The organism is Klebsiella sp. 18074, assembly GCF_902705905.1.
Lineage (GTDB): Bacteria > Pseudomonadota > Gammaproteobacteria > Enterobacterales > Enterobacteriaceae > Klebsiella > Klebsiella terrigena.
Map to the genome: position 1 here is coordinate 1 of NZ_CACSIS010000011.1, position 56,940 is coordinate 56,940.

The 56,940-nt window shown below is 56.3% G+C and carries 54 protein-coding genes, 2 pseudogenes and 1 riboswitch (1 of these 57 only partly in view); of the genes and pseudogenes, 29 read left to right on the forward strand and 27 right to left on the reverse strand.

What is annotated here, in order from left to right:
- Positions 1-134: 134 nt before the first annotated feature.
- The gene (locus GVK32_RS12445) at positions 135-1,094 is read right to left on the reverse strand and encodes a VirK/YbjX family protein (RefSeq protein WP_159868045.1); all 960 of its coding nucleotides are present in this window, start codon (positions 1,092-1,094) and stop codon (positions 135-137) included.
- Between the two features lie 163 nt (positions 1,095-1,257).
- On the opposite strand from GVK32_RS12445, the gene pphA reads away from it, so the two are divergent.
- Positions 1,258-1,911 carry a protein-serine/threonine phosphatase gene (pphA, locus tag GVK32_RS12450; protein WP_159868048.1) on the forward strand — a complete coding sequence of 218 codons (654 nt, stop codon included), beginning with the start codon at positions 1,258-1,260 and terminating at the stop codon, positions 1,909-1,911.
- Here pphA and GVK32_RS12455 read toward each other — a convergent pair.
- The 5 genes from GVK32_RS12455 to yebS form a co-directional block, all read right to left on the reverse strand.
- Positions 1,908-2,099 carry a YebW family protein gene (locus tag GVK32_RS12455; protein WP_041146213.1) on the reverse strand — a complete coding sequence of 64 codons (192 nt, stop codon included), beginning with the start codon at positions 2,097-2,099 and terminating at the stop codon, positions 1,908-1,910. The two genes, pphA and GVK32_RS12455, sit on opposite strands and share 4 nt — an antisense overlap.
- Before the next feature lie 97 nt (positions 2,100-2,196).
- Positions 2,197-2,436, reverse strand: coding sequence for a YebV family protein (locus GVK32_RS12460; RefSeq protein WP_045859185.1), 240 nt, complete (start codon positions 2,434-2,436; stop codon positions 2,197-2,199).
- Between the two features lie 115 nt (positions 2,437-2,551).
- Entirely contained in the window at positions 2,552-3,985 is a 1,434-nt protein-coding gene (gene rsmF / locus GVK32_RS12465) for a 16S rRNA (cytosine(1407)-C(5))-methyltransferase RsmF (protein ID WP_159868051.1), read from the reverse strand.
- 126 nt (positions 3,986-4,111) lie between these two features.
- On the reverse strand, positions 4,112-6,745 hold the full coding sequence (locus GVK32_RS12470) for a PqiB family protein (protein ID WP_159868054.1): 2,634 nt from the start codon (positions 6,743-6,745) through the stop codon (positions 4,112-4,114).
- Positions 6,714-7,997 carry a membrane integrity lipid transport subunit YebS gene (yebS, locus tag GVK32_RS12475; RefSeq protein WP_159868057.1) on the reverse strand — a complete coding sequence of 428 codons (1,284 nt, stop codon included), beginning with the start codon at positions 7,995-7,997 and terminating at the stop codon, positions 6,714-6,716. Before yebS ends, GVK32_RS12470 begins: the two co-directional genes overlap by 32 nt.
- 132 nt (positions 7,998-8,129) lie before the next feature.
- Between yebS and GVK32_RS12480 the strand changes: the two are divergent.
- The 4 genes and pseudogenes from GVK32_RS12480 to htpX all read left to right on the forward strand — a co-directional run bounded on the left by GVK32_RS12480 (position 8,130) and on the right by htpX (position 12,590).
- A pseudogene (locus tag GVK32_RS12480) lies at positions 8,130-8,643 on the forward strand (GAF domain-containing protein).
- 81 nt (positions 8,644-8,724) lie between these two features.
- A complete protein-coding gene (gene proQ / locus GVK32_RS12485) occupies positions 8,725-9,402 on the forward strand; it encodes an RNA chaperone ProQ (RefSeq protein WP_041146207.1) in 678 nt (225 codons plus the stop codon).
- Positions 9,403-9,421: 19 nt separating this feature from the next.
- A complete protein-coding gene (prc, locus tag GVK32_RS12490) occupies positions 9,422-11,470 on the forward strand; it encodes a carboxy terminal-processing peptidase (RefSeq protein WP_159868062.1) in 2,049 nt (682 codons plus the stop codon).
- Between the two features lie 238 nt (positions 11,471-11,708).
- On the forward strand, positions 11,709-12,590 hold the full coding sequence (htpX, locus tag GVK32_RS12495) for a protease HtpX (protein ID WP_123709096.1): 882 nt from the start codon (positions 11,709-11,711) through the stop codon (positions 12,588-12,590).
- A gap of 78 nt (positions 12,591-12,668) precedes the next feature.
- Here the strand turns inward: htpX and GVK32_RS12500 are convergent, their stop codons facing one another.
- A complete protein-coding gene (locus GVK32_RS12500; RefSeq protein WP_159868065.1) occupies positions 12,669-14,042 on the reverse strand; it encodes an MFS transporter in 1,374 nt (457 codons plus the stop codon).
- Between the two features lie 177 nt (positions 14,043-14,219).
- On the opposite strand from GVK32_RS12500, the gene kdgR reads away from it, so the two are divergent.
- Positions 14,220-15,011, forward strand: a complete 792-nt coding sequence (kdgR, locus tag GVK32_RS12505) for a DNA-binding transcriptional regulator KdgR (protein ID WP_041146203.1) — start codon at positions 14,220-14,222, stop codon at positions 15,009-15,011.
- Positions 15,012-15,077: 66 nt separating this feature from the next.
- On the opposite strand, the gene GVK32_RS12510 is transcribed toward kdgR, so the two are convergent.
- Complete coding sequence (locus GVK32_RS12510) at positions 15,078-15,317, reverse strand: YobH family protein (RefSeq protein WP_159868068.1); 240 nt, start codon at positions 15,315-15,317, stop codon at positions 15,078-15,080.
- Between the two features lie 160 nt (positions 15,318-15,477).
- On the opposite strand from GVK32_RS12510, the gene mgrB reads away from it, so the two are divergent.
- The 6 genes and pseudogenes from mgrB to rlmA all read left to right on the forward strand — a co-directional run bounded on the left by mgrB (position 15,478) and on the right by rlmA (position 19,779).
- Complete coding sequence (gene mgrB / locus GVK32_RS12515; protein WP_041146201.1) at positions 15,478-15,621, forward strand: PhoP/PhoQ regulator MgrB; 144 nt, start codon at positions 15,478-15,480, stop codon at positions 15,619-15,621.
- Positions 15,622-15,695: 74 nt separating this feature from the next.
- Positions 15,696-15,986 carry a YebO family protein gene (locus GVK32_RS12520; protein WP_159868071.1) on the forward strand — a complete coding sequence of 97 codons (291 nt, stop codon included), beginning with the start codon at positions 15,696-15,698 and terminating at the stop codon, positions 15,984-15,986.
- 633 nt (positions 15,987-16,619) lie between these two features.
- Positions 16,620-16,764, forward strand: a pseudogene (locus GVK32_RS12525) (DUF2627 domain-containing protein).
- Positions 16,765-16,776: 12 nt separating this feature from the next.
- Positions 16,777-16,986, forward strand: coding sequence for a transcription antiterminator/RNA stability regulator CspE (gene cspE, locus GVK32_RS12530; RefSeq protein WP_001062678.1), 210 nt, complete (start codon positions 16,777-16,779; stop codon positions 16,984-16,986).
- 191 nt (positions 16,987-17,177) lie between these two features.
- Entirely contained in the window at positions 17,178-18,923 is a 1,746-nt protein-coding gene (gene ftsI / locus GVK32_RS12535; RefSeq protein ID WP_159868074.1) for a peptidoglycan glycosyltransferase FtsI, read from the forward strand.
- Positions 18,924-18,984: 61 nt separating this feature from the next.
- On the forward strand, positions 18,985-19,779 hold the full coding sequence (rlmA, locus tag GVK32_RS12540; RefSeq protein WP_159868077.1) for a 23S rRNA (guanine(745)-N(1))-methyltransferase: 795 nt from the start codon (positions 18,985-18,987) through the stop codon (positions 19,777-19,779).
- A gap of 3 nt (positions 19,780-19,782) precedes the next feature.
- On the opposite strand, the gene mntP is transcribed toward rlmA, so the two are convergent.
- The 5 genes from mntP to manX all read right to left on the reverse strand — a co-directional run bounded on the left by mntP (position 19,783) and on the right by manX (position 23,988).
- On the reverse strand, positions 19,783-20,349 hold the full coding sequence (mntP, locus tag GVK32_RS12545) for a manganese efflux pump MntP (protein ID WP_159868080.1): 567 nt from the start codon (positions 20,347-20,349) through the stop codon (positions 19,783-19,785).
- Between the two features lie 116 nt (positions 20,350-20,465).
- Positions 20,466-20,576: riboswitch (yybP-ykoY riboswitch) on the reverse strand.
- A gap of 199 nt (positions 20,577-20,775) precedes the next feature.
- A complete protein-coding gene (locus tag GVK32_RS12550; RefSeq protein ID WP_159868083.1) occupies positions 20,776-21,234 on the reverse strand; it encodes a DUF986 family protein in 459 nt (152 codons plus the stop codon).
- Between the two features lie 62 nt (positions 21,235-21,296).
- Positions 21,297-22,148: a PTS mannose transporter subunit IID gene (locus GVK32_RS12555; protein WP_041146195.1), complete on the reverse strand. Its 852-nt coding sequence runs from the start codon at positions 22,146-22,148 to the stop codon at positions 21,297-21,299.
- Between the two features lie 12 nt (positions 22,149-22,160).
- Positions 22,161-22,961 carry a PTS mannose/fructose/sorbose transporter subunit IIC gene (locus GVK32_RS12560; protein WP_041146194.1) on the reverse strand — a complete coding sequence of 267 codons (801 nt, stop codon included), beginning with the start codon at positions 22,959-22,961 and terminating at the stop codon, positions 22,161-22,163.
- A 55-nt stretch (positions 22,962-23,016) separates the two neighbouring features.
- Entirely contained in the window at positions 23,017-23,988 is a 972-nt protein-coding gene (manX, locus tag GVK32_RS12565; protein WP_041146193.1) for a PTS mannose transporter subunit IIAB, read from the reverse strand.
- Positions 23,989-24,436: 448 nt separating this feature from the next.
- Here manX and yoaE point away from each other — a divergent pair, with 448 nt between their 5' ends.
- The gene (gene yoaE, locus GVK32_RS12570; protein WP_123709089.1) at positions 24,437-25,996 is read left to right on the forward strand and encodes a CNNM family cation transport protein YoaE; all 1,560 of its coding nucleotides are present in this window, start codon (positions 24,437-24,439) and stop codon (positions 25,994-25,996) included.
- A 38-nt stretch (positions 25,997-26,034) separates the two neighbouring features.
- Here yoaE and GVK32_RS12575 read toward each other — a convergent pair whose 3' ends face one another.
- From GVK32_RS12575 to pabB, 4 genes are all read right to left on the reverse strand, one after another.
- The gene (locus GVK32_RS12575) at positions 26,035-27,612 is read right to left on the reverse strand and encodes a cyclic diguanylate phosphodiesterase (RefSeq protein ID WP_159868086.1); all 1,578 of its coding nucleotides are present in this window, start codon (positions 27,610-27,612) and stop codon (positions 26,035-26,037) included.
- Between the two features lie 124 nt (positions 27,613-27,736).
- Complete coding sequence (gene sdaA, locus GVK32_RS12580; RefSeq protein ID WP_159868355.1) at positions 27,737-29,101, reverse strand: L-serine ammonia-lyase; 1,365 nt, start codon at positions 29,099-29,101, stop codon at positions 27,737-27,739.
- A 278-nt stretch (positions 29,102-29,379) separates the two neighbouring features.
- Complete coding sequence (locus GVK32_RS12585) at positions 29,380-29,958, reverse strand: CoA pyrophosphatase (RefSeq protein ID WP_159868089.1); 579 nt, start codon at positions 29,956-29,958, stop codon at positions 29,380-29,382.
- 3 nt (positions 29,959-29,961) lie between these two features.
- Positions 29,962-31,317, reverse strand: a complete 1,356-nt coding sequence (gene pabB, locus GVK32_RS12590; RefSeq protein WP_159868092.1) for an aminodeoxychorismate synthase component 1 — start codon at positions 31,315-31,317, stop codon at positions 29,962-29,964.
- 87 nt (positions 31,318-31,404) lie between these two features.
- Between pabB and GVK32_RS12595 the strand changes: the two genes are divergently transcribed.
- Positions 31,405-31,590, forward strand: a complete 186-nt coding sequence (locus GVK32_RS12595; RefSeq protein WP_159868095.1) for a YoaH family protein — start codon at positions 31,405-31,407, stop codon at positions 31,588-31,590.
- 118 nt (positions 31,591-31,708) lie between these two features.
- Here GVK32_RS12595 and GVK32_RS12600 read toward each other — a convergent pair whose 3' ends face one another.
- Both GVK32_RS12600 and GVK32_RS12605 read right to left on the reverse strand, forming a co-directional pair.
- The gene (locus tag GVK32_RS12600) at positions 31,709-33,706 is read right to left on the reverse strand and encodes a heparinase II/III family protein (RefSeq protein ID WP_159868098.1); all 1,998 of its coding nucleotides are present in this window, start codon (positions 33,704-33,706) and stop codon (positions 31,709-31,711) included.
- Positions 33,706-34,944 (reverse strand): alginate lyase family protein, encoded by a 1,239-nt coding sequence (locus GVK32_RS12605; protein ID WP_159868101.1) that lies wholly within the window; start codon positions 34,942-34,944, stop codon positions 33,706-33,708. Before GVK32_RS12605 ends, GVK32_RS12600 begins: the two co-directional genes overlap by 1 nt.
- A 527-nt stretch (positions 34,945-35,471) precedes the next feature.
- Between GVK32_RS12605 and GVK32_RS12610 the strand changes: the two genes are divergently transcribed.
- From GVK32_RS12610 to GVK32_RS12630, 5 genes are read left to right on the forward strand one after another with little or no spacing between them, the layout of a single operon-like run.
- Positions 35,472-36,761 carry a sugar ABC transporter substrate-binding protein gene (locus tag GVK32_RS12610; RefSeq protein ID WP_159868104.1) on the forward strand — a complete coding sequence of 430 codons (1,290 nt, stop codon included), beginning with the start codon at positions 35,472-35,474 and terminating at the stop codon, positions 36,759-36,761.
- An 11-nt stretch (positions 36,762-36,772) separates the two neighbouring features.
- Positions 36,773-37,714, forward strand: a complete 942-nt coding sequence (locus GVK32_RS12615) for a carbohydrate ABC transporter permease (protein ID WP_227697845.1) — start codon at positions 36,773-36,775, stop codon at positions 37,712-37,714.
- A 9-nt stretch (positions 37,715-37,723) separates the two neighbouring features.
- Positions 37,724-38,563: a carbohydrate ABC transporter permease gene (locus GVK32_RS12620; RefSeq protein WP_159868107.1), complete on the forward strand. Its 840-nt coding sequence runs from the start codon at positions 37,724-37,726 to the stop codon at positions 38,561-38,563.
- A 10-nt stretch (positions 38,564-38,573) separates the two neighbouring features.
- Positions 38,574-39,668, forward strand: a complete 1,095-nt coding sequence (locus tag GVK32_RS12625; protein WP_159868110.1) for an ABC transporter ATP-binding protein — start codon at positions 38,574-38,576, stop codon at positions 39,666-39,668.
- 7 nt (positions 39,669-39,675) lie between these two features.
- Positions 39,676-40,815, forward strand: a complete 1,140-nt coding sequence (locus GVK32_RS12630; protein WP_159868361.1) for an alginate lyase family protein — start codon at positions 39,676-39,678, stop codon at positions 40,813-40,815.
- Positions 40,816-40,880: 65 nt separating this feature from the next.
- On the opposite strand, the gene GVK32_RS12635 is transcribed toward GVK32_RS12630, so the two are convergent.
- Positions 40,881-41,225, reverse strand: coding sequence for a RidA family protein (locus GVK32_RS12635; protein ID WP_159868113.1), 345 nt, complete (start codon positions 41,223-41,225; stop codon positions 40,881-40,883).
- A gap of 131 nt (positions 41,226-41,356) precedes the next feature.
- Between GVK32_RS12635 and GVK32_RS12640 the strand changes: the two genes are divergently transcribed.
- The 5 genes from GVK32_RS12640 to rnd all read left to right on the forward strand — a co-directional run bounded on the left by GVK32_RS12640 (position 41,357) and on the right by rnd (position 47,773).
- Complete coding sequence (locus GVK32_RS12640) at positions 41,357-43,267, forward strand: ATP-dependent DNA helicase (RefSeq protein WP_132511942.1); 1,911 nt, start codon at positions 41,357-41,359, stop codon at positions 43,265-43,267.
- 67 nt (positions 43,268-43,334) lie between these two features.
- The gene (gene tsaB, locus GVK32_RS12645) at positions 43,335-44,030 is read left to right on the forward strand and encodes a tRNA (adenosine(37)-N6)-threonylcarbamoyltransferase complex dimerization subunit type 1 TsaB (RefSeq protein ID WP_123709077.1); all 696 of its coding nucleotides are present in this window, start codon (positions 43,335-43,337) and stop codon (positions 44,028-44,030) included.
- Between the two features lie 38 nt (positions 44,031-44,068).
- On the forward strand, positions 44,069-44,671 hold the full coding sequence (locus GVK32_RS12650) for a Slp family lipoprotein (protein ID WP_159235723.1): 603 nt from the start codon (positions 44,069-44,071) through the stop codon (positions 44,669-44,671).
- Between the two features lie 219 nt (positions 44,672-44,890).
- The gene (gene fadD, locus GVK32_RS12655; RefSeq protein ID WP_159868364.1) at positions 44,891-46,576 is read left to right on the forward strand and encodes a long-chain-fatty-acid--CoA ligase FadD; all 1,686 of its coding nucleotides are present in this window, start codon (positions 44,891-44,893) and stop codon (positions 46,574-46,576) included.
- Between the two features lie 81 nt (positions 46,577-46,657).
- Positions 46,658-47,773, forward strand: a complete 1,116-nt coding sequence (rnd, locus tag GVK32_RS12660) for a ribonuclease D (protein ID WP_200842873.1) — start codon at positions 46,658-46,660, stop codon at positions 47,771-47,773.
- 97 nt (positions 47,774-47,870) lie between these two features.
- Here the strand turns inward: rnd and minE are convergent, their stop codons facing one another.
- Genes minE through minC form a run of 3 tightly spaced genes read right to left on the reverse strand, consistent with a single transcriptional unit; the run spans position 47,871 to position 49,678 of the window.
- Positions 47,871-48,140, reverse strand: a complete 270-nt coding sequence (minE, locus tag GVK32_RS12665; RefSeq protein ID WP_041146181.1) for a cell division topological specificity factor MinE — start codon at positions 48,138-48,140, stop codon at positions 47,871-47,873.
- Between the two features lie 3 nt (positions 48,141-48,143).
- A complete protein-coding gene (gene minD, locus GVK32_RS12670) occupies positions 48,144-48,956 on the reverse strand; it encodes a septum site-determining protein MinD (RefSeq protein WP_041146180.1) in 813 nt (270 codons plus the stop codon).
- 23 nt (positions 48,957-48,979) lie between these two features.
- Positions 48,980-49,678, reverse strand: coding sequence for a septum site-determining protein MinC (gene minC / locus GVK32_RS12675; protein WP_159868367.1), 699 nt, complete (start codon positions 49,676-49,678; stop codon positions 48,980-48,982).
- 126 nt (positions 49,679-49,804) lie between these two features.
- Between minC and GVK32_RS12680 the strand changes: the two genes are divergently transcribed.
- The 4 genes from GVK32_RS12680 to GVK32_RS12695 all read left to right on the forward strand — a co-directional run bounded on the left by GVK32_RS12680 (position 49,805) and on the right by GVK32_RS12695 (position 52,011).
- The gene (locus GVK32_RS12680; RefSeq protein ID WP_123709073.1) at positions 49,805-50,083 is read left to right on the forward strand and encodes a YcgL domain-containing protein; all 279 of its coding nucleotides are present in this window, start codon (positions 49,805-49,807) and stop codon (positions 50,081-50,083) included.
- Between the two features lie 92 nt (positions 50,084-50,175).
- The gene (locus tag GVK32_RS12685) at positions 50,176-50,835 is read left to right on the forward strand and encodes a fumarylacetoacetate hydrolase family protein (protein ID WP_159868119.1); all 660 of its coding nucleotides are present in this window, start codon (positions 50,176-50,178) and stop codon (positions 50,833-50,835) included.
- Positions 50,836-50,928: 93 nt separating this feature from the next.
- Positions 50,929-51,375 carry a YcgN family cysteine cluster protein gene (locus GVK32_RS12690; protein ID WP_041146176.1) on the forward strand — a complete coding sequence of 149 codons (447 nt, stop codon included), beginning with the start codon at positions 50,929-50,931 and terminating at the stop codon, positions 51,373-51,375.
- 120 nt (positions 51,376-51,495) lie between these two features.
- Positions 51,496-52,011, forward strand: a complete 516-nt coding sequence (locus GVK32_RS12695; RefSeq protein ID WP_159868122.1) for a DUF4823 domain-containing protein — start codon at positions 51,496-51,498, stop codon at positions 52,009-52,011.
- 102 nt (positions 52,012-52,113) lie between these two features.
- Here GVK32_RS12695 and GVK32_RS12700 read toward each other — a convergent pair whose 3' ends face one another.
- The 3 genes from GVK32_RS12700 to nhaB form a co-directional block, all read right to left on the reverse strand.
- Positions 52,114-52,458, reverse strand: coding sequence for a DUF1971 domain-containing protein (locus tag GVK32_RS12700; protein WP_041146175.1), 345 nt, complete (start codon positions 52,456-52,458; stop codon positions 52,114-52,116).
- Positions 52,459-52,721: 263 nt separating this feature from the next.
- Complete coding sequence (gene dsbB / locus GVK32_RS12705) at positions 52,722-53,252, reverse strand: disulfide bond formation protein DsbB (protein ID WP_041146174.1); 531 nt, start codon at positions 53,250-53,252, stop codon at positions 52,722-52,724.
- 137 nt (positions 53,253-53,389) lie between these two features.
- Complete coding sequence (gene nhaB, locus GVK32_RS12710) at positions 53,390-54,940, reverse strand: sodium/proton antiporter NhaB (RefSeq protein ID WP_159868125.1); 1,551 nt, start codon at positions 54,938-54,940, stop codon at positions 53,390-53,392.
- Between the two features lie 242 nt (positions 54,941-55,182).
- Here nhaB and fadR point away from each other — a divergent pair, with 242 nt between their 5' ends.
- The gene (gene fadR, locus GVK32_RS12715; RefSeq protein ID WP_041146172.1) at positions 55,183-55,902 is read left to right on the forward strand and encodes a fatty acid metabolism transcriptional regulator FadR; all 720 of its coding nucleotides are present in this window, start codon (positions 55,183-55,185) and stop codon (positions 55,900-55,902) included.
- 73 nt (positions 55,903-55,975) lie between these two features.
- Here the strand turns inward: fadR and GVK32_RS12720 are convergent, their stop codons facing one another.
- Positions 55,976-56,940: the 3' portion of a SpoVR family protein gene (locus GVK32_RS12720; protein WP_041146171.1), read on the reverse strand. It continues 568 nt past the right edge of the window; 965 of the gene's 1,533 nt are visible here — the last part of the coding sequence; its start codon lies off the right edge, out of view; its stop codon occupies positions 55,976-55,978.

The following is a 56,940-nucleotide window of genomic DNA, read 5'->3' on the forward strand; positions in this document are numbered from 1 at the left end:
AAAGCATGAAGTTGAAGAGAGCCAGCTCCCTCTAAAAGAGGTGTGAAGGGAAGGCTCTCAGAGTCTGGACTTAGTACGCCCCTATGGGGCGTTTTCAATGCCACCTGCTATGCAGGTGGTTTTTTACTGGCAAGCTACGCCTGCCGGGAGTCGGCGGTGAGGGCGATAACCTCGGTGTTCAGCTCGTCGAGCAGCTGGAAGCGGCGGCGATACTCGGCGCGCTTTTTGCTGGCAATCTCCTCCAGAGACTTGCGTTCAAGGCGCAGCGGTAAGCGCCAGCGCCACGCGCCGTCGGCCTCGCCCTCAATAGACTTCCAGAACTCGTCATAGCTGGCGTGGAAGTGGCGTCCTTTACTTAAGCGATAGCGTAACGCTCTGAAAACATGGCCATTATCGCTCACGCCATAAATTGCCTGGATATTGCTTTGCGCCGCCAGCGCCCAGATAAACTCCAGCAGCAGGCGCTTAGGAAACAGGCCGTAGCAGGCACGGGTAGCTTGTTTTATCACCTCGTGCGGGACGTTGCGCCGTGGCCCCTGCAGCCCGCCGATGGTCAGCTGCCACTGCTCCTGGTCGCGCACCACGCTAAACGTCGTGCTGGCCAGCAGCGTCTGGTTCCCGTCGCGCAGCCAAAGCGTGGTTTCGCCTTCGCGCTCGGCTTTCCCGGCAGAGGAGGCCGATAGCGTAAAGCGGGCGTCATCTTTGCCCTGCAGCTCCAGCAGCGGCATCTCCTGCACCGCGGTCATGGCGGTACCCAGCCGGCCGGCGGATAAGGTATCGATATACTGATAGTGGCTGACGATCGCCGCGGCGCGCTGGCCGGCGTTGAGCCCGCGCCTCAGGTACTGACGATGAACTTTTCCCGGCAGCGTCACCTGAGCGGCGAGCAGCTGGCTGAAGTTGGGCCGCGCCGCGAGATTATCCAGCATAGTCCGGGTTGGCGTATAAAATAATGCGGTTCGCAGCAGGAACTTAAGCCGGTAATTACGCTTTTGCCAGATTGGCGCGGGAATAAGTCTGCCCATCACCAGATCGGTAATTAGATTTGTGTGTGGCTGTAGTACGTAGGCTGAATGCAGGCTATTGTCCGTCACGATGAATACCTCGGCGTTATTTAAGCTCTATTTTAATGAGAGTCAGGCGCGAGATTAATGCCCTGGCGGACTATATTTCCGTTTCGTTTAAATTTTATTGAAGTGTGTTTCAGGGAGGAGAACAGGAGAAATAGTTCGCTATAATTGTGGCAGGAGGATCAATATGTATCAGCATCTTGATGGTTCAGTCTGGCGTAATATTTGGCTCGTCGGAGACCTGCACGGCTGCCTTGCTCTGCTGGCGGCAAAGCTGCGGCTGCTCAGGTTTGACCCGTACCAGGATCTGCTTATCTCCGTGGGAGATCTGATCGATCGCGGGCCGCAAAGCGCGGCAACCCTGGGCCTCCTTGACCGTCGCTGGTTTCGCGCGGTGCGGGGCAACCACGAGCAGATGGCGCTGGAGGCGCAGGAGAGCGGGAAGATGGCGTTGTGGATGCTCAACGGCGGGCGCTGGTATCAGGAGAGTTCGTCGGAGGCGCGGCGGCAGATGGCGCCGCTCTTTGCCCGCTGCCGTCGGCTGCCGTTGATTATTGAGCTCCGCACCAGCTCGCAGACCCACGTTATTGCCCACGCGGATTATCCGGCGGCGTGCTATCGCTGGCAGCAGCCGGTGGATGCAACCCAGGTCCTGTGGAACCGTCAGCGCCTGACGGACCATCTGGCTGGACGACACGGGGCGATTGGCGGTGCCGATCATTTCTGGTTTGGCCATACGCCGCTCAGGCAGCGCTACGACAGCGATAACCAGCACTATATTGATACTGGGGCCGTCTTTGGCGGCGAGCTGACCCTCGTGCCGCTGCAGCAGGCAGGCTAGAAATCACTGTATTCGCTGGCGGGGCGCCAGAAACCATCGATAAAATCTTCTACCGGAAAGCAGCCGCCATGGCGGATCCGCTGATCGTCCATTGCGACCACACAGCGTCGTTCGTCGTCGTAAACATCCACGACAATGTCCTCGCAGCCGCCGTCCAGGTAACAAATGAACAAAACTAAGGCAAACATCCTGGCCACATGTTCAGGTTAACATGCTAATAAGTATAGGGGAGTTTAACGAGAATGGGGGTAAATAACCCGTCTCAGGCGACGGGTTCTTTTTGAGTCAGGCTACGCGCATGACCCAGGCATCAGATTGTTGATCGTAGTGCTTACGGTAGAGAACGGAATGTCGGCCATCGAGAATAGCGGGAACGCTGGTGTCAGCATCCCAACCGTCGAGCTGCATACACAAATCCGGATCGGATTTACAGGGAATGCTTAACGTTCGCTCCCCCTGCTGTTCAGCGTGCAGTTCGGCGTCGTCTATTTCAAACGCGCCGATGCGTATGTTTGTTTTACTCATAAATTCACCCCGTTTGTCTGCTGAATTGTGGTACGACCAGTTAAGGCCGACATTTTTCAGCCTAGACAATGGGGCGCAAATAGCCAGTGAAAAAGTGCTGTTTTTTTGCGCTCAATCACACCTTGCCGGCAAATAGCTTCCCGTCACGCACCAGCTCGCGGGGATAGCTGTTCTTCAGGCGTGAACCCACTTTTTTCGCCAGGCCGAGGGTTGCGCCCTGGTAAGTGACGATCGCTTCGTCCTGCTGCGGCGGGATTTGCGGGTAAATATCGCGGCCGCGATACCACTCTTCGGCCTCACTCTCCGTCAGCTCAAAAGAGGTTCCGGACGCGGCAAGAGCGATGACCGCCTCGTGCTGCCAGCGAAAACCCTTGTTGTGCGTTTCCGCCAGCCGGATGCCAATTCGCGAAAAGCGGATCTTGCCAATAAACGCTTCCAGGGCCTGCGGGAACAGCCAAATTTCCTTATCACGCTGCCAGAGGGTGTGGCTCTCATCCCAGCGCAGACCCACGGCCGCCGCGGCGTCCGACACGGCGGCGCTTTCCCGGCGCTTCATCGGGATAAACGGAAACTTACCCACCTTGTAGCCCGGCGCCGGCAGCGGTTCAACGGTGGCGGTTTTACGCAGACGGGCAACGAAGAAGCCCTCGCAGTCATAAATCTGCGGGAAGACGTGAAGAAAGCCCTCCGCCGTCAGGGCCTCGCTGGCCTGGGGGAAGAGCGAGCCGAGAGGCAGCGTCTCCACCGCCTGCGGATAGCGGGCCAGCAGCCACTGCACCACGTCCTCATTTTCTTCGCGGTTCAGGGTGCAGGTTGAGTACACCAGCGTACCGCCCGGTTGCAGGGCGTGAAAGGCGCTATCGATAAGCTCGCGCTGGGTTGCCGCGATCTGCTGATTGCTTTCCGGGGACCAGTTTTTCAAGGCCTCGGGATCCTTGCGCACCACGCCTTCACCGGAGCAGGGGGCGTCGAGCAGGATCGCATCGAAGCTCTCCGGCAGCGCGGCGCCAAATACCCGGCCATCGAAATGCGTCAGCGCAACGTTGCTTATTCCGCAGCGGCTGATATTGGCATGCAGGACCTTGACCCGGCTGGCGGAATATTCGTTGGCGAGGAGCCCGCCTTTATTCCCCATCCTGGCGGCGATTTGCGTGGTTTTTGACCCCGGCGCGGCGGCGACATCCATCACCCGCTGCGGCATATCGCCATCGGCAAACAGGGCGGCCACCGGCAGCATTGAGCTGGCTTCCTGAATATAGAAGAGTCCGCTGAGATGCTCGGCGGTGCTGCCTAACGGCAGGGACTCCTCGTCCTCGCGCTCGATCCAAAATCCTTCTGCACACCACGGCACCGGCGTAAGCTGCCAGCCGTAGGGGGCGACCAGCTGCAGAAAGTCGGCTACGCTGGTTTTCAGCGTGTTAACGCGGATGCTGCGGCGTAGCGGACGTTGGCAGGCGGCAATAAAATCATCGAAAGAGAGATGTGTCGGCATTGCCGCACGCATTTGAGCGAGGAATTCGTCAGGAAGAAAGACAGCGTTTTGAGCCACTGGAGCGCACCACAAGAAAAAAGGGTGCGCAGTTTACCATAAACGCTCCGGCATCGGACACCGGAGCGTTTAGCCAGCGCGGAGCTCAGGCGCCGGGGCGGCGGCTGAGTTCCAACAATCCGCGGGCTAGCGCGGCAGGGCGGTGCCCCATTCGCGCCACTCTTTCGGTTCGCTCTCCAGCAGCAGGAAGTGTTTATCATCCTGCGCTTTCGGCGCCAGCGGCGTGCCCGGCGGGGTGGCAAAGGAGATGCCGCCGCGAATGAACTGATTGAAGGTCCCGGTTTTCACCACTCCGCCAATCAGGCCAAAGTCGAGGTTGTAGCCGGAAGAGAGCCAGAACACCGAGTTGTTACGCACCAGATACTGGTAACGCTTGCTGATCCGCAGTTTGACCATCACGCGGTCCGACAGCGATCCCAGCGTCAGCCCGGTGACCGTCCCTACCTCGAGGCCACGGAACAGCACCGGCGTGCCGATATCCAGCGAACCGGCTTCCGGAACCTCAACCACGATGCTCAGGCCATCGATATAGCGAGAGTCGCTAATGGTTGTTTCCTGGATTTCGAAGTCGCGGCGCGGCGTTCCCCGGCCTGGCTCAACGTTGATATACGGTTGGAAGATGGTATCCAGATGTTCGACGCCCGCCGCGGAAATTTGCGGGGTGATCACTGAGAATCGGGTGCCTCCGCGGGCGAAGGTCTCCACGTACTCCGGGTAGAGCACGGCTTTCGCCTGCACTTCGTTTTTGGCGGTGATCAGGTTTAGTGATTGGATCTGGCCGATGTTAATCCCCAGGTAGCGGATAGGCATGCCGGAGGAGAGTTTTCCCGCATCGAAGGCGTGCAGGGTTATCTGGCCACCTACCGCGCGGGCGGCGGTCTCCGAAGCATACAGAATACGCTTATTACCGCTACGGGCTCGGGCGCTGGTGCCGCTCAGATCGTCAAAGCTGATTGCCCCTTTAAGGGCGCGAGCCAGCGGCGAAGCCTGCACGGTCAGGCCGTTGCCGTCGAGCTGGACCTTCGCCCCGCCTTCCGCCCAGAACACGCTATTGCCGGTGAGCAGATGACGATATTCCGGCTTAATGTGCAGGTCGATATCAAACGCGTTGCTGCGCGGCCTGACGGAGGTCACCTCGCCCACGGCAAACTTGCGATAGAGCACCACCGAGCCTTCCTGCACATCCGGCAACGTTTCCGCCGTGAGGCTCAAGGTGGTGGTCGGGACGTCGCTCAGGCTATTCTCCTGCGCTTTTTCCATATTGGCATACAGCGGATAGCTGGACTGAATCGCCCCTTTTGCGCCTGGAATAATGCGGATACCGCCGTCAACCCATTCGCTGGCGCTGGCGCCAAGCACCTTAATGCCGTCGAGTCCAACCTTAACGTCGAGGCGGCTGTTAACCACAAATTTGCTGTCTCCGTGCACCAGATCGCGGTATTCCGGCGTAATGGCCACCTGGAAGGTGACGCCTTTTGCCGTCAGCCTGCGCTCCAGCACCTGGCCGATTTTCACGCCGTGCAGCACCAGCGGCTGTCCGGCGTCAATGCCGAAGCTCTCCGATGCCGTCAGCGTGATGGCGGCGACGTTGGGCTCCTCCAGCAGCGATTTATCCGCCGGCAGCACCACGAAGTGGCTGCGCGCCTCTCCCGCTCCCGGAACCAGCTCAAAGGTATTGCCGGTCAGCAGGGCGCTGAGGCTTGGGTTATCCAGCGAAATTTTCGGCTTTTTCATCTGAATAAGCGTCTTATCACGCAGCAGGGTTACGACGCTGGGATCGACGGTCATCTCGCCGGTGACTTTACTCCCGGGCTGGAGGTTGAGCTGAGTCAGCTGTCCGACCTCGAGACCCTGGTACATCAGCGGCGTAGAGCCGGCTTTCAGCCCCGTGCCGTCGGGTAAATCGAGCGTCACCAGCACGCCGCGCTGGCTGTGGGCCAAATCTTCGTATAGCCCGTACTCATCGTTTTGCTGAGCGACTTTGGAATCGTCGGGGGAATCGAAGGCAATCGCCCCGTTAACCAGGGCCGAAAGGCTTTCCAGCTCCACTTTAGCGCCGCTAAACCCGACGTCGGCCTTGACGCCGGAAACGTTCCAGAAGCGGGTGCCTTTTTTGACCAGGTTGGTAAAGCGGCGCTCGATCAGCACGTCAATGGTGACCCCCTGGTTGCCGTCGTTGAGTGCATAGTCGTAGACCCGGCCAACGGGAATTTTGCGAAAATAGACCAGCGACCCGCTGGTTAGCGAGCCGAGATCCGCGGCGTGGAGATGAATCATCAGCTCGCCGTTGTTGATACGGTACTTCGGCTGGGTATCGAGGGCGACGAAGCGATCTTCCGGTTCGCCCTGGCCCGGCATCATACCGATATAGTTGCCGCCGACCAGCGCATCAAGGCCGGAAACGCCAGCCAGCGAGGCTTTCGGCGTGACTAGCCAGAACTGCGTGTCCTTGCGCAGAGCATCTTTCATATCGCTTTTGACGCTGGCCGAAACCTCTATCTTACTCAGGTCTTTACTCAGCGAGATATTCTGCACCGTGCCCACTTCTACCCCCTGATAGCGGATAGGCGTGCGTCCGGGGACAATCCCGTTAGCCGACTGAAAGTCGATAGTGATCGTCGTCCCGCGATCGCTATAGCTGGTCCAGATCAGCCAGCTGGCGATCATCAGCGCGATGACCGGCAGCAGCCAGAATGGCGAGATGCGACGTTTGGTTTTAATTTTGGCTTCAGTCGGCGAAGCGGGCGTTTCCTGACTCATGTGCGTCCCAAAGTAAGCGGCTGTCCAGCCATTCAACAGCAAGGATAGTTAATATTACCGCGGCGCCGAAATATACCGCAGCAGGCCCCATCGTAAAAGCGAGGAGTTGATCGCGGTTTATCAGCGACATGGTTAATGAGATAACGAAAAGATCGAGCATTGACCAGCGGCCAATCCAGGTAATCAGCCGCAGCAGCAGGATGCGGGTGCGCAGCCCCTGTTCGCACCTGAATTGTATGCTGACCAGCAGCGTAAACAACACAATAACTTTGGTAAACGGCACCAGAATACTGGCGATAAACACCACGCCGGCAATAGCGACGTTGCTGTTGGCCAGCGACATAATCCCGGAGAGGATCGTATCGTCCTGGCGCGCGCCGTTAACGTAGATAATCGAGATCGGCAGCAGGTTGGCGGGGAGCAGAAACATCATTGAGGCAATCAGTGCCGCCCAGCTCTTCTGCAGGCTTTGCGGGCGACGGTGGCGTAGCGGCGTATGGCAGCGACGGCAGCGTCCGCGGGTGTCGCGGTGCCCGGTGTAGTGGCAGCCGGTGCACACCTGTAGATTCGGGTCCGGGCGCAGCGCCGGACGCTCGGGATAGAATCGCTCCCATAGCTCTTCGACGTTCATGTGAATGAGCGTGAGGACGCTGAGCAGCGTCAATGAGACAAAGGCGATAAGTCCGACGCCGGGTTGCAGGAACGCGTAATCCTGGACCTTGATCGAGGCCACGCCGATGCCTACCAGGTAGATATCGAGCATCACCCACTCTTTAAGCCGCTCCAGCATCAGCAGCACCGGGCGCAGGTTCATCCCCAGCACGTTGCCTAGCCAAAGATAGGCGATGGAGATAACCAGCAGCGCCGGCGCGCCAACGGCACAAAACAGCACCATCGCCGCCGTTAGCGGATCGCCCTGGTCGGTCATTTGCCAGATGCCCTGTAATACGTTAGCGTCGATACGCACGCCGAGCAGGTGCAAACGCAGTAAAGGCTCCATCCAGGCGAAAGGCATTAGCAGCATCATGGCGATCGCCATACTGCCAAGGCGCGAAAGCGACCAGTCGCGGCCGTCGCGTATTTTGGCGCTGCAGCGTGGGCACCAGGCGCTCTGATTGCGCTTAAGCACCGGCAGGCGAAACAGAATGTCGCACTGCGGGCAGCGGTGATAGTGGGCCTGAGGCAGCGGCGAACCGACCGCATGTACGGTCATCTTTTTCGCTGGCGTAATCTGGGGTGTTTTTAGTGGCATTTATTACGTACGGCAATGAATGTATTTCACTATATTAACCCAGGAATGAATTCATCTTGAGCCTGAACGCATTTAATGCTTATTTTATTAGGCAGTCAGTGTACAAGAGTAAGACAACTAAGTGGTTACATAATGAACAAAAAAGAATTTTACGCGGATCTGAACCGTGATTTTCAGGCATTAATGGCAGGAGAAACCAGTTTTCTGGCCACGATCTCTAATACCAGCGCGCTGCTGTTTGAGCGGCTGACCGAGGTTAACTGGGCCGGGTTCTACCTACTCGAAGGCGATACGCTGGTGCTGGGGCCCTTCCAGGGCAAGCTGGCCTGCGTGCGAATTCCGGTTGGGCGGGGCGTTTGCGGTACTGCCGTTTCGCAGAATCGCGTGCAGCGCGTGGAGGATGTTCACGCCTTTGACGGGCATATCGCATGTGATGCCGCCAGCAATTCGGAGATTGTCTTCCCGCTGCGGGTGAACGGTCAGGTTATTGGCGTCCTGGATATCGACAGCACCGCGTACTCCCGCTTCACCGCTGAGGATGAACAAGGGCTTACGGAACTGGTAGCGCATCTGGAAAAACTCATTTCTGCGACCGACTATCAAAAAATATTCACCCACGTCGCAGGATAATCAACGGATAACGTAGCATTTAGCGATGGCGTCATTATAATGGCGCCTGTTCATGCCTGCGGCTTGTTGGCTACGTCCGTTGTAATCAGGAAATTTCATGGAAAATCAACCTAAGTTGAATAGCAGTAAAGAAGTTATCGCATTTCTGGCCGAACGTTTCCCACAGTGCTTCAGCGCTGAAGGTGAAGCTCGCCCCCTGAAAGTCGGTATTTTTCAGGATCTCGTTGAGCGCGTTGGGGGTGAGATGAATCTCAGCAAAACCCAGCTTCGTGCCGCTTTACGTCTTTATACTTCGAGCTGGCGCTATCTGTACGGCGTTAAGCCTGGGGCGATTCGCGTCGACCTCGACGGCAACCCGTGCGGCGAACTGGAAGAGCAGCACGTTGCTCATGCCCGTCAGCAGCTTGAAGAAGCAAAAGCTCGCGTCCAGGCACAGCGTGCAGGCCAGCAGGCCAAAAAACGCGAAGCCGCAGCTGCCGCTGCAGGTCAGCAGGAAGACGGTACCCGTCGTGAGCGTAAGCCACGTCCTCAGGTTCGCCGCAAAGAAGGCACCGAACAGCGTAAGCCGCGTCCTGCCGTTGCGAAAGCACCGCGCGAAGAGCGTCATACTCCTGTATCAGATCTGACCGTGCTGTCCGTCGGCCAGGCTCTGAAGGTGAAAGCAGGCAATAACGCAATGGACGCCACCGTTCTGGAAATCACCAAAGATGGCGTTCGTGTACAGCTGACTTCTGGTATGTCAATGATTGTACGCGCAGAACACCTGGTGTTCTGAAACGGAGGCCGGGCCAGGCATGAACACATTCTTTAAGCTCACCGCGCTTGCGGGCCTGCTAGCAATAGCAGGCCATGCGTTTGCCGTGGATGATATTACCCGAGCCGATCAAATCCCCGTGCTGAAAGAAGAGCCGCAGCACGCGACGGTGAGTGAGCGCGTAACCTCGCGCTTTACTCGTTCGCACTATCGACAGTTCGATCTCGATAACGCCTTCTCGGCAAAAATTTTTGACCGCTATCTGAACCTGCTGGATTACAGCCACAACGTGCTGCTGGCCAGCGACATTGCCCAGTTTGCTGCGAAGAAAAATCAAATCGGCGACGAGCTGCGCAGCGGAAAACTGGACGTCTTTTACGACCTGTATAATCTGGGGCAGAAGCGCCGTTTCGAACGCTATCAGTATGCGTTGAAGGTGCTGGATCGTCCGATGGACTTTACCGGCAATGATAACTTTAACCTTGACCGCACGAAGTCACCCTGGCCGAAAGATGAGGCCGAGCTGAACGCGCTGTGGGACGCCAAGGTTAAGTTTGACCAGCTGAGCCTGAAGCTCACTGGCAAAGACGATAAAGAAATTCGCGAAACGCTAACCCGCCGCTATAAGTTTGCCATTCGCCGTCTGGCGCAAACCAATAGTGAAGATGTGTTCTCGCTGGTTATGACCTCCTTCGCCCGCGAAATCGACCCGCATACCAACTACCTGTCGCCGCGCAATACCGAGCAGTTCAATACCGAAATGAGCCTTTCGTTAGAAGGGATCGGCGCGGTGCTGCAGATGGACGACGACTATACGGTGATCAACTCGCTGGTGGCCGGCGGCCCGGCGGCGAAGAGCAAGTCAATTAGCGTTGGCGACCGTATCGTAGGCGTCGGCCAGGCCGGCAAGGGCATGGTTGACGTGATCGGCTGGCGTCTTGACGACGTGGTGGCGCTGATCAAAGGACCGAAGGGCAGTAAAGTTCGTCTTGAAGTGCTGCCTGCGGGCAAGGGCGCGAAAACGCGCATCGTCACGCTAACCCGCGAGCGAATTCGTCTCGAAGATCGCGCGGTTAAAATGTCGGTGAAAACCGTTGGTAAAGAAAAAATCGGCGTGCTGGATATCCCTGGTTTCTACGTTGGCCTGACGGATGACGTCAAGGTTCAGCTGCAGAAGCTGGAAAAACAGAACGTCAGCAGTATCGTTATCGACCTGCGCAGCAACGGCGGCGGTGCGCTGACCGAGGCGGTATCGCTTTCCGGTCTGTTTATCCCGTCTGGCCCGGTAGTGCAGGTTCGTGATAACAACGGTAAAGTGCGTGAAGACAGCGATACTGACGGCGTCGTGTACTACAAAGGCCCGCTGGTTGTACTGGTTGACCGCTTCAGCGCTTCGGCTTCTGAAATCTTCGCCGCGGCGATGCAGGACTACGGGCGCGGACTGATCGTGGGTGAGCCAACCTTCGGTAAAGGCACCGTGCAGCAGTACCGCTCCCTCAACCGCATTTACGATCAGATGCTGCGTCCGGACTGGCCGGCGCTGGGTTCCGTACAGTACACCATCCAGAAGTTCTACCGTATTAACGGCGGTAGTACTCAGCGTAAGGGCGTAACGCCGGACATCATGATGCCAACCGGCACCGAAGATCGCGAGACCGGCGAGCAGTATGAAGATAACGCCCTGCCGTGGGATAGCGTGAATGCAGCCACCTATGTCAAGTCCGGCGACTTAACGCCGTTCGGCGCCGGGTTGCTGAAACTGCATGATGAGCGGATTGCCAAAGATCCGGAATTCCAGTACATCATGAAGGATATCGCTCGTTATAACGCGATGAAAGACAAGCGCAATATCGTTTCTCTGAACTACGCCCAGCGTGAGAAAGAGAACGAAGAGGATGATGCGACTCGTCTGGCCCGCATTAACGATCGCCTGAAGCGTGAAGGCAAACCACAGCTTAAAAAGCTGGACGATCTGCCGAAGGATTACCAGGAGCCGGATCCGTATCTTGATGAAACGGTCCATATCGCGCTCGACCTGGCCCATCTGGAGAAAGACCAGCCGGCGGTGGAACCACCGGTTAGCAAATAAGCACCCGACGGGCACACATGTTGTGCCCGTTTTTTTTATCCGATCCTGCCGTCAAAAACCTCGATTCACCCGCGCGCGATGTCAATATATTATGCAGATGTCAGCGATATGCTACAAAATGTAAAGTTGTGTCTTTCTCGTGACTTAGCGGGGGAGGATGGTTGAAAATTAACGTTGTACCCATACGATATGGGTAATCGCATAGTGCGTTTTGTTAAATCGAGGTTAGAAGAAAATTATGATGCGAATCGCGCTCTTCCTGTTGACCAACCTGGCCGTTATGGCGGTGTTCGGGCTGGTGCTAAGCCTGACGGGAATACAGTCAAGCAGCATGACCGGGCTACTGATCATGGCGCTGCTTTTTGGTTTTGGTGGCTCGATCGTTTCGCTGCTGATGTCGAAATGGATGGCGCTAAAATCGGTGGGTGGGGAAGTCATTGAGCAGCCGCGTAACGAAACCGAACGCTGGCTGATGAATACTGTCGCGCAGCAGGCGCAGCAGGCGGGCATCGGTATGCCGCAGGTGGCTATCTACCATGCGCCGGATATTAACGCCTTTGCCACCGGCGCACGCCGTGACGCTTCGTTGGTTGCCGTCAGTACCGGGCTGCTGCAAAACATGAGCCGTGACGAGGCGGAAGCCGTTATTGCCCATGAAATCAGCCACATTGCCAACGGCGATATGGTGACCATGACCCTGATTCAGGGGGTGGTGAACACCTTCGTTATCTTTATCTCGCGCGTTATCGCGCAAATTGCCGCAGGATTCCTTGGCGGCAACCGCGATGAAGGCGAGAGCAGCAACGGCAACCCGTTGGTTTACTTTGCCGTCGCCACCGTTCTGGAGCTGGTGTTTGGGATTCTGGCCAGCATCATCACCATGTGGTTCTCGCGCTACCGTGAGTTCCATGCGGACGCGGGCTCTGCCCGTCTGGTCGGTCGCGAGAAAATGATAGCCGCCCTGCAGCGTTTGAAAACCAGCTACGAGCCGCAGGAAGCCAGCAGCATGATGGCGCTATGCATCAACGGCAAAGCGAAATCGATGAGCGAGCTGTTTATGACGCATCCGCCGCTGGATAAACGTATCGAAGCTCTGCGCAGCGGGGAATATCTGAAGTAACCCTCTTCTTCAGAGCGCAGAAACAAAAACCGCAGCCTTAATCGGGCTGCGGTTTTTTTTGTGTCGTAATCGGGTGGGCTATTGTCCGGGGCGTGGCTGGGTGACGCGCAGGCCGCTAACGGTGGCCGCAACCACCGCCAGTCCTCCGGCCAGCAGCAGCGCGGTATGGGTGCCGCCGTTACCCTGCAGATTGAACAGCAGCGCGACCAGCGCTGCGCCGGTGCTTTGTCCCAGCAGTCGGGCGGTGCCGAGCATTCCGCTGGCCCCCCCGCTGCGGTGGCTCGGGGCCGATGAGACGATAGTGTGGTTGTTCGGCGACTGGAACAGGCCGAAGCCCGCGCCGCAGAGCGCCATGCGCCAGATAATATCGAGGTCGGACGGCGATGAGGGCAGCAGCGCCAGGCCAAACAGACCGCATGCCATGACCGCCAGACCGACCGCTCCCAGTAGCCCCGCGTGAATTTTCTCAATCAGGTAACCCGCCAACGGCGCCATCACCATAGTCGCTAGCGGCCAGGGTGTCAGCAGCAGTCCCGTCTCGACCTCGCTGCGTCCAATCGTCGCCTGCAGGAAGAAGGGCAGCGAAACCAGCGCCAGCATCTGGGCGCAGAAGGAGCAGATTGAGGTGCAGATAGAGAGCGAGAAAAGCGGAATACGCAGCAGATCAACCGGCAGCAGCGGCACCGGCATCCGCAGCTGGCGGCGAATGAAGAAGAACCCGATAACCAGCATAGCCGCCACTTCAGCCAGCACCAGCAGGCCGGACTGCCCCTGCGCAAAGCCACCGAGCGCGGTGATCAGCAGGCCAAACGTCAGCGCATTCATGATAGCGCTGGGGAGATCGAAGCGGGTGATCCTGCTGCGCCCGCTGTTGGCCGGCAGGTAGCGCATGGCGAGCGTCAGCGAAATAATCCCCAGCGGAATGTTGATTAAAAACAGCCACTGCCAGGAGGCGAGGGAGAGGATAGCGGCGGCAATCGTCGGGCCGGCTGCGGATGAGACGGCGACCACAAACGAGTTGATCCCCATTCCCCGTCCGAGGAAACGCTTCGGGAAGATAAGACGAATGAGCGCGGTATTCACGCTCATCAGCGCGGCGCCGCCGAGGCCCTGGGCTACGCGGGCGAGAGTCAGCATCTCCAGCGAGTGGGAGAGGGCGCAGGCCAGTGAGGTAAAGGTAAACACCAGCAAACCGATTTTATAGATGCGCCGATAGCCGAACATATCGCCCAGAAAGGAGAGTGGCAGGAGCGCAATGACGATGGCGATTTGGTAAGCGTTGACTATCCAGATTGAGGCGGCGGGCGAAGCGTTAAGGTCGGTGGCGATGGTCGGCAGGGCCACGTTGGCAATGGCGCCGTCGAGTACCGCCATCGCGATGCCTAAAACGATGGTCAGAATGGCGCCATAACGCTGCGGCAGGGGCAGACCATCGGAAACGTTTTTATCCATGTTAAGCTTATGTCTTTATCGTAACTATTCTCTGGGTAATGATTTTAGCATTGATTATTCGGCGGTATGTCGCAGATTTGTAACGAATAGGCAGAAGAACGATTGCGGGCATCGGGTTGCGAATTTATAATAAAAACCGGTTCTAATTTTTATAAAACAGTTGCGACGAGGTGATAAATGGCAGTTGCAGATTTGGATAAACAGCCAGATTCTGTCTCTTCAGTATTGAAGGTTTTTGGCATCCTGCAGGCGCTTGGCGAAGAGCGTGAAATTGGTATTACCGAACTATCTCAGCGCGTTATGATGTCAAAAAGCACCGTTTATCGCTTTTTGCAGACCATGAAGTCGCTGGGCTACGTAGCCCAGGAAGGGGAGTCTGAGAAGTACTCCCTGACGCTGAAGCTGTTCGAGCTGGGCGCGCGCGCGCTGCAGAATGTCGATCTGGTGCGCAGTGCGGATATTCAGATGCGCGAGCTGTCGCGCCTGACGAAAGAGACTATCCATCTGGGGGCGCTGGACGAAGACAGTATCGTCTACATCCATAAAATCGATTCGATGTACAACCTGCGCATGTATTCGCGCATCGGCCGCCGCAACCCGCTGTACAGCACCGCCATCGGCAAAGTGCTGTTGGCGTGGCGCGACCGCGCCGAGGTGGAGCAGATCCTCGAAGACGTCGAGTATAAGCGCAGCACCGACCGGACGATTACCAGCACCGAAGAGCTGCTCGGGGTTCTGGACAGCGTTCGTCAGCAGGGCTATGGCGAAGACAACGAAGAGCAGGAAGAGGGGCTACGCTGCATTGGCGTACCGGTCTTCGACCGCTTTGGCGTAGTGATTGCCGGGTTGAGTATCTCTTTCCCGACGCTGCGTTTCTCGGAGGAGCGTCTGCATGAATACGTTGAAATGCTGCACACCGCGGCGCGTAAAATTTCTGAGCAGATGGGCTATAACGACTATCCGTTCTGACAGCGGCGGGCGCTAGCTGCGTCGGGCTACAGCGAGAAGACGCTTCCTGCTGTAGCCCGGAGCGGATTAACCTTTGTCGATAACGGCTTCGCTTTTACGCAGAACCGGACAGTCGGTCAGACCAATAATACCGCTGTCAGAATGAACGTACTGCACGGTTGTGGTACCGCGAGCGGTCAGATATTTACACTGGAGGCCCAGCCCCGCTGCGTTCTCATTGCTGCCAATCAACATGCCGTAGCCGCTTAATAATACGCCAATCCATAAGATAGCCAGTACTACAATCGTACGAATGATCAATCGCATTGTTGCCTCATAATTTGTATTATCCTCGGCGTTTATTTTGACAGGTACACGAGTTGAAACAAGTCTATGATTCTGAAACTTGCGTTTCGTATTACAGTTAGCCGCGGTTTAAGATGAGCGTGCTATCCTGGCAACATCTGGTATTGATGCGGAGTGTGGAGTGAAAAAATTACGCTGGGTTTTGCTGATTGTTGTCATAGCGGGCTGTTTGTTGCTGTGGACTCAGATGCTTAACGTAATGTGCGATCAGGATGTGCAGTTTTTCAGCGGCATCTGCACCATCAACAAATTCATCCCCTGGTAAGACATTTTTATTACGACTGATTTTCTTCTGCTGCGCGGGTGGTAGAATAAACGCCTTCTCTTTGAGGTGGTGAAATGAGTGAGTTACTAAGTCCTGGGATCGTAAATCTGGCATCGCTGGCGCTTTCCATTGTGCTGTTGCTTGTCGGCCTGTTGTTATGGTTTTTTGTTAATCGTGCAAGTTCGCGCGCTAACGAGCAGATTGCGCTGCTGCAGGCTCTGCTGGAGCAGCAAAAGCGCCAAAACGCGCTGCTGCGTCGTCTCTGCGAAGCCAATGAGCCTGAGAAGGAAGAGGTTGCCGAACCTTCAGCCGTTGAGAAGGGGAAGGACGACGACGACTTTATCCGTCTCGTCGCTGAACGGTAGCTGCTAAACGGGTGTACACCGCACTGGTGTACGCCTGCCTCATCGCCTTACGCAATAACTTATTCTTATCCTTCCGCGCTTATTGCCACATTTCTTATGTCACTTAATGTGTTAGCGATCGCAATTTTATCCAATAAGCTATGGATTTTTGAGCTATTCAAATAAAATAATAACATCGTGATTTAATTGCATGATGAAAGTGTGTGTCATCGAAATTTCATTATTAAGATGTAATATAAACACTATTTATCGCGTGGCTAACAGGATTTAATTAACCCTGCATATTCTCGGTCTAAGCCAATTTTCAACTATCAATATGCGCGTTTTCGCGCATCGTTATGCAGCTATGCGGACGTACCCCTTAAAATTGGCAGGGCGCATGCCCGGCGGGTTAGACGGAGCGAAGTTGTTGAGCTACGGTAAAAAAGTCGCAGCTATCATCCATGCAAAATGGTATGTTTACCGCACGGTTCGGGATTAACGGCGGGCGAGAAAAGGCGCATAAACGTGCAGTTGGTCAAATGTTTCCCTTATATTTTGTGCGAAGGATCGAGAGCCGTTTAAAAATGGCTTGCCATTATTAACGTTGTATGTGATAACACCTTTCGGGTTAAACGAGGTACAGTTCTGTTTATGTGTGGCATTTTCAGTAAAGAAGTCCTGAGTAAACACGTTGTCGTTGAATACCGCTTCTCTGCCGAACCTTATATTAGTGCCTCATGCAGTAGTGTGTCAGTTTTATCTATGTAAGCGCCTGCGGGCGAAGAAAACAGTCTAAGGAATTTTGCAAATGGCAAAGATTAAAGGTCAAGTTAAGTGGTTCAACGAGTCTAAAGGTTTTGGCTTTATTACTCCGGCTGATGGCAGCAAAGACGTGTTCGTACACTTCTCCGCTATCCAGGGTAATGGCTTCAAAACTCTGGCTGAAGGCCAGAACGTTGAGTTCGAAATTCAGGACGGCCAGAAAGGTCCGGCAGCAGTTAACGTAACTGCTATCTGATTCAAGACCACTCAGCTTGTAAAGAAAGCCTCGCCTTTGCGGGGCTTTTTAGCATTTATTGCAAAACATTTCCGATTTCCCCCCTCCGTTGCGCTTTGTTGCAAAACAACACCTTTATTAGCACTGTTTCGCATCCTGTTTTGTCGATTTTCTGTTAAATCAGAGGGTTGCAAAATAATGCTGGAGCTACGGTGCAAAAGAACAAAACTAAGACAGGCGCGAATTTCACCCCGATTCGCTTTGGGTTACTGTGTGCAGCGATCCTCAGCTGCCTTGGGCTGCTTTTAGGCCGGGTGGGATGGCTGCAGATTGTCTCCCCCGATAATCTGGTTAAGCAAGAGGATATGCGTTCGCTGCGCGAAGAGCCTATTGACGTTCAGCGCGGGATGATAAGCGACCGCGAGAATCGCCCGCTGGCGGTCAGCGTACCGGTTAGCGCTATCTGGGCCGACCCGCAAACGATCCTCGAGAAAGGGGGTGTCGGCTATGGCCCGCGCTGGCAGGCGATGGCGGAAGCGCTGCACCTTAACCTGAGCGACCTGGCGAAACGGGTTCAGGCTCATCCCCATATGCGCTTTGTCTATCTGGCGCGCCAGGTTAACCCGGAGCAGGCCGAGTGGATCGATAAGCTGCATCTGCCGGGGATTAACCTGCGCGACGAATCCCGACGTTTTTATCCGGCTGGTCACGTTGCGGCCAACCTGCTTGGTTTTACTAATATCGATAATCAGGGCATTGAAGGGGTTGAGAAAAGCTTCAACGCCCAGCTGACCGGAAAGGCCGGGCGTCGGCTGGTGCGTAAAGATCGCCACGGCCACGTGATTGAAAATATCACCGAGGTGGCGGCGGTTCCGGCGCACAATTTACAGCTCAGTATCGACGAGCGGCTGCAGACGGTCACCGAGGATGCGCTGGATAATGCGGTCAGCTGGAACAAGGCCGAGTCCGGAGCGGCGGTGCTCATTAAGATTAATACCGGTGAAATCCTGTCGATGGCCAGCTATCCGGACTTTAACCCCAATAATCGCGATAACGCCCGGCTGGATGATTTCCGTAATCGCGCCATCAGCGATACCTTTGAGCCGGGCTCGACGGTGAAGCCGCTGGTGCTGATGACGGCGCTGCAGCAGGGGATTGTGCAGCCTGACAGCGTGGTGGATACCCATCCTTTCGTTCTTGACGGTCACCGCATTCGCGATGTCGGCTACTACCCGGAGCTGACCCTCACCGGCATTCTGCAAAAATCCAGCGATGTCGGCGTCTCGCACCTGTCTCTGGCTATGCCGGTCCAGCACCTGATCGACACCTATAAGGCCTTTGGCTTTGGCGACCCGACGGGCCTCGGGCTCACCGGGGAAAGCTCGGGGCTGATGCCCAAGCGCCGCTACTGGGGCCAGTTGGATCGCGCGACTTTCTCTTTTGGCTACGGCCTGATGGTCACCCCGCTGCAGCTGGCGCACGTCTACGCCACCATCGGCGGCTTCGGTATCGAGCGGCCGCTGTCGATTACCCGCATCGATCCGCCGGTTATCGGCACGCGGGTGATGCCGGAACAGATCGTCCATGAGGTAGAGCATATGATGGAGAGCGTGGCGTTGCCGGGCGGCGGCGGGACAAAAGCGGCCGTCCGCGACTATCGGATTGCAGTAAAAACCGGGACCGCGAAAAAAATTGGCCCGGACGGCAAGTACATCGATAAGTATGTTGCCTATACTGCGGGCGTGGCGCCGGCCAGTAACCCGCAGTTTGCGCTGGTGGTGGTGATCAACGACCCCAGCAACGGCTCTTATTACGGCGGGGCCGTTTCGGCGCCGGTATTTAGCCAGATAATGGGCGACGTCCTGCGTCTCGAAAACGTCATGCCGGACGGAATGCCGGCGGGCTCGGACAATCTTATCGTTATGCATAACGACGAGAGCCTGCCTCCGGCGCTGTAACAGTGGTCTGAAAGAGCGAATAACGCTACACTTTCGCTCTTTCAGCGACACCGGAGTTGTCATGTCTTACAGTTGCCCCCTTTGCCACGCCCCGCTTGAGCGCCGCGAAAATAGCTATTTCTGCCCGCAGCGGCACCAGTTTGATTTAGCAAAGGAGGGATACGTTAACCTGCTGCCGGTGCAGTTCAAACGCTCGCGCGATCCGGGCGACAGTGCGGAAATGATGCAGGCGCGACGCGCCTTTCTCGATGCCGGCCACTACCAGCCGCTGCGTGATGCGATCGGTGAGTTTCTGCAGACCTGCGCGCCAGCCGACCTGCTGGACATCGGCTGTGGCGAGGGTTACTACACTCACGCGTTTGCCGCTATTTCAGCCCACTGCTGGGGCCTCGACGTCTCTAAATCAGCGGTTCGCGCGGCGGCCAAACGCTATCCGCAGGTGAATTTCTGCGTCGCTTCCAGCCAGCGTCTGCCGTTTGCTGATGCCAGCTTTGATGCGGTGGTGAGGATCTACGCGCCCTGCAACGCGCTTGAGCTGGCGCAGGTGGTCAGACCCGGAGGCTGGGTGGTTACCGCGACGCCGGGCCCGAAGCATCTGCTTGAGCTGAAAGGCCTGATTTACGACGAGGTGCATCTGCACGAGCAGAATACGGAAGAGATGACCGGTTTTTCCCTGCGCCATGAGCAGCAGCTGGCTTATCCCATGACGCTAAGCGGGAGTGAGGCCGAGGCGCTGCTGCAGATGACACCGTTTGCATGGCGGGCGAAACCGCAGGTGCGTGAGACGCTGCGCCAGCAGGCGCTATTCGGCTGCCAGACCGATTTTATGATCCACTGCTGGCAGCGTGATGCCTGATAGCTAACCGGCGAAGTGGCTCCAGAGAATTTCTGCCCCGATACCGATCAGCACAATCCCGCCGAGAATTTCAGCCCGTTTGCCAAGCAGCGGGCCGATAAACCGTCCCAGCATAATACCCAGCGTTGACATTACCAGCGTCGCGCAGCCAATCGCCAGCGCGGTGGCAATGATGTTCACCTGCAGGAATGCCAGACCGACGCCAACGGCCATGGCGTCAAGGCTGGTGGCAATGGCGGTGGTGACCAGCAGCCAAAAGCCGTGACGATGGGGCGCATCGCACTCATCGTCAACGCCGCCGCGAAATCCGTCCATGACCATTCGGCCACCGAGGAAAACCAGCAGCACAAAGGCAATCCAGTGATTCCACTCGAGGACGAACTGGCTGGCAAGCATCCCCATTCCCCAGCCGACAAGCGGGGTCAGCGTTTCAATCGCGCCGAAGATAAGCCCGGTGCGTAACGCTTCGGAAAATTTAGGTTTGTGGAGAGTTGCACCCTTACCGATAGAGGCGGCGAAGGCGTCCATGGACATGCCAAAGGCCAGAAGAATCGTTGCGGATAAGTTCATGAGTGCGTCCTGACCGGGGATATTCCATATGACACATCGCTGCCCCCAGTAAATATACGCAATAGCTCTAATGATTATACATTGCGTACCGCAGTGATGTGCCTATGGTCTCGCCTGATTGAATGCGTTCTTCAACCCGTACGTGCCACGTTTTGCAACGAGTATGTTGACACGTACATCTTCTGGCCTGGCGGACAGAAGATCGGCTACTCCCCAACGACGGGCGCAACCTTAACATATTTTTAGAATATAAAACAATAACACGATTTAGATATTTCGATAACCAAATGATAACGATTTTCATTTGAATTTAGGTGTCAAGAATTGGTTAATAAATATGAGTGAAGTGGGTAGAAGGAATATAGCAATGGCTATGTATCCTTCTGCCGAAATGGGCTGAAATATAGCGCAGGCTATATTTTTAACTTATTGATTAGAAACGAGAAGTTTGTATATCTTTTCCAGATCGTCGATATTTCGTACGCGAATAAGCAGGCGTCTTTGCTCTAATTGCATCACCAGCACGCCGTCTTCCGATAAATTCATCTCTTTAATACGCTTATATTCAATCCAGATATTGGCGAAGAAAAAGCCATCCGGCTTGAAGATGATCTTTGGCGTGCGGATCCAGAACAGGTAGAGTCCCATTAATGCCAGAGCAGATAACAACCAGGTGGTGATGAGTGCGCCGTGGCTAACAATGTTGTTATAAATCAGGATGGCGGTGAGGCCGACGAAGATTATCCCGTCAACGCGGCTGCGGCGGAGCAGGGGAATGGCCAGCAGCTGCGGGCCGTTACGGCGCGGCATAATAAACTGGTCATAAATCGCAAATGCCAGCAGAACCAAAATGAACAGAACCAGCACCAGATCCGTGAGAGTCATCCATCCTCCGAACAAAAGCTAAAAAAAAGCCGGGGGCAGGCCCCCGGCGTACAGCAGGATAATTACAGCCCCAGCAGGCCGATGGCGTAGCCAACGATACCGATGACGAAGAAGCCAACGATGATCCACAGGGCGTTAACTTTCTTACGCAGCAGCCACATACAGGCGAAGGTCAGCAGCAGCGGCACCAGGCCCGGCATCAGCTGGTCGAGGATAGTCTGCACGGTGGTCACGCGAGTCTGGCCATCCTGACCGGTGATGGTGGATACCACCAGCGGGATGTTCACGTGCGTCCACTTGTTAACCAGTGCCCCCATGACAAACAGGCCGAGAATCGATGCCCCCTCGGTCAGTTTCTGCAGGAAGCCGCCGCCCATATCCTTAACGATGTCGATACCTTTACGGTAACCGTACGCGACGCCGTAGTAACGGGTCAGCAGACGTACCGCGTTAAACAGGATAAAGAACAGCAGAGGACCAAGCAGGCTGCCGCTCATCGCGATACCGGCACCCAGCGCCGCAAATACCGGACGCACGGTACCCCAGAAGATCGGGTCGCCTACGCCTGCCAGCGGACCCATCAGGCCGACTTTGATACCGTTGATGGCACCATCGTCGATCTCCGCGCCGTTGGCACGCTGCTCTTCCATCGCCAGCGTTACGCCGAGAACCGGCGCCGCAACGTAAGGGTGAGTGTTAAAGAACTCAAGGTGACGCTTAATCGCCTGTTTACGCGCATCGTTATTCTCCGGGTACAGGCGACGAATTGCCGGCACCATAGAGAAGCAGAAGCCCAGCGCTTGCATACGTTCGAAGTTCCATGAACCCTGGAACAGGTTAGAACGAATGAACACGCCACGAATATCACTCTGAGTGAGTTTTTTCTCGGTGGTATTTTTAGTCATATCAACCATTTCGCTCACCTGTTAGTCCAGTTCGTTATCGAGATCGTTATTACCAGCAGCCTGCGCCGGCGCACCCGCTACGCGGTTGTATTTCGGGCTCAGCTGGATGTAGAGGATGGCCATTACGGTACCAATCACGCCCAGAGCAACCAGGTTGAAGTCGGTGAATGCAGCGGTAACGAAGCCGAGGTAGAAGAACGGCATCAGATAGCCTGCGCGCATCATGTTGATGACCATCGCGTAACCAACGACTACGATCATACCACCCGCGATGTTCAGACCGCCGGTGACCACTTCCGGAATGGCGTTCAGCAGACCCTGGACTTCACTGGTACCGACGGAGATAGCGACGATAACCGCCGGGATAGCGATACGCATGGCCTGCAGGAACAGAGATGAAACGTGAAGCCAGGAAATGGCCGTCAGGTTTCCGCTATCCGCCGCTTTATCCGCAGCGTGCTGGAAGGCTACGGTGATCGTACGAACGATAATGGTCAGAACCTGGCCTGCTGCTGCCAGCGGGATAGCCAGGGCGATACCGGCACCAATGCTTTGGTGGCCCGCGATAACCAGTACGGTCGAGATGATGGACGCCAGGGCGGCATCCGGCGCAACGGCGGCGCCGATGTTCATCCAGCCCAGGGCGATCATTTCCAGGGTACCACCGATGATAATACCGGTTTTCATATCCCCGAGAACGGCGCCAATCAGCGTACAGGCCACCAGAGGACGGTGGAACTGAAATTCATCAAGTACCGACTCCATACCCGCAATACACGCGACGATGAACACCAGCACAATCTGAAGAAGGGTAATCTCCATTGTACTTCTCCTGTTGATTAAGTCTTAAGTTGAAAAGTCAGGCGCGAGCGCAGGGTTATTTATTAACCTTGGCGATCAGGTCCATCATTTTCAGTTTCTGGTCGGTGGAAACTTTACGTGCTTCCAGTTCGATACCGCGGGCGTTCAGCTTCTTGAACGCTTCAATATCTTTCTCATCGACCGAAATCGCGTTGTTCACCTGCGTTTTGCCCTGGCGGAAAGCCATGCCGCCGATGTTAACGGTGGTGATATTGACGCCACCTTCAACAACGCGCTCAACGTCAGTAGGGTTAGTGAACAGCAGCATAATGCGCTCGCCGGCGTATTTGGGGTTGTTGTAAACGCGGATCATTTTAGCCACATCGACAACGTGGGCGGTGACGCCCGGAGGTGCAACCTGAGTCAGCAACGTTTTGCGTACGGTATCGGCGGCGACTTCATCGCTGACGACAATAATACGGGTGACGTTGGTTTCTTTGGTCCAGCGGGTCGCGACCTGTCCGTGGATAAGACGATCGTCGATACGCGCCAGGCCGATAACCATGTAATCGTTTGGACCCATCGGTTTAGCTGGGGTTGCCGCTCGCGGCGCTGCCGCCTGAACGGGAGCCGGAGCCGCTTTTTCTACCGCTTTCGCTTTCAGCGCCTTAACGCCTTCACGACCGGTTTCCACCGCTAAGGCCACCAGCTCGTCGAACGACGGATCGTCGTCACGGGCCATCAGCGTTTCAACCAGCATTGGAATGTTAACGCCGGCGATGACTTCGTAGTGTTCTTTATCGACGACAATGCGGCTCGCCGCGTTGAACGGGCTGCCTCCCCACGTATCGACGAGAAACAACACGCCTTTAGTCGTGTCCAGCTTCGCCAGCTGTGCGTTGTACTTCTCGATCAGCGTCTCGGCGTTTTCACCGGGAACGAAATCAATCCAGCCAACGTTTTCCTGCTCGCCCAACAGCATTTCTGCCGTCTTCAGCAGCTGTTCTGCAGCCCAACCATGTGTGCCTATTACAATAGCAATCGTCACTTGCTACCTCCTTTATTATGGTGAATGCATCATCTGTTGTGATACATCCTGAATCACTCTTGCGAACAAAATCGATTCAGTAAGGGTGTAAGATCTAAAATAATCACTACAGCGAATTATTTTAGATAGTGAAAAAATAATTAATGTGATGAAGATCCGTTAATCACGCATCTACGAATAATAATTTCGCGGCGCAAAAAAATAGCCTTAGCTATTGCAAAAACAGGTAAATTTTTTTCCAATCCGGTTCTGTTTTTTGCTATGTTTAGCTTCCGTTTAACTACTCAGGAGTATAGGGCATAGCCCGCAGTATGGACCCTCATCGACGTCTTTTCACCTTTTGGCAACTGTCTGCCACCGCTACCTGCTACGCTTTTTTACCAGCAACAATTGTCTCGCCTGTGCATGACATCGCGATGACTGCGTCCGTCGTTAACTGGAGCAACTCATGGAATTCTTAATGGATCCCTCTATTTGGGTCGGCTTGTTGACGCTGGTCGTCCTCGAGATTGTGCTTGGTATCGACAACCTGGTATTTATCGCCATCCTTGCAGATAAACTGCCGCCAAAGCAGCGTGATAAAGCACGTCTGATTGGCCTGTCGCTGGCGCTGTTCATGCGTCTGGGGCTGCTGTCGGTTATTTCGTGGATGGTGACCTTAACCAAACCGCTGTTCAGCATCGCTGATTTTTCCTTCTCCGGGCGCGATCTTATTATGCTGCTGGGGGGGATATTCCTGCTGTTCAAGGCGACGACCGAGCTGCACGAGCGGCTGGAAAACCGCCAGCACGATGCCGGTCATGGGAAAGGTTACGCCAGCTTCTGGGTGGTGGTGCTGCAGATCGTCGTGCTTGATGCCGTGTTCTCGCTGGATGCCGTGATTACCGCCGTGGGCATGGTGAACCACCTCCCGGTAATGATGGCGGCGGTGGTGATTGCGATGGCCGTGATGCTGCTGGCCTCGAAGCCGTTGACCCGCTTCGTGAACCAGCATCCGACGGTGGTGGTGCTGTGCCTTAGCTTCCTGCTGATGATTGGCCTGAGCCTGGTGGCTGAAGGCTTTGGTTTCCATATACCGAAAGGCTACCTGTACGCCGCGATTGGCTTCTCGATAACCATCGAGTTCTTCAACCAGGTGGCGCGCCGTAACTTTATCCGCCATCAGTCGACGCTGCCGCTGCGCGCGCGAACCGCCGATGCGATCCTGCGCCTGATGGGCAGCCGCAAGCAGAATCAGGTCACGCACGATGGCGACATGCCTTCTGCGGTACCGGTGCCGGAAGGCGAGTTTGCCGAAGAGGAGCGCTACATGATTAACGGCGTGCTGACGCTTGCCCAGCGCTCGCTGCGCGGCATCATGACGCCGCGCGGTGAAATCAGCTGGGTTGACGCTGAGCAGAGCGAAGATGAGATTCGCCGCCAGCTGCTCTCTTCCCCGCACAGCCTGTTCCCGGTGTGCCGGGGCGAGCTGGATGAGATCATCGGCATCGTTCGTGCCAAAGAGATGCTGGTGGCCCTGGAGGCCGGTGAGAACGTGGCGGCGCTCGCTTCGGCGTCGCCGGCGATTGTGGTTCCGGAAACCCTGGACCCGATCAATCTGCTGGGCGTCCTGCGCAGGGCCCGCGGCAGCTTCGTCATTGTCACCAACGAGTTCGGCGTGGTGCAGGGGCTGGTGACGCCGCTGGACGTGCTGGAGGCGATTGCCGGCGAGTTCCCGGACGCCGATGAGACGCCGGAGATTGTTGCCGATGGCGACGGTTGGCTGATCAAGGGCTCGACCGATCTCCACGCGCTGCAGCAGACGCTGGGGCTGGATGATATCGTCAACGAAGAAGAGGATATTGCGACGGTTGCCGGGCTGGTTATCGCCGTCAACGGCCATATCCCGCGCACCGGCGACGTCGTTGAGCTGGCGCCGCTGCAGTTCACTATCGTTGAGGCTAACAACTATCGCGTTGATCTGGTCCGCGTCGTCAAAACGCGCCACGAGCACGACGAAGAAGAGTAATCCCGCCGACCTGCCGGTCTCCGCAAGGGGCCGGCAGGCTATTTACAATCCTTTTCCCTCACCGTTGCCAGGTTGTGCATCGCCAGCCATTGCGGGAATTCGTTTATCGGCATCGGCCGGGCGTAGCGAAACCCCTGCAGGATATCGACGCCGTGGTCACGCAGATACTCCGCCTGCTCCAGCGTTTCAACGCCTTCCGCGATAGTGACAATTTCCAGGCGATGCGCAAGGGCAATAATCATATCCGTTACCGTCGAATTTACGCTGTCGATGCCGATAGCGCTGGTGAAGGACTTATCAATTTTTAAGATATCGGGGCGCAGTTTCTTCAGCCATGACAGCGAGCTGTTGCCGGTACCGAAATCATCGATTGCCAGCTGCACGCCTTTGTAATGCAGGTGTTCGGCCATATGACGATCGCCATCCTGCAGCACGTCGCGTTCCGTCAGCTCCACCACCAGCTGCTGGATGGGATGGGCGCTAAACCAGTAGTGATGCAGATCGCGCAGCAGCTCGCCGTTAGCAAAGTGGCGGGCGGCGACGTTGATCGAAATATGGAAATTTTTGTCCTGGGGGAAGAACTTGAGCTGGCGCGCGGTTTCCGCGATCACGTAGCGGGTGAGGGGAACGATAAGATTGTAGCCCTCGGCAATGGGAATAAAAACGTCGGGGGAAATTTTGCCGCGACGCGGATTGTTCCAGCGCAGCAGGATCTCGACTCCGCAGCACCTTTGGCTGCGCGCATCCTCCAGCGGCTGGCACCAAAGCTCGAACTCGCGAGAAGCGATCCCGAGGCTGATTTCACGGGAGAAGCTGAGCCTGCCGGCGGTGATTAGCCAGGCAATGCCGGTCATCAACAGCGTGAGGAGCAGCGCCAGCGGCAGCTCGGCGGGCAGGTAGTTGAGGGCGATGGCCGAGGCGCCCGGGCCGCTGACGTTGATGGCAAAGGGAAACTGCGAAGAGCTCTGGCGATAGATAATGCGCTCGCCGGGAATGGCGTCGCGGTCCACCAGACCAAGGCCGTTAATAAAGCTTTTGCCCCCCACCTGCAGCCCAATACCGGTAATCAGCGGTGATTTCGCGTTGAGAATTAACTCCCCCAGCAGCTCAATGTTAATCATCAGCATGACGCCGTCGGCGCCGCTGAGAGATACCGGATACCAGCGAATTAATACCGGCGAGCCGACCAGAAGCGACCCGTCGGTGGAGAAGGCCAGAAGAGGGCGATTGCTCGGCAGCATGGGCTGCCGTTGATGAAGGTTAATATTACGTTCGCCATAAATACTGGAGCAGTAAAGAATATCGGATTTCACCAGCGCAATGGTGCGCACCGTCTGCAGCGTGGCCGCCAGCTTGCGTAGAGGCAGGTGAATATCCCGGCACGGCTGGCCGACGAAATTGAGCAGCGAGGTGTGGTGGCTCTCAAGCGGGAGAAGAATTTTATCCATGGCCAGCACCATCTGGCCGGTGACCATCTGGATCCGCTGCTGATTTAGGCTACGCTGCGAAATAAATCGGATAACCAGCGTGGTTGTTAGCGTTAATAGCGCAACAACCAAACAGACGACAATACGTTTGCGGCGGTATGTCGTGATGACCTTATGTGCAGTCTGCATGCGCGACACCCTGTCGACTCTGAGTACCGGTCAGAATAACAATCGTCAGACAGTAAGTGTAGTGGGTGTAAATGAATAGCAGAAGAAAAATGCGCCGGTTAGGGCGCATTTCATTTGCAATGGTTTAGTCACACTGTACTTTGATGGCCAGACCGCCGCGGGAGGTCTCGCGATATTTGGCGTTCATGTCCTTGCCGGTTTCGTACATCGTCTCGATAACTTTATCGAGGGAGACACGCGGTTCGCTGGTGCGGCGCATCGCCATTCGCGCGGCGTTAATCGCTTTAACCGATGCGATAGCGTTGCGTTCGATGCACGGCACCTGGACCTGGCCGGCGACGGGATCGCAGGTCAGGCCAAGATTGTGCTCCATGCCGATCTCTGCCGCCACGCACACCTGCTCCGGGCTGGCGCCGAGCAGCTCTGCAAGACCGGCGGCGGCCATCGAGCACGCCACGCCAACCTCGCCCTGACAGCCCACTTCCGCGCCTGAAATAGAAGCATTCATCTTGTACAGCGCGCCCACGGCGCCGGACGTCATAAAGTAGCGAATGTAGATATCAGGGCTGACCGATTCAATAAAGTGGTCGTAGTAGGCCAGTACCGCGGGCACAATCCCGCAGGCGCCGTTGGTCGGGGCCGTAACCACGCGGCCGCCGGCGGCGTTCTCTTCGTTGACGGCGAGGGCAAACATGTTCACCCAGTCAATGACGTTCATCGGGTCGCTGGAGAGCTTATCGCTGGCGACCAGCAGGCGGCGCAGCGCAGAGGCGCGACGCGGTACGCGCAGCGGCCCTGGCAGTACCCCTTCGGTATTCATGCCGCGATCGATACAGGCGCGCATGGTCTGCCAGACGTTGGCAAAATAGTCTTCGATCTCTTTTTTGTCGTGCAGCGCCAGCTCGTTCTGCATCACCATTCCGGAGAGCGACAATCCGGTCTCTTTGCAGTAGCCCAGCATCTCCTGCGCCGATTTAAACGGGTAAGGTACGCTGAGCTCGCCCGCATTTTCTTTGCCGAAATGCTCTTCGTCGACGATAAAACCGCCGCCGATGGAGTAGTAAGTTTTGCTGTAGATTTCTTTGTCACCGGCCCAGGCATGAATCGTCATCCCGTTCTCGTGCAGCGGCAGGTTGTCGCTGCGAAAACGCATACCGTCATCCTGCGGGAAATCGACTTCCTGCTGCCCTTGCGCCAGCAGCAGGCGTCCGCGCGCTTCTACGTCGCGAATAAATGCCGGAATCGCGTCAATGTCGACCGTATCGGGCTGGTTGCCCGCCAGTCCCATGATAATGGCGATGTCCGTGTGGTGGCCTTTGCCGGTTAATGACAGCGAGCCGTAGACGTCAACCGCCACGCGCGTCACGTCATTAAGTAGTCCCTTTTCGACCAGGTCATCGACGAACTGTTTACCGGCCTTCATCGGCCCTACAGTATGGGAAGATGAGGGACCAATCCCCACCTTGAACATGTCGAATATACTAATCACCATAACACTCCAGTACAGGGTTGCCGCGGCTGCGGCAACGATGTGATAACTGCGCATAGTGTAAGAGGGAACCGTAGCATCAGTTTAACTATTCACATGAATTAAACTAATGGATAACCATCAATTTACTAATGTTGAGAGCGCCGTCATATTTAAGTATATACCCTAAATAACGGGCCCGGCGGGGGAGCCGCAAGAGGGGGACGCAAAGGGCGGTGCGGGGGAGTTCGGCGAGCGAACGCAGCCGGAAGGAGGGCTGCACAAAGTCGATTGAGGCGTCAGGGCCTGACGCCGATTTGCAGGGCCAGCTCGCGGATAATCCCCGCGGTCATTCCCCAGACAAAATAATGCTGATACCACGAAAGCCAGACCCGATGCGAGTTCCCGCGGCGATGGACATCCAGCGGATGATAACGGCCCAGGCGTAGCGCTTCGGCCAGCGGCATTTCAAAGACCGCCGCCACCTCATCCTGGCTGGCGTGATAGCGCAGGTTTGGCGGAATGATCCCCACCACCGGGGTTACCTGAAAGCCGGTCACGCTATCCACCGGCGGCAGAACGCCGATGATTTCCACCTGTTCAGGGGGAATGGCCACCTCCTCCTGCGCCTCGCGGAGCGCGGCGGCAATCAGCGACGCGTCGCTGTTATCGACCGCACCGCCCGGGAAGGCCACCTGGCCGGCGTGCTTACGCATCCGCGGCGAGCGCTGGGTAAGCAGCAGCCCCGGCTGCGGGCGACGGACAATCGGTACCAGCACCGCGGCCTGGCGCTGATTGAGGGCGCCTTGCGAAGGCTGTGGGCGCAGTAATTGAAAGCGCGAAAGAAAGTCGTCCAGCTCAAGGGCGCTATCCGCCATATCTTAACTCTCCAGTTGGTGCAAAATGCGGTTAACTTTATCAAACGTTTCCTGGTATTCAGCGTCTTCTTCGCTATCCGCGACAATCCCGCCGCCCGCAGAGCAGTATAGCTGCCCCTGCCACGCCGTCAGCGTGCGGATCGTAATGCTGGTGTCCATATTGCCGCACAGGCTGAGATAGCCGATGCTGCCGCACCACGCGTTGCGCCGCTGCGGCTCCAGTTCGTCGATAATTTGCATCGCGCGCACCTTGGGGGCGCCGGTAATGGAGCCGCCGGGAAACGCCGCGCGCAGCAGGTCGCTGGCGTGAAGATGGGCCGGTAGCCTGGCGGTAATGGTGCTGACCAGATGGTGGACCGCCGGGAACGGCTCAACGACGAAAAGCTCGGGTACGCGAACGCTGCCGGGCTCGGCAACCCGGCCAATGTCGTTGCGCATCAAATCGACGATCATCAAATTTTCAGCGCGATCCTTCGGCGAGTTAGCCAGCCTTTCTGCCTGGCAGGCGTCCTGCTGCGGATCGGCCAGCCGCGGTAGGGTGCCTTTAATCGGCCGGGTCTGGATTTCACCCTGATGCAGCCGGATAAAACGCTCCGGGGAGAGGCTCAGCACCGCGCCGTCTTCGAGGCGAATAAAGGCGCTGAACGGGGCTCTGTTAGCGCGGTTAAGCTGGCAAAATGCCTGCCACTCGTCGCCCTGATAGCAGCTCTGGAAGCGCTGGGCCAGGTTGACCTGGTAACAGTCACCGCTCTGCAGCCACGCCTGCACCTGGCGAAATTTCTCGCCGTACTGCTCGCGGCTCATGTTAGAGCGCCAGGCCGAGGTCAGGCTAAAAGGGGCCGCCGCTGTGGCAGCTTGTGCCCTCAGCCAGCGCAGGCGCGCGTGGGGATCGTCGTAGCTCAGCAGAGAGACTTCACGCTGCTGGTGATCGACGATCAGCGCCCAGTCGTAAATACCGACCGCCATATCCGGCAGGGCAATATCCGCGTCGGCATGAGACGGCAGCTTTTCGAATCGGCGCCCCAGATCGTAGCCGAACAGCCCCAGCGCGCCGCCAAGGAAAGGCAGGTGCGGATGGGCCTGCGGCGCGAGTCCGCACAGCGCCAGCTGCTGCGCCACTATTGTTAGCGGATCGTCAGACGAAGTCGTCAACGTTTGGCCGTCATTCACCGTGGTGATCCCGCCGCGGGTCGTCAGCGTTGCGCGCGGCTCGGCCACGATAATATCAAAACGGTTGTGCGGATGATCGGCAAAGCCTGAGTGCAGCAGCATCGCCCAGGGCGCTGCGCTTATTGGCGCAAAGTAGCGCTCGGCGGCATCCGGATGCCAGGGCAGGGTAATAATAGCGGGGGACAACATCTTCCTCGATCCTGATCTTTCCCGTCCATTAGTGTATAAGAGGACGGCGTGAAATAATTACGCCCCACAATGTAGCAGGAGTCAGGTATGTTTGCAGGTTTACCTTCGCTGAGCCACGAGCAGCAGCAAAAAGCAGTAGAGCGTATCCAGGAGCTGATGTCGCAGGGGATGAGCAGCGGTGAGGCGATTCGCCTGGTGGCCAACGAACTGCGCGCCTCGCATACCGGGGACCGGATCGTAGCGCGCTTCGAAGATGAAGATGACGATGAGTAAGTAGATAGCGTCTTTGATATATCAGCAGGGGAGCCCGTTCCCTGACAGTCCCCCCTTCAGGCCGACGATTACCGGCGAAAAACGTTAAACGCGCCCTCCGTTACCGGAAGGCGGCGGGTCAAATAATCACATCTGGCAGCAGGCCGGGATCTTCATGCAGCGTCACGTGGGCCACGCGCTCACCACGCCAGAAGCTCAACTGAGTACCGATGGGCGTGTGATGTACGCTCACTTCGGTCAGCGGTGACGTTTTCGCCAGATCCCAAACACAACAAAAACGCGTCTGCGGCAGATGGTTGCGTAATACCAGATAGCTGAGGTCGCCGATCGCCGGATTATCGGGAGCCAGCCCTTGCCACAGTTCACCGTCACCGGCAAGCCACAGGGCAAAGGTGTCGTTATCGCGGGCAAAGTGGCGCGGCTGACAGCCGTGAAGCGGCGTCACGGTTGAATCCCGCATATCACGCAGCGGCCCTCTGAGCGAAAAGGGTTGCGGCATGCCGCTTTGGTCGAGCGCCTTCGCGGCCAGATGCAGCGTCCAGTCGAGCTGCTGACGATGCGGGTTTTCCACCGTTGACAGGTCAATCAGCACATCGTCCAGCCACAACAGGCGACGGCGAAAGCGCACTTCGCGCCACGCCTCAACGTCCCATTCTACCCGCGTATGGCTATTAAGCGTTGGTGGCGGCTTCTTCCAGTTAACTTCTGCGTCTATCCAGTGATAATCATCGCCCATATGCCAGCCTAAGACCTCGGTGTTGGCAGGCGGCTGATTGGTCTGGTTGACGGACAGCGTGTTGTGGGTGGCGCTGTTTTTGTAATAATCGTAGTGCATTTTCGCACCGTAGCCCGTGGTACCGAGATCCGGGAGTAACCAGCCGTTGCGTTGCCACAGCATCAGACTCAGCCGATCGTAGTGATCGTGCTCGCCGCCCCAGGGGCTGTGTTTGATTAACACCGCCAGCTGCTGCTGCGGGTGTCGCCACAGCGTCAGCCCGGCGCCCGGAGCAAAGATCGAGTGTTGCGGGATCGGATTGATTGCGGTTTCAGGCAGCGCCCGGTCGCGCCACAGCAGCGTCTCCCGCCAATCCGCTTCATCTTCAGTCAACTGCAGGACCGACGCGTAGAGCGGGTCATGCCAGATAAACCAGGCAAATTCGTACAGATCGCGGTGATACAGCTTCTCTTGTCCGGCGAGGCAATCGTTCAGTCGTGGGAAGGTACCGTCAGGGAGCAAAAGCGAGAGTGGGAAACTGAGCATTCGTGGATACCACGGGCCATCAAGCAGGCTCCAGTGGGTGCCACGCGCCAGCTTCTCAAAGGCAAAGAACCCCTGCAGCGCGTAGTAGTGGTAGTGAATTGAACCTTCAAACCATAAACCTTCAGTCAGTAATCCATGCTCGAGCTGCCAGCGCAGGCCGTAGGGCTGATTTACGGCAAAATCCAGCAGGCTCTCATCTTCCAGCACAAACCCCAGCACCCCGAGCGCCGCGCTGATTTTCACTTCATGGTTATGGATTTGTGGGCTTCGATGCGCGCGCAGAAACGTGGCAGCGCAGCGCAGCAGGATCTCGCCAATGTGCTGCTGCTCACCGGGCGGTAAGCTGTCGCGAATAAAGTCATATCCTAGCGCCATATCCAGAATGCAGTTGGCTTCGCACAGCGTCTGGGCATTCATTTTGCCAGGACCATTGTGCGGGATATCGCCATGGACTTTATAGTCGGGATAAACATCCGCATAGCCCATTAGCAGCGTGCGGACTTTATCGCGGTACGATGTTTCCCCGGTCAGACGCCAGAGCAGCCCCAACTGCTGGCAGGCGCTGGCGTTGCGACCGTTCATTTCACGCCACCATGCGCCGTCCCAGGGCTCGCCGCTGAATGTTTCGCCATCCACCGGGCAAGCGTGCTGGTGGGGAGAGTCCGCCTGCCACGTCAGCCGCACCCCATGGTGCGGACAAAAGTAATAAAGATTCCAGCTGGCTATCCCGGTTTGCGGGATGCGAACGGCGGCTTCAAGTATCGGTTGTGCATCCTTCACGAGCTGTTCAATCTGCTCGACATTACCGGCTGCACGTCTGGCAATGTCGGGCCATAGCCCAGAAAATTGTTTCATTATTGGTTATCCCTGACCTCGGTTGACGCAGGAAGTGGGGCGATGAGCGTGGTGATATCGTCAGGATATTTCACTCTCAGCCAGCGCGCTTTTTCGCTAAATAGCGGATTGTTCGGCCATGCGTGGGCGGCGCTCGCAATGTTGCGTAGCGCTTTTTTATCGTCCATTTTGTCAAGGTCTTTCCACAGCCACGGCGTGCCGCTGTTAATAAAGCCAGCCACATATTGATAGCCTTTTTGCAGGCTATGGTCGTCGAGGGTAAAGTTCCAGATATCGACACCGGCTTTTTCGCCCAGACGTCCCAGACGGTTATAGGCTTCGAGGTTGAAGTTGCTGTAGTGCCACGGACGGGGGCGCTCAAGCTCAGCCATCTGACGGCCTTGCATATCAAACTGCCCGGCGATACGGCGCAATTGAGTGATGTACAGGTGCTTTTTCGCTTCTTCGATTTTGCCGCTGAACAGCGCATAGGTGGCGGCCTGCATGTCAAAATAAGTGCCGTGATTGTTGTGCCAGTTCTCTTCTTCAAAGCCGTTCTGGCTGGTAGTCATCCAGTGATAAAACTCGCCGAACCACTGTTTAAGCGCCGTCACGTCCGTTTCACTCAGCGCGCTGGATGATTGCAGCAGGGCGATGGCATCAACCACCTCAACCAGCGCCCGGCTATCGATAATGCCAATGCCACGTCCGGTATTAATCCCGGGGATGGCCTGCGCGTATTGCAGGTTCGGGGTCATGCGGGTATTGGCGTCGAGGAACCAGCTTTTAATCTGTTGAACGGCCTTCTGCGCGTAGCGTTCATCCTGAGAGAAATACCATGCCAGCGCCAGCGTCGAGACATCGTTGCTCATTTTCACCAGCCGATTTTTATCAGTGGCATTACTGTTTGCGTCCGGGTTAGTTTGCCCATCTTTGCGGATGTACGGCAGACCGTCTTTGGTCTCCGGGTTTGGCCACCAGTACGGCGGAAAGCTGTAGTAATCGTGCTTATTGCCGCTGGCGGCGACCAGCGTTTTATCCATCACTGAAAGCAGCGGATGTTTAAGCGCCAGATCCGCCTTGTTGAACAGCGCGCTTGCGGCCTGGACGAACAGCGGGTCTTTAGCCGCTATCTGCTGGCGGCTATAGGCTAAATCTTTACCGCCAAGGGTGTAGGGTTCAGCGGCATACAGGGATACAGTGACGCTACAACAGAGAAGCGTAATGCCTAATATTCCTCGGTGAGGTATTGAATACATAGTGATAACCCTTCTTCAAATATGAGAAAAGATAACAAGAGAATGATGCCTGTTGCGTATTTCCATAACGCAAAAGGCAGGCGAATTAATTAAGAAATAATGTCTTGATGAATAGCATGGCGTGCAGTGTAAAAGACAAAGTGATTTTTTTTGTGATATTCATCATAATTATTGCGGCGAATGAATAATGACTCATTTAATGCTGTGTAGCTCACGGTTTTCGACGTTTTTAAATTTTTATTGATAAGTTTAAAAAAATGACTAAGTTGATAAATTATTGATTTTTAATGATTAAGTTTTTATGTCACTTTTTTTGTCACTCTTTTGTGTGATCTGATTCAACTTTTTAGTTTTTGAAATGCAATTTCTTTTTTGTGTGGTTGTATTGAGAAATACATTTCTATTTAATGTTTGGAAATACTTTTTTATGCATGTTGAATTAATGCCTCAATGTTAATCGCGCTCACAGAAAAACAGCTGTTGCGAATTTAATTACCGTTGTGCCCTACAATAAAGGATATGCAATCATGTCTGCGAATAAATTACGTTCATTATTACTTGTTACCGCTCTGGGTGTTGGCGTCGGGCAAAGCTACGCCGCCACGACCCTTAACGTGTGGATCCGTGCAAGCAATGACTCCAAAAATATCTATAAACAAGAGGCTGAAAAGTTCGAAGAGAATACCGGCATTAAAATTGAGTATTTCAACGCCACGACTGATTTTGAACAGCGCCTGGCGAGGGCGACGGCGGGCAACGCCTTACCGGACCTGATTTTTAACGACGCGGCATCGCTGGGACAGTTTATTCAACTGGGTATTGCGGAAGAAATCGACCCCTCAGGCATTCAGGGTGGCGACCAGCTGTATCAGACCGCCTGGAACAGTACCCGCTATATCGACGGCAAATACTATGGCGTTCCAACATCCGCGCAAACCTTCGCGCTATTTGTGCGCAAGGACTGGCGCGAGAAATTAGGCCTGCCGCAGCCGAAAAGTTGGGATGATATTCAAACGCTGGCCAAAGCCTTTACCACTCAGGACCCGGACGGGAACGGCAAAAACGACACTTACGGTTTTGTCGTTCCGGCGTCCACGACCCGTGGCTATGCCAGCTGGTTTATGAGCAGCTTTATCTGGCAGGCGGGCGGTGATTTTGTCAAAGAGAATAACGGCAAGTTCAGCGCCTCGCTGCAAACCCCGCAAGTCGCGCAGGCGTTGACGTTTATGCGCACCATGATGTGTGAAAAGGTCACCCAGCCGGGGGCGATTAACGCCACCACCGCCGACGTTATCCCATCCTTCCGTTCCGGGCAAAGCGGCATGTTCTTTAGCGGCCCGTACCACATCGCGCTGTTTGATAAAGACCCGGGCAAAGACAACTTTGAGGTCTTGCCGGTAGTGGGGCCAAAAGGGGAAGCCACTCTGGCTGAAGGGACCTCCGTCTTTATGATGAAGAGCAGCAAGCAAAAAGAGGCGGCGCGTAAATTTATCGAATTTATGATTTCGACCGAAGGCCAGGAAATTGGCATGGGTAAAGGCAGCAAGCACATTCCGGTGGTGCGCCTGCCGGTAAATAAAAATGTCGATGTCAAAGCAGTCTACCAGGACCCGCGCTGGGAAACCTTCGCCCGGCTCTACAACGAGCAGGGCCGTTACGTACCGCAAATTCCGAACTGGACGCCGGTTCGTCAGGTGGCTGCCGATGGCTTTAACCGTATTTTCGCCGATTGCAACAGCGATATTGCCGCTGAGCTGAAAGCGATAGATGGCAAGGTCGACGCTGAGTTGCAAAAGCAAAATGTGCTGGCTAAGTGAGGGAGTAAGTTATGACGCTGCATGAGACGAAGTCTTCGCCGCTAAAGCAAGCCGCTTCGCCTGACGCCACCGGATGGTTGACGCCAAAGCGCAAGCGGGCGCTGATTCCGTGGCTGTTTTTAGCCCCGGCGCTGATTATTTTTAGCTGGTTTAAGTTCATCCCGATGATTCAGGGGCTGGTGATGAGCTTTTACAAGGTTAACTTTAATCAGCCGGACGAGTGGGTGGGATTGGCGAACTTTACCCGCGCTTTCGCCGACGTTGAACTACATGCGGCAGTGGTGAATACCCTGCTGTACGTGGTGGTGACCATGTTTGCCGCCGCAATCCTGGCGTTTTTCCTCGCCATGCTGCTTGAAGGGCCAGCGCGTCACCTGCGATTTATTCGCACCGCCATCTTTTTACCGGCAGTGACCAGCGCGGCAATTGTCGCCGAAATGTGGCGCATCCTGTTTAACCCTACGCCAAACGGGGCGGTAAACCACATTCTGAGCTGGTTTGGCGTAGCCGATCAGGGTTTCCTTGCCAGCTCCGATCAGGCGCTGGGGGTTATCATGTTGCTACATATCTGGAAAGCAGTGCCCTACAACATGGTGATTTTTATTGCCGGGCTGGCGGGTATCAGCCGCGATCTGTACGACGCCTCGAACGTTGACGGCGCAAACTGGTGGAACCGCCTGCGTTACGTCACCTTGCCCGGAATGATCCCGGCGCTGTCGGTGGTGCTCATGCTCTCCTTTATTCGTGGTTTCCGTGTCTTTGCGGAAGTGTACGCTACCACTGGCGGCGGGCCCTCTAACGCCACGGAAATGGTCATGACCCACATCTATAAACTGGGTTTTGAGCAGTTCGACTATGGCTACGCCTCAGCGGTGTCATTCCTGCTGTTCACCTTTACAGTGATCTTAACCATCTGTCATTTAACGCTAAAAAAACGTATCGCACGTTACTAAGGAGCCGTGATGTTAAGTCAACGTTGGGATACCGCAGGGCGCTGGTGCATTTACGCGCTGTTGTTGATTGTTTTTGTCGGGCCGTTCTGGGGCATCGTCGCTACCGCGTTCAGCGGCGCGCCGGTCAAGCCGGGCGAACTGTTGGCCTGGCCGAATCAGTTCTCCTTCGAAAACTTTATCTTCGCCTGGATGGATATCGGCGTCTGGCAGTACCTGCTGAACTCAGTGCTGGTGGTATTCTTCGGCACAGTTTTGCAGGTCTCGGTGAGCGCGCTGGCGGCCTACGCGCTGGCACGCAAAAAGTTTCGCGGCGTGGCGCTGGTCAGCCTGGTGATTTTGTCCACCATGATGCTGCCGGAAGAGGTTATCGCCATTCCGCTGTACATGATTATTAACTGGCGGCTGCCGTTTATCGATGCGTCGCTCTACAACAGCTACCTCGGGATGATTCTGCCGGTGGTGGGCTGGGCATTCTCCATCTTTGTGCTGACCGAGTTTATGTCGGCCATCCCGAAAGAGCTGGAAGAGGCGGCACGCATCGACGGCGCTAACGAATGGCAAATCTTCTTCCATGTGATCCTCCCGCTGGTGAAACCGGCGCTCGGCACGGTAGTGACCTTTGGCTTCATCATGATTTGGGACCAGTACCTGCTGCCGCTGATTGTGGTCAACCAGGACAGCCTGAACACCATTCCGGTGATCCTCGGTACGCTGCGTACCGATGAGAGCATCACACCGAACATTTTTATCGCCATTACGCTACTGGCGATGCTGCCAAGCATCATCGTCTATCTGGGTCTGCAAAAACATTTCAATCGCGGGATTATGTCCGGCGCGGTCAAAGGATAAGGAGTTACCAATGGGATCTGTTGTATTGAATCGCGTGCGGAAGTCTTATGGTGATGCGCACGTCATTAAAGACGTGTCGCTGACTATCCCGGACGGTGAGTTCTGCGTCCTTGTCGGGCCAAGTGGCTGCGGCAAATCGACGCTGCTGCGCATGATTGCCGGGCTGGAAGAGATATCCGCTGGTGAAGTGCATATTAATGAACGCAACGTCACCGAGGTGGAACCGAAGCGGCGTGATATCGCGATGGTGTTTCAGAGCTACGCGCTGTATCCGCAGATGACGGTGCGCGAAAACATGGGCTTTGCGCTGAAAATGGCGCGGTTGCCGAAGGCGGAAATCAACCAGAAGGTTAACGATGCGGCGGCGCTGTTGGGGCTGGAACCGCTGCTTGAGCGTTTGCCAAAAGATCTCTCCGGCGGTCAACGTCAACGTGTGGCGATGGGACGCGCCATTGTACGTAAGCCGCAGGTATTCTTGTTTGATGAACCGTTATCAAACCTCGATGCCAAGCTGCGTACCCAGGTGCGCGGTGAAATCCGCGAGCTGCATCGTCGGTTGAAAACCACCTCGGTATACGTGACGCACGACCAGATTGAAGCCATGACCATGGGGCAAATGATCGTCGTGCTGCGCGACGGGCGAATCGAGCAGGCGGGCACCCCGCTGGCGCTGTACGACCAGCCGGCGAACCTGTTTGTCGCCGGTTTTATCGGCTCACCGGAAATCAACCAGCTGAAGGGCGAAGTGGTGCTTAACGGCAACATCACCACTCTGCGTCTGAAGGACGGTTCGCTGCTGGCGCTGCCTGCGGGATCGCGGGTGCAAAACGGGCAGCAGGTGGTCTACGCTATTCGCCCGGAGCAGGTCAACGTGGTGCACGAAGCTCGTGACGACGCGCTGGCGGCAAAGGTCACGGCGGTGGAGAATACCGGCTCGGATATGCAACTGTTCTGCGATACTGGCGGCGGGGCATTCACTTCGGTGTTCAAACAGCGTCTGGCGGTCAAGGAGGGCGATAATATCTGGCTGCAGCCGAAGCTTTCCGGCGTGCATCTGTTTGATGCGCAAAGCGGCCTGCGCATCGCCTGCGCGGAGGATGAATAAGGTGGCGATGAAGCTGTACACCCTTGATGAAAGCTGTCTTGAGAATGCCCGCGCGGGACTAAAGCAGCCATTTTCTCCACTCCAGCAGGCGCTCGGGAAACTGGTGACGGAAGCGGACTTGCTGCGCCGCGAGCCGCCGGAAAGTGTGGTGCATAAAAAACTGCGTCCGGCGAGCGGCGACGCCCATGATTATTACAGTCTTGGTACCTACTGGTGGCCTAATCCGCGGCGGCCCAACGGGCTGCCCTATATTCGCCGCGACGGGCACATCAATCCGCAGTGCGAAAATAACGACACCGACACCACGCGCATTATCCGTATGTGCGAACGTTGCCTGACGCTGGGGCTGGCTTGGTACTTCACCGGCCAGCGACAGTACGCGCAGGCCGCCGCGCAGCAGATCCGCTGCTGGTTTCTTGATGCGGATACGCGGATGAACCCGCATCTGAACTACGGTCAGGCGATCCCGGGGATTGTCTCCGGTCGCGGTACCGGGCTTATCGACACGCGCCTGCTGTGGATGGTGGTTGACACCATCGGACTGATTAATGCGGCAAGCGTGCTGGATACGGATGATATCATCGGCCTGCACCAGTGGTTCCGCGACTTCAACCATTGGATGTATTACAGCGAAATAGGCCATTCTGAGTATGTCTGGCACAACAACCACGGCACCTGGTATGACGCCCAGCGCGCGGTGAACGCGCTGTTCTATGGCGATAAAGGCCTGGTGGCGCGGATTATCGAGCAGGGCATTACCCAACGGATGGCGGCGCAAATCGACCAGGACGGCAAGCAGACGATGGAACTGGAGCGCACCATTCCGTTTCACTATTCGCTGTTTAACCTGGAAGCGCATCTGCTGCTTAACCGCTACGCTGAACACGTTGAGTTTGATCGCTGGAATACCTTCCGCGACGGGCGAGGGGTGAAGCAGGGGATTGATTATCTGGTGCCGTTTATCCGTGAGCCGGATCTGTGGCCGTATAGCGACTTGCAGGGAATTGTTTGGGATAGTGCGCTAAGAGTGTTATTGCAGTCGGCGCGGGGATATCCACAGCAGTTGGCAACCTATCGCGAAGCCCTGAAGTGCTTGCCTCAGGAGACGTTACCGTTAAAAGAGCAGTTGATGTGGTGCCCGGCCTGATAGGGCGGGCACCTTTCCGGGCGAGGCGCTTGCACCGACCCCGGAAAGGCTCAGCGTAAAAGTGCTTACACCGCGGCAATAATCTTAATCTCAACCTTAAATCTCGGGTTCATCAGCTTAGCCTGCACGGTGCAGCGCACCGGTGCATGGCCTGCAACCACCCACGCATCCCACGCTTTGTTCATCGCGGTGAAATCGGCAGCGTCGGCGAGGAAAATGGTGGCATCAAGAATACGCGACTTGCTGCTGCCCTGTTTTTCCAGTACGGCATCTATTTGCGCCAGGGTGTCTGCGGTCTGCGCACAGGCGTCGGCGTCCAGATTCGATGGCACACCGGTGTAATACAGCGTCTGGTTATGAATAACCACATCAGACCAGCGGGCTTCGGCATCAATACGCGTAATTGTCATTTTAATTTCCTTATGTTCCTGTTCAGCGGAGTGTCGCAAGACTGCCACAATGTTTCCCCCGCGTCACTACACGGGCTGGCGAAAATCACTCCTCCCTGACATAATCACTGTCCAAATAACCAGGGGGCATTGTGATCGACGATTTTGCAGCAGACGGCCAGTTGGCCAACGCGATTCCGGGATTCAAACCACGCGAGCCGCAGCGCCTGATGGCAGTGGCGGTGACGCAGGCTATTGAGGAAACGCGGCCTCTGGTGGTCGAAGCAGGGACCGGAACCGGTAAAACCTACGCCTACCTGGCACCCGCGCTGCGGGCCAACAAAAAGGTGATTATCTCCACCGGCTCGAAGGCGCTGCAGGATCAGCTCTACAGCCGCGACCTGCCTACAGTCGCTACGGCACTGAAATTTACCGGTAAGCTGGCGCTGCTGAAAGGGCGGTCGAACTACCTGTGCCTGGAGCGTCTCGAGCAGCAGGCGCTGGCCGGGGGCGATCTGCCGGTGCAGGTTCTGAGCGATGTCATCCTGCTGCGATCCTGGTCTAACCAAACGATTGACGGCGACGTCAGCACCTGCGTCAGCGTGGCGGAGGACTCGCAGGCCTGGCCGCTGGTCACCAGCACCAATGACAACTGCCTTGGCAGCGATTGCCCGCTGTATAAAGAGTGCTTCGTGGTTAAAGCGCGTAAAAAGGCGATGGATGCCGACGTGGTGGTGGTCAACCATCACCTGTTCCTCGCCGATATGGTGGTTAAAGAGAGCGGCTTCGCTGAGCTCATCCCCGAGGCTGAAGTGATGATCTTCGATGAAGCACATCAGCTGCCGGATATTGCCAGCCAGTATTTTGGCCAGTCGCTCTCCAGCCGCCAGCTGCAGGACCTGGCGAAAGACATCACCATCGCCTACCGCACCGAACTGAAAGATACCCAGCAGCTGCAAAAATGCGCCGATCGCCTGGCCCAGAGCGCGCAGGATTTTCGCCTGCAGCTCGGGGACCCTGGCTACCGCGGCAACCTGCGCGACCTGCTGGCCGATAGCCATATCCAGCGCGCGCTGCTGCTGCTCGATGACGCGCTGGAGCTCTGTTACGACGTGGCGAAGCTCTCCCTTGGGCGCTCCGCGCTGCTGGATGCCGCCTTTGAGCGGGCAACGGTCTATCGCGCGCGGCTCAAGCGGTTGAAAGAGATTAACCAGCCGGGCTTCAGCTACTGGTATGAGTGCACCTCGCGCCACTTTACGCTGGCCTTGACCCCGCTGACCGTCGCCGAAAAGTTTAAAGAAGTGATGGCGCAAAAGCCCGGCAGCTGGATTTTCACCTCGGCAACGCTGTCGGTAAATGACGATCTGCGCCACTTTACCTCTCGCCTCGGTATTGAAGAGGCCGAGTCGCTGCTGCTGCCCAGCCCGTTTGATTATGCTCACCAGACGCTGCTCTGCGTGCCGCGCAATCTGCCGCTGCCAAACCAGCCCGGCGCGGCGCGTCACCTGGCGGCGATGCTCAAGCCGCTGATTGAGGCTAACGACGGGCGCTGCTTTATGCTGTGCACCTCCCACGCCATGATGCGCGATCTGGCGGAGCAGTTCCGCGCCACCATGACGCTGCCGGTTCTCCTGCAGGGGGAAACCAGCAAAGGCCAGCTGCTGCAGCAGTTCGTCAGCGCCGGTAACGCGCTGCTGGTGGCGACCAGCAGCTTCTGGGAAGGGGTCGACGTGCGCGGCGATGCCCTCTCGCTGGTGATTATCGATAAGCTTCCCTTTACCTCTCCCGACGATCCGCTGCTGAAAGCGCGAATGGAAGACTGCCGGCTGCGCGGCGGCGACCCGTTCGACGAGGTTCAGCTGCCGGATGCGGTGATCACCCTCAAGCAGGGCGTGGGGCGCCTGATCCGCGATATTGACGACCGCGGCGTGCTGGTCATTTGCGATAACCGTCTGGTGATGCGCCCCTACGGCGCGGTATTCCTCGCCAGCCTGCCCCCGGCGCCGCGAACCCGCGATATCCGCCGGGCGGTGCGCTTTCTCGCCGTGCCGCCGGTGCGGTGATCCGGCGTAAAATGTGATAAACTGCGCGCCATTTTGTCAATCTGCTATAGCGAGAGCGCGACAACCCATGCGAATTTTAGCTATCGATACCGCCACGGAGGCCTGCTCCGCGGCGCTGTGGAATGATGGCACCCTTTGTGCTCATTTTGAAATCTGCCCCCGCGAACATACGCAACGTATTCTGCCTCTGGTGCAGGATGTCCTTAACGAAAGTAACGTCCTGCTGACCGACCTGGATGCGCTGGCGTTCGGCCGCGGGCCGGGTAGCTTTACCGGCGTGCGCATCGGCATCGGCATTGCGCAGGGCCTGGCGCTTGGCGCCGAACTGCCGATGATCGGCGTTTCTACGCTGGCCACCATGGCGCAGGGCGCATGGCGTAAAACCGGCGCCACCCGCGTGCTGGCCGCCATTGATGCCCGCATGGGCGAGGTTTACTGGGCGGAATATCAGCGCGACGAGCAGGGCGTCTGGCACGGCGAAGAGACCGAAGCGGTCCTCAAACCGGAGGCCGTCAGCGAGCGTCTGCAGCAGCTGGAGGGAAGCTGGGCAACGGTTGGCACCGGCTGGCCGGCGTGGCCCGATCTGGCGAAGGACTCCTCGCTGACCTTAACCCACGGCGAAATTGAGCTGCCGGCAGCGGAAGACATGCTGCCGCTGGCCTGCCATCTGCTTTCCGTTGGAAAAACCGTTGCCGTAGAGCACGCCGAGCCGGTTTATTTGCGTAACAACGTGGCCTGGAAGAAACTTCCTGGCCGTGGATGAATCTCAGTAAGCATAAGACTGAGAGAAGGAGTCGCATCATGGCGGGTCAAACTAAAGTAGTACGTTGGCTGTTGGCGGGCGCCGCTGCCGCTGCGTTAAGTGGCTGTGTTTCGGTACCGGATGCCATCAAAGGCTCTACCCCGACGCCGCAGCAGGATTTAGTGCGGGTTATGGCCGCACCGCAGCTGTACGTTGGCCAGGAAGCTCGCTTTGGCGGCAAAGTGGTCAACATCACGAATCAGCAGGGTAAAACCCGCTTAGAAATTGCCACGGTGCCGCTGGACAGCGCCGCTCGACCCGAGCTGGGCGAGCCTTCGCGCGGGCGTATCCTCGCCGACGTTAATGGCTTCCTCGACCCGGTCGACTTCCGCGGTCACCTGGTGACGGTAGTTGGCCCGATTACCGGCGTTGTCGACGGTAAGGTCGGCGGCACGCCGTACAAGTTTATGCAGATGAACGCCACCGGCTATAAGCGCTGGAACGTTGTGCAGCAGGTGGTTATGCCGCCGCAGCCGATTGACCCGTGGATGGTCGGCCCGCGTCCGTGGCGCTACGGCTACGGTTATGGCGGCTGGGGCTACGGTGGAATGGGCTGGTATAACCCAGGTCCTGCGGAAGTAAGAAATGTGGTAACCGAATGATTTTGCGGTTTTTATAAGCTATTTGAAAGCTAAAAGAAACAGCGGCCTGTCCGCTGTTTCGTCATTTTTGGTCTGATAAGAAAAATAAATAGTGACGCGCTTCGCAACCTGCAAAACGCCTAATTAATAAACTGGTACGCTGAGTTAATATAATGTTAACAGAATGTTTGTTGATCAGGGGCTGTGATGACGACGAATAACTATTTCAGAGGTGATGCAGTGAAAAAGGTTTGGCTAAACCGTTATCCCGCCGATGTTCCTGCGGAGATAAATCCTGACCGCTATCAATCCCTGGTTGAATTGTTTGAACACGCCGCCACGCGCTATGCCGACCAGCCGGCGTTTATCAACATGGGTGAGGTGATGACCTATCGTAAGCTGGAGGAGCGCAGCCGCGCCTTCGCTGCTTATCTTCAGCAGGGCCTGGGGCTGCAAAAGGGCGATCGCGTAGCGCTGATGATGCCTAACCTGTTGCAGTACCCCATCGCGCTGTTTGGGATCCTGCGCGCCGGGATGATCGTGGTTAACGTCAACCCGCTGTACACGCCGCGCGAGCTTGAGCATCAGCTTAACGACAGCGGCGCCGCGGCGATTGTGATCGTCTCAAACTTTGCGCATACCCTTGAGAAGGTGGTCGATAAAACCCAGGTCAGGCACGTTATCCTGACGCGAATGGGCGATCAGCTGTCGACGGCGAAAGGGACTCTGGTTAACTTCGTCGTCAAGTATATCAAGCGGCTGGTGCCGAAATATCATCTGCCCGACGCCATTTCGTTTCGCAGCGCGCTGCAGCACGGTTACCGGATGCAGTACGTCAAACCGGAAATCGTCTGTGAGGACCTCGCGTTCCTGCAGTATACCGGCGGGACGACCGGCGTTGCGAAAGGGGCCATGCTGACCCATCGCAATATGCTGGCCAACCTTGAGCAGGTCAACGCCACCTATGGGCCGCTGCTGCACCGGGGCAAAGAGCTGGTGGTGACGGCTCTACCGCTGTACCACATTTTTGCGCTGACCATGAATTGCCTGCTGTTTATCGAGCTTGGCGGGCAGAACCTGCTGATTACCAACCCGCGGGATATTCCGGGGCTGGTGAAGGAGCTGGCTAAATATCCGTTTACCGCGATGACCGGGGTCAATACCCTGTTTAACGCGCTGCTGAATAACAAAGAGTTTCAGCAGCTCGACTTCTCCACGCTGCACCTCTCCGCCGGCGGCGGGATGCCGGTTCAGCAGGTGGTGGCCGAACGCTGGGTGAAGCTCACCGGACAGTATCTGCTGGAGGGTTACGGCCTCACCGAGTGCGCGCCGCTGGTTAGCGTTAACCCGCATGATATTGACTACCACAGCGGGAGCATCGGGCTTCCGGTGCCGTCGACCGAAGCGAAGCTGGTTGACGATGACGATAACGAAGTCGCCCCGGGCGAGCCGGGCGAGCTGTGCGTGAAAGGTCCGCAGGTGATGCTGGGTTACTGGCAGCGTCCGGACGACACCGCTGAAATCATCAAAGACGGCTGGCTGCACACCGGCGATATTGCGGTGATGGACGACGATGGCTTCCTGCGGATTGTCGATCGTAAGAAAGATATGATTCTGGTTTCCGGATTTAACGTCTACCCCAACGAAATTGAAGACGTGGTGATGCAGCACTCCGGCGTTCAGGAAGTGGCGGCGGTCGGCGTACCGTCCGGCAGCAGCGGCGAAGCGGTGAAGATTTTTGTCGTGAAGAAAGATGCGGCGCTGACCGAAGAGGCGCTGATCACCTTCTGCCGCCGCCAGCTGACGGGCTATAAGGTTCCCAGGCTGGTTGAGTTTCGTGATGAGCTGCCAAAATCGAACGTCGGGAAAATTTTACGGCGAGAACTTCGTGACGAAGCTCGCGCTAAAGTAGACAATAAAGCCTGAGCTAAGAGTGAATCGCCAGACGCCGGCTAAGCCGGCGTTTTTTATGGGCGCCAGTTAAGAGAGCATGATTTGAACTATCAGATGATTACCACCAACGACGGTCTTCGCGCCGTCTGTGAAGCGGCAAGCGCGGCAGCTGCGGTTGCGCTGGATACGGAATTTGTCCGCACCCGCACCTATTATCCACAGCTGGGACTGCTGCAGCTGTTTGATGGCGAGCAGGTTTCGCTCATCGATCCGCTGGAAATCACCGATTGGGCACCGATGCGTGAACTGCTGCTGAATCAAAACGTCACCAAATACCTCCACGCTGGCAGTGAAGATCTGGAAGTGTTCCTCAACACCTTCAGCCTGATGCCGCAGCCGCTGATTGACACCCAAATTCTGGCGGCCTTCTGCGGGCGCCCGATGTCATGGGGCTTTGCCTCGATGGTCGAGGAGTACTCCGGCGTGGCGCTGGATAAGAGCGAGTCGCGTACCGACTGGCTGGCCCGCCCGCTGACCGAACGCCAGTGCGACTATGCCGCGGCGGACGTCTGGTACCTGCTGCCCATCGCCATCAGGCTGATGGCCGAAACCGAAGCCGCCGGCTGGCTGCCCGCTGCGCTGGACGAATGTCGCCTGATGCAGCAGCGCCGCCAGGAAATACAGGACCCGTCGCAGGCGTGGCGCGAGATCGGCAACGCCTGGCAGCTTCGCACCCGCCAGCTCGGCTGCCTGCAGCTGCTGGCGGAGTGGCGCCTGCGCAAAGCGCGCGACCGCGACATGGCGGTGAATTTCGTCGTGCGTGAGGAGCATCTGTGGAGCGTGGCGCGCTATATGCCCGGCAGCCTCGGCGAGCTCGATAGCCTCGGGCTGTCGGGCAGCGAAATTCGTTTTCACGGCAAAACGCTGATAAGCCTGGTGGCGAAGGCGCAGGCACTGCCGGAAGAGGCGTTGCCTGAGCCGTTGCAAAACCTGATCGATATGCCGGGATACCGCAAGGTCTTCAAAGAGATTAAGGCGCTGGTGCAGGAAGTGAGTAGCGAAACGGAGCTGAGCGCCGAGCTGCTGGCGTCAAGAAGGCAGATTAACCAGCTGCTGAACTGGCACTGGCAGTTGAAGAGCGGCAATGCGCTGCCGGAGCTGATTTCCGGCTGGCGTAGCGAACTGATGGCCGATCGCCTGCGGGCGCTGCTCAGCGAATATCCGCGCTAAGTCACGGCAACGCGAAGCAACGGCAAATAGCCCGGGAGATCTCCGGGCTATGCAACAAACTGGCCCGACAGCGCAAGGCTATCGGGCGCATCCAGCGTCAGGATTTCGACTCTTCCGGTTCTGGTAAAGTCACGTTCAACTCCAGAATCGAAATATCACCGTCTCGCTGCTCCAGCTGCACGCTGACCATTTCCGGGTCGATCTGCACGTACTTACAGATGACTTCCAGAATATCTTTTCGTAGCTGCGGCAGGTAATGCGGTTCAGCATCGCCGCGACGACGCTCCGCAACGATGATTTGCAGGCGCTCTTTCGCAATGTTGGCCGTGTTCTTTTTCCGCGAGAGAAAAAAGTCGAGTAATGCCATAATTTATCCTCCGAACAGGCGTTTGAGGAAACCTTTCTTCTCTTCTTCAATGAAGCGGAAAGGACGTTCTTCTCCGAGCAGACGTTCGACGGTATCGGCATAGGCCTTACCTGCGTCCGATGCATCATCCAGAATAACCGGCTCACCCTGGTTCGACGCGCGCAGCACGGACTGATCTTCCGGGATCACGCCTACCAGATTGATACGCAGGATCTCCAGCACGTCTTCCATGCTCAGCATGTCGCCCTTATTGACGCGACCTGGGTTGTAGCGGGTCAGCAGCAGGTGCTCTTTAATCGGCTCTTCGCCATTTTCCGCACGGCGGGATTTGGACGCAAGAATACCGAGGATGCGGTCGGAGTCACGAACGGAGGAGACTTCCGGGTTAGTGGTGATGATGGCTTCGTCAGCGAAGTACAGCGCCATCAGCGCACCGGTTTCGATGCCTGCAGGGGAATCGCAGACAACAAAATCGAAATTCATTTTTTTCAGTTCTTCAAGAACCTTGTCTACGCCTTCGCGGGTCAGCGCGTCTTTATCACGCGTCTGGGAAGCGGGGAGGATGTAGAGGTTTTCGGTGCGCTTATCTTTGATTAACGCCTGATTCAGCGTGGCGTCACCCTGAATAACGTTAACGAAGTCATAAACTACCCGGCGTTCGCAGCCCATGATCAGATCAAGGTTACGCAGGCCAATGTCGAAGTCGATAACGACGGTCTTCTTTCCCTTCTGGGCCAAACCAGTAGCGATGGCCGCGCTGGAGGTGGTCTTGCCAACGCCCCCTTTACCCGAAGTCACAACAATAATGCGTGCCATAGAAATTCCTTGTTAAAAAGGGACTAACTCAACGGTTGAATAGTCAAAGCGTTATCGCCCAGACGCAGACGCGCCGCTTTGCCATAAAATTCGGCCGGGATATTATCACTCAGCCAGTATTCCCCAGCGATGGATACCAGTTCCGCCGCGAGGTGTGAACAAAATATTTGGGCTTCCCTGTCGCCGCCTGCGCCTGCGAGTGCGCGACCTCGCATCGTGCCATATACATGGATATTACCGTCGGCGATAAGTTCCGCGCCGGCACTCACATGGTTTGTAACAATTAGATCACAGTGTGGTGCATAAATGCGCTGACCGGAACGTACCGGCAGGTCAATCAAACGCGTTTTTGTGATCTGATTAACAACTGGCGGGGCGACAACCGGTTCTGGCAACGCCTGACGAGGCATTTTTTCTTTCCCTTCCGTCAGTAAAGGGATCCCGGTGCGGTCGATTTCCGCTTTCAGCCGCGGGACCTTGCAGCCGCTCACGCCGATAATACGTAAACCGGTGGTGGCGATGGCTTCCTGCATGGCGCGCCAGTCGACGACATTTTCGATGCCGCTAATATTCACAACGACCGGGGCGTGACGTAAAAACGCGGGGGCCTGGGCGATTTTGTCTTCTAACGCCTGACGAATAACCTCGGGATTTGCGTCGTGCAAATGAACGACAGATAAGGTGAAGCTACTGCCCTTAAGTTCGATTGGCGTATTTGACATCCTGGCCTTACTCAATTTGCTGTTTATCACCTGCCGAAGTGCGGTGATATTCCGAAGACTAAAAGGCATGTTATAGTCACTCATATATTGAGGCAAGTGACCACGGGTCTAATTCCGAGTAAAACTATGTTTTGTGTGATCTATCGAAGTACCAAACGTGAGCAAACCTATTTATATGTCGAAAAAAAGGACGATTTCTCACGCGTGCCCCCGGAATTAATGAGCAGCTTCGGCACGCCGAAAATGACCATGCTGCTGCCGCTCGACGGGCGTAAAAAACTGGCTGGCGCTGACCTGGAAAAAGTAAAACAGGCGTTGAGCGAACAGGGCTATTATCTGCAGATTCCTCCACCGCCTGAGAATTTACTCAAGAAGCATCTGGCGGAACAGGGGAATAATCCTTAAATAATTCAGACTGCCGGCAGGGGAACATCGTTCGCGCCGGAGCAGCCTGAAGGAAAAGGGTATCACTCTGATTCACCCACTAAGGGGAAATAATGTACCAACATCATAACTGGCAGGGAGCATTACTGGATTTTCCGGTAAGCAAAGTCGTTTGCGTGGGCAGCAACTACGCAAACCACATCAAGGAAATGGGCAGTGCGACGCCGGAAGAACCGGTGCTGTTTATTAAACCTGAGACGGCGTTGTGCGATATCCGCCAGCCGTTGGTGCTTCCTGAAGGGCTGGGGTCGGTGCATCACGAAGTGGAGCTGGCGGTGCTGATTGGCAGCACGCTGCGTCAGGCGACCGAAGAGCACGTGCTCAAAGGGATCGCGGGCTACGGCGTGGCGCTGGATCTGACCCTGCGCGATCTGCAGGGCAAGCTGAAAAAAGCCGGCCAGCCGTGGGAGAAGGCTAAGGGGTTCGACAACGCCTGCCCGATCTCCGGTTTTATTCCCGCCGCCGAGTTCCACGGCGACCCGCAGAACACCGCGCTGAGCCTGAAGGTGAACGGCGCTGTCCGCCAGCAGGGCACGACTGCCGATATGATCCATAAAATTGTGCCGCTGATTGCCTACATGTCGCGCTTCTTTACGCTGAAGGCCGGCGACGTGGTGCTGACCGGCACCCCGGAAGGCGTTGGCCCGCTCAATAGCGGCGACGAGCTCGAAGTCGGTTTTAACGGTTTCTCCCTGTTGACCCGCGTGCTGTAACCTCCTGTTGCCGCCTTCAGAGGCGGCAAAACTTGCATCGGCGTGCCAGACTGGTTATAAGGTGCACCCTGAATTGCAATGACGGACATCCCTATGAGCGAACAACTCTTCTGGCAACACAAAACGCTGGAGCAAATGACCGACGCGGAGTGGGAATCACTGTGCGACGGCTGCGGACAGTGCTGCCTGCATAAGCTGATGGATGAGGATACTGACGAAATCTATTTTACTAACGTCGCCTGCCGTCAGTTAAATATTAAAACCTGCCAGTGTCGTAACTATGAACGGCGCTTCGAGTATGAGCCGGACTGCATCAAGCTTACGCGGGACAATCTGCCGACCTTTGAGTGGCTGCCGCCAACCTGTGCCTATCGCCTGCTGGCGGAAGGCCAGCCGCTGCCTCACTGGCATCCGCTGCTGACCGGGTCAAAAGCGGCGATGCACGGCGAGCGCATTTCCGTGCGCCATATTGCGGTGAAAGAGTCCACTGTCAACGACTGGCAGGACCATATTTTAAACAAGCCTGACTGGGCGCAGTAGCTGCCCGCTGCGCCAGACAGAACGGCTAAAACAGAAAACCCGCCAGCGGCGGGTTTTCTGTTTTAGCTCGATGGTCACTGGTGATAAAGTGTTTCCGTTTGCAATTAATGGAAACATAAAATGAAAAAAATAGTGATGATAGCAATTGCCGGGATCCTGCTTAGCGGATGTTCGGCAAAATACAACACAGCAGAAGTTACCAAAAGCACTGAGTTGTTGCTGAAAGATAAAACGGTCGTTATTGCTCAGCCGGCAAACGGGATTTATGAAACCAAAGTATACAGCGGCTCAGGGCAGGCTACGGCTCTCGCGGTTCAGTCTGCTTTCTCCCGATATACTGACAGCGTATCCGTTGCCCCTGAGTGTACGACGCTGAGCTGCCTGAAGGATAAACGCCCGCTTAGCGAAGGCTATTATGTCATTCCTCAAATACTGCATTGGGAAGACAGAGCGACAGAATGGTCCGGAATTCCGGATAAAATTGAAGTGAAAATCACGGTATATCATTCCTCCACGGATCGCGTGGTCGCCTCATCCATTCTGAGCGGTAAGAGTAAGTGGGCCACTTTCGGTGGCGATCATCCTCAGGATTTGTTGCCGCAACCCATTAATAGCTACGTTGCGGGCCTGTATTAATAACCCTGCCCGGCGGAGAGCGAATTTAATCTTCACTCTGCAAACCGCGTCAGCAAAACCCGCCACCGGCGGGTTTTCTGTTATCAGCCATCGGCAGGCGGGTTACGACTTTTTGCTGTGGAACAGCCCGTTTTCGCCGTCGGCGTCATCTTCAACCCAGAAGTTGATATTGAACTGGGCATCGTCGCTTAATTCGATGCGGTGCCAGTACTGAGGCGGGCTGGTCGCAAACTGCCCGGCGTTAATCACCACTTTGACCTCCGGCTCCGTCGCCTGTTCGTCGGCGAAGCCGTAATAAGTCACCGTTCCTTCCATCACGCAGAGCTGGCCGAAAACGGCGGCGGCGGTGTTGTGGTGGGTGAGCAGGGCGGCAGGTACGTTCTCTTTGGTAAAGAAGGGCGTGGAGCGTTTAACTTTCCAGTTAGCCGGAATACGCAGGTGAGACATCGTGAGCTCCTTAGCGGATACGAATAAGATGTATTTAATATGCAACTTATAGGGCCTGAGGTCAACTCACGGGAGAGAAAAATACCCTAAAGGCGTGGTACCGGCGACCGGGGTCCGCTGCGCTCAACGAACGTCGGGCAGAAGCTGCGGCCTCCCCGGACCTTCGGCATCGTGGAGAGCTATTGGGGGCGAGGCAAAAAAAACCTGCCAGCGATTGCTCTGACAGGTTTTACTCTTAGCGGTGCGGCTTTAGCGCGGGGGGATTAGCGGCCGAACAGATCGCGTTTTTTCGGTTTGAACGGCTGAGCAATCAGAACCAGCACGGCCACAACCAGATAGGCGGCAAAGATCCCCACCAGCCACTGCGGCATCTCCAGCGTCAGAAACTCCCACTGACGCACGGAACAGTCACCGCTGGCCACGAACATCTGCGGCAGCCACTTATCCAGCGGCAGCCACGTTGGGAAACGGGCGGCAAAGTCGCAGGTCTGGAACGGAGAAGGGTGAAGCTGAATCATGGTATGTTCCCACGCCAGCTGCAGCCCCCGCAGCGCGCTGTAGAGCCAGATAACCAGCGCCACGTAGCGCAGCGGCGTTTTCGGGGCGATAGCGCCGACAATACCGGCTGCCATAATCCCTAATAGCGCACAGCGTTCGTAAATACACATTACGCAGGGCTGCAGCAGCATAACGTGCTGGAACCATAGCGCAACCATCTCAAGCGCGAAAGCGGTGAACGCCATCAGGAGCCAGGCTCCGCGTCCTCTTGAGCACTGGTTTAAATATCGCAACATAGTCTTTTCCCTGAAAAATGCTAAATCATGGCAGTGTAAACGAAAACCGAACCGACGCCAGCAGCTAGTCCGAAAATATTACGTAAAAATATTGCACATCCGCCGGTGGGTTGCGGATGCGCAATATCGCGTCAGGCTCAGGGAAGCTGCGGCATCACGAGCCAGCCGTTTTCGAGCATCCACTGCGTCGCTGGCATCAGCGTAAACTCGACGCACAGCAGCCCGACCAGGGTCATCACGATGGTGTAAGGCAGCGCCATCCACACCATTCGCCCGTAGGAGAGGCGAATCAGCGGCGCCAGGGCGGAGGTCAGCAGGAACAGGAATGCCGCCTGGCCGTTTGGCGTGGCGACCGAAGGCAGGTTGGTGCCGGTATTGATAGCAACCGCCAGCAGCTCAAACTGCGGCAGGCTGATGGTGCCCTGCTGGAGCGCGGTTTTGGCCTCGTTGATATAGACCGTGCCAACGAAGACGTTATCGGAAATGGATGACAGCAGGCCGTTAAACAGATAGAACAGCGACAGCTGGGCGTGCGGCGACGCCTGCAGCACGAACTGGATCACCGGCGAGAACAGGTGCTGGTCGATAATTACCGCGACCACGGCGAAAAAGACCGTCAGCAGCGCGGTGAACGGCAGCGCCTCGGTAAAGGCTTTACCGATAGCGTGCTCGTCGGTCACGCCTGAGAAGGTGGTCGCCAGAACGATCACCGACAGACCGATCAGCCCGACCTCCCCAAGATGCAGAGCCAGCGCGGCAATCAGCCAGATGCCGATAATCCCCTGAGCGATAAGCCGCAGGCGATCCTGACGGCTGCGCTGCTGGCGGCTGCGATCGTCGTAATCCTGCAGAACCTTACGCACCGCCGGCGGCAGCGGTTCCCCGTAGCCGAACAGGCCGAACTTCTCCACCAGCAGGCAGGTGAGCAGGCCGCAGACGATGACCGGCAGCGTCACCGGCGTCATGCGTAAGAAGAACTCGCCGAAGTGCCATCCGGCCGCTTTGGCGATGATCAGGTTTTGCGGTTCGCCCACCATGGTCATCACGCCGCCCAGTGCGGTACCGACGCCCGCGTGCATCATCAGACTGCGCAAAAAGCCGCGGAACTGCTCCAGCACCTCGCGATAGTGCTGGTCGATGTGGCTATCGTCCAGCAGATCGAGATCGTCGGGCCGCGCGGAGGCCACGCGATGATAAATGCCGTAAAATCCCACCGCGACGCTAATCACCACCGCCACCACGGTTAACGCATCGAGGAAGGCGGAGAGGAACGCCGCCGCCAGGCAAAAGGCCAGCGATAGCAGCATCTTGCTGCGGATCCCCAGCAGCAGACGGGTAAAGATAAACAGCAGCAGCTGCTTCATAAAGTAGATCCCGGCCACCATAAAAATCAGCAGCAGGAGCACTTCGAGGTTGCTGGCGATCTCATCGCGAATATGCTCCGCGGTGGTCATCCCGATAAATACCGCTTCGATAGCCAACAGGCCACCGGGCATCAGCGGATAGCATTTGAGCGCCATCGCCAGGGTAAAAATAAACTCAATAACCAGTAGCCAGCCGGCGACGAACGGATTGAGGTAGAACGCCAGCGGGTTAATGATTAAGAAGACAATTAAGGTGAGCTTATACCAGTCCGGAGACTGGCCAAGAAAATTACGCCACAGGGCGCGGCCATAAGACATTTCCACGACAGATATCCTTCCCCGTCAAATATTGACATGAATTTACGTATTGCGATTTGTAAGACTACCAGCTGAGCAAAAGGGGAAGCAACCTGATTCGCATCGCGCCCGGCCTCTGTCAAACGCGAAGAGCAAAATCGCAAAATGAAACGGCGATCCCTTTTTAATTACCTCCTGGCGCTATCTGCCCTATAGCGGCTCTGGTATGATGAGTAGAATTTGCAACGCTGTGTAATGGAAATCTTACTATGGTCATTAAGGCGCAGAGCCCTGCGGGTTTCGCGGAAGAGTACATCATTGAAAGTATATGGAATAACCGCTTTCCCCCGGGCACCATTCTCCCCGCCGAACGTGAGCTTTCTGAACTTATTGGTGTGACCCGTACGACCTTACGCGAAGTTCTGCAGCGTCTGGCCCGTGACGGTTGGTTAACGATACAGCACGGCAAACCGACGAAGGTGAACAATTTCTGGGAAACGTCGGGTCTGAATATTCTCGAGACGCTGGCGCGCCTCGATCACGACAGCGTCCCGCAGCTGATCGATAACCTGCTGTCGGTGCGTACCAATATCTCCACTATCTTTATCCGCACGGCCTTCCGTCAGCATCCTGAAAACGCCCTGCAGGTTCTTGCCGCGGCGCGTGAGGTGGAAGACCACGGCGATGCGTTCGCCGATCTCGATTACGGCATCTTCCGCGGCCTGGCCTTTGCCTCCGGTAATCCGATCTACGGCCTGATCCTCAACGGCATGAAGGGCCTGTATACCCGTATTGGCCGTCACTATTTTGCCAATCCGGAAGCGCGCAGTCTGGCGCTGGGCTTCTATCACCAGCTGGCTAAAGTCTGTGAAGAAGGGCAGCACGAGCAGGTTTACGAGATCGTCCGTCGCTACGGGCATGACAGCGGTGAAATCTGGCATCGTATGCAGAAAACGCTGCCGGGTGATTTAGTCATCGGTATGCGCTAAGTCCCGCAATAAGAAAAAAACGCCCGGTGATTATGCCGGGCGTTTTGCTTTGTGCGATTTAGCGCCGCGCGACTTACAGCGCGTTTTGCCGCGGCGGGCTGCGCTCCAGCAGTTCGATGCTGCCATCGGCATTTTGCTGCTCCAGCAGGATGTCGAATCCCCACAGGCGATGGACGTGCTTGAGCACCTCACGGCGGCCCTTATCCAGCGGTACGCGGTTATGCGGCACGTAGCGCAGCGTCAGCGAACGGTCGCCGCGAAGGTCGACGTTCCACACCTGAATATTCGGCTCGAGGTTGCTCAGGTTGTACTGGGCGGAAAGCTTGGCGCGAATCTCCCGATACCCCTCCTCGTTATGGATGGCCGAAATCTCCAGGTAGTTGTGATGGTCGTCGTCGAGCACCGTAAAGAAGCGGAAATCACGCATAATTTTCGGTGACAGGAACTGGCTGATAAAGCTCTCATCCTTGAAGTCGCGCATAGCAAAATGCAGCGTCTCCAGCCAGTCGGAGCCGGCGATGTCCGGGAACCAGTATTTGTCCTCTTCGGTCGGCGACTGACAAATGCGCTTAATATCCTGGAACATGGCAAAGCCCAGCGCGTAGGGATTAATCCCGTTGTACCACTGGCTGTTATAGGGCGGCTGGTAGATAACGTTGGTGTGGCTGTGCAGAAACTCCAGCATAAAGCGTTCCGTCACCTTGCCTTCATCGTACAGGTGGTTAAGGATCGTGTAGTGCCAGAAGGTCGCCCAGCCCTCGTTCATCACCTGAGTCTGCTTCTGCGGATAGAAATACTGGCTCACCTTACGCACGATACGCAGGATTTCACGCTGCCATGACTCCAGCAGCGGGGCGTTCTTCTCCATAAAATAGAGCAGGTTTTCCTGCGGCTCCGAAGGGTAGCGGCGCGCGGTTTCAATGGCTTTCTCTTCTTCCCGCTTAGGCAGGGTGCGCCACAGCATATTCACCTGGCTTTGCAGATACTCTTCCCGGCTTTTCTGCCGCGCCTTCTCCTCCTGCAGCGAAATTTTCTGCG

Excerpts from the sequence above, each read along its gene's own strand:
- cspE (WP_001062678.1), top strand. The coding sequence starts at position 16,777 with ATGGCAAAGATTAAAGGTCAAGTTAAGTGGTTCAACGAGTCTAAAGGT.
- GVK32_RS12595 (WP_159868095.1), top strand. The coding sequence starts at position 31,405 with ATGTTTGCAGGTTTACCTTCGCTGAGCCACGAGCAGCAGCAAAAAGCA.
- minD (WP_041146180.1), bottom strand. The coding sequence starts at position 48,956 with ATGGCACGCATTATTGTTGTGACTTCGGGTAAAGGGGGCGTTGGCAAG.
- GVK32_RS12685 (WP_159868119.1), top strand. The coding sequence starts at position 50,176 with ATGTACCAACATCATAACTGGCAGGGAGCATTACTGGATTTTCCGGTA.
- GVK32_RS12605 (WP_159868101.1), bottom strand. The coding sequence starts at position 34,944 with ATGTATTCAATACCTCACCGAGGAATATTAGGCATTACGCTTCTCTGT.
- GVK32_RS12625 (WP_159868110.1), top strand. The coding sequence starts at position 38,574 with ATGGGATCTGTTGTATTGAATCGCGTGCGGAAGTCTTATGGTGATGCG.
- GVK32_RS12600 (WP_159868098.1), bottom strand. The coding sequence starts at position 33,706 with ATGAAACAATTTTCTGGGCTATGGCCCGACATTGCCAGACGTGCAGCC.
- GVK32_RS12550 (WP_159868083.1), bottom strand. The coding sequence starts at position 21,234 with ATGACTCTCACGGATCTGGTGCTGGTTCTGTTCATTTTGGTTCTGCTG.
- htpX (WP_123709096.1), top strand. The coding sequence starts at position 11,709 with ATGATGCGAATCGCGCTCTTCCTGTTGACCAACCTGGCCGTTATGGCG.
- pphA (WP_159868048.1), top strand. The coding sequence starts at position 1,258 with ATGTATCAGCATCTTGATGGTTCAGTCTGGCGTAATATTTGGCTCGTC.
- minE (WP_041146181.1), bottom strand. The coding sequence starts at position 48,140 with ATGGCATTACTCGACTTTTTTCTCTCGCGGAAAAAGAACACGGCCAAC.
- dsbB (WP_041146174.1), bottom strand. The coding sequence starts at position 53,252 with ATGTTGCGATATTTAAACCAGTGCTCAAGAGGACGCGGAGCCTGGCTC.
- yoaE (WP_123709089.1), top strand. The coding sequence starts at position 24,437 with ATGGAATTCTTAATGGATCCCTCTATTTGGGTCGGCTTGTTGACGCTG.
- GVK32_RS12460 (WP_045859185.1), bottom strand. The coding sequence starts at position 2,436 with ATGAGTAAAACAAACATACGCATCGGCGCGTTTGAAATAGACGACGCC.
- GVK32_RS12635 (WP_159868113.1), bottom strand. The coding sequence starts at position 41,225 with ATGACAATTACGCGTATTGATGCCGAAGCCCGCTGGTCTGATGTGGTT.
- GVK32_RS12680 (WP_123709073.1), top strand. The coding sequence starts at position 49,805 with ATGTTTTGTGTGATCTATCGAAGTACCAAACGTGAGCAAACCTATTTA.
- GVK32_RS12575 (WP_159868086.1), bottom strand. The coding sequence starts at position 27,612 with ATGCAGACTGCACATAAGGTCATCACGACATACCGCCGCAAACGTATT.
- fadR (WP_041146172.1), top strand. The coding sequence starts at position 55,183 with ATGGTCATTAAGGCGCAGAGCCCTGCGGGTTTCGCGGAAGAGTACATC.
- GVK32_RS12695 (WP_159868122.1), top strand. The coding sequence starts at position 51,496 with ATGAAAAAAATAGTGATGATAGCAATTGCCGGGATCCTGCTTAGCGGA.
- yebS (WP_159868057.1), bottom strand. The coding sequence starts at position 7,997 with ATGCCACTAAAAACACCCCAGATTACGCCAGCGAAAAAGATGACCGTA.
- mntP (WP_159868080.1), bottom strand. The coding sequence starts at position 20,349 with ATGAACTTATCCGCAACGATTCTTCTGGCCTTTGGCATGTCCATGGAC.
- kdgR (WP_041146203.1), top strand. The coding sequence starts at position 14,220 with ATGGCAGTTGCAGATTTGGATAAACAGCCAGATTCTGTCTCTTCAGTA.
- GVK32_RS12610 (WP_159868104.1), top strand. The coding sequence starts at position 35,472 with ATGTCTGCGAATAAATTACGTTCATTATTACTTGTTACCGCTCTGGGT.
- proQ (WP_041146207.1), top strand. The coding sequence starts at position 8,725 with ATGGAAAATCAACCTAAGTTGAATAGCAGTAAAGAAGTTATCGCATTT.
- GVK32_RS12620 (WP_159868107.1), top strand. The coding sequence starts at position 37,724 with ATGTTAAGTCAACGTTGGGATACCGCAGGGCGCTGGTGCATTTACGCG.
- GVK32_RS12615 (WP_227697845.1), top strand. The coding sequence starts at position 36,773 with ATGACGCTGCATGAGACGAAGTCTTCGCCGCTAAAGCAAGCCGCTTCG.
- GVK32_RS12510 (WP_159868068.1), bottom strand. The coding sequence starts at position 15,317 with ATGCGATTGATCATTCGTACGATTGTAGTACTGGCTATCTTATGGATT.
- prc (WP_159868062.1), top strand. The coding sequence starts at position 9,422 with ATGAACACATTCTTTAAGCTCACCGCGCTTGCGGGCCTGCTAGCAATA.
- rlmA (WP_159868077.1), top strand. The coding sequence starts at position 18,985 with ATGTCTTACAGTTGCCCCCTTTGCCACGCCCCGCTTGAGCGCCGCGAA.
- GVK32_RS12520 (WP_159868071.1), top strand. The coding sequence starts at position 15,696 with ATGAGTGAGTTACTAAGTCCTGGGATCGTAAATCTGGCATCGCTGGCG.
- GVK32_RS12500 (WP_159868065.1), bottom strand. The coding sequence starts at position 14,042 with ATGGATAAAAACGTTTCCGATGGTCTGCCCCTGCCGCAGCGTTATGGC.
- GVK32_RS12555 (WP_041146195.1), bottom strand. The coding sequence starts at position 22,148 with ATGGTTGATATGACTAAAAATACCACCGAGAAAAAACTCACTCAGAGT.
- GVK32_RS12470 (WP_159868054.1), bottom strand. The coding sequence starts at position 6,745 with ATGAGTCAGGAAACGCCCGCTTCGCCGACTGAAGCCAAAATTAAAACC.
- GVK32_RS12700 (WP_041146175.1), bottom strand. The coding sequence starts at position 52,458 with ATGTCTCACCTGCGTATTCCGGCTAACTGGAAAGTTAAACGCTCCACG.
- GVK32_RS12585 (WP_159868089.1), bottom strand. The coding sequence starts at position 29,958 with ATGGCGGATAGCGCCCTTGAGCTGGACGACTTTCTTTCGCGCTTTCAA.
- GVK32_RS12455 (WP_041146213.1), bottom strand. The coding sequence starts at position 2,099 with ATGTTTGCCTTAGTTTTGTTCATTTGTTACCTGGACGGCGGCTGCGAG.
- GVK32_RS12690 (WP_041146176.1), top strand. The coding sequence starts at position 50,929 with ATGAGCGAACAACTCTTCTGGCAACACAAAACGCTGGAGCAAATGACC.
- GVK32_RS12630 (WP_159868361.1), top strand. The coding sequence starts at position 39,676 with ATGAAGCTGTACACCCTTGATGAAAGCTGTCTTGAGAATGCCCGCGCG.
- rnd (WP_200842873.1), top strand. The coding sequence starts at position 46,658 with ATGATTACCACCAACGACGGTCTTCGCGCCGTCTGTGAAGCGGCAAGC.
- GVK32_RS12650 (WP_159235723.1), top strand. The coding sequence starts at position 44,069 with ATGGCGGGTCAAACTAAAGTAGTACGTTGGCTGTTGGCGGGCGCCGCT.
- GVK32_RS12560 (WP_041146194.1), bottom strand. The coding sequence starts at position 22,961 with ATGGAGATTACCCTTCTTCAGATTGTGCTGGTGTTCATCGTCGCGTGT.
- pabB (WP_159868092.1), bottom strand. The coding sequence starts at position 31,317 with ATGTTGTCCCCCGCTATTATTACCCTGCCCTGGCATCCGGATGCCGCC.
- tsaB (WP_123709077.1), top strand. The coding sequence starts at position 43,335 with ATGCGAATTTTAGCTATCGATACCGCCACGGAGGCCTGCTCCGCGGCG.
- minC (WP_159868367.1), bottom strand. The coding sequence starts at position 49,678 with ATGTCAAATACGCCAATCGAACTTAAGGGCAGTAGCTTCACCTTATCT.